Raw genomic sequence first — 55,578 nt, forward strand, 5'->3', positions numbered from 1 at the left:
CGCGGTTGACCGCCGAGGCGACGACGTCGACGACGACCTCGCCCTCGCCGGGCTCCGGGTCGGGGTGCTCGACCCACTCGAGGACCTCGGGACCGCCGGGCTCGCGGATGCTGATCGCGTACACGAGGCGCGACGCTAGCGCCGACGACGCGCCGCCGCCGCGTCCCGTACCGCGAGTACGTGTCTCGCACTATCCTGCGGGGATGGCCGAGCAGGAGCCGCGCTGGCTCGACCCCGTCGAGTGGCACGCGTGGCGCAACTACATCGCGGGCCAGGCCCTCCTCGCGGGCCGGCTCAACCGCGAGCTGTCGGACGCCCACGGGCTCTCCCTCGCCGACTACGAGATCCTGGTCCGGCTCTCCGAGCAGCAGGACCACCGGATGCGGATGAGCCTGCTCGCGGAGGAGGTCGTCGCGTCGAAGTCGCGGCTCTCCCACCAGGTCTCCCGGCTCGAGGCCGACGACCTCGTCCGTCGCGAGCTGTGCCCGTCCGACGGCCGCGGCGTCTTCGCCGTCCTCACCGAGCACGGCTTCGACGTGCTGCGCCGCGCCGCGCCCGACCACCTCGAGGGCGTCCGCGCCCACTTCGTCGACCTGCTCGACGACCACGAGCGCAAGGTCATCGGCGACGTGTTCGAGCGGGTGCAGACCAAGCTGCGCGCCGACTCCTGACCGGCCCTTACCCTGGCCCGCGGAAGCGTGGCAGAGCGGCCGATTGCATCCGCCTTGAAAGCGGACGTCACGAGAGTGACCGGGGGTTCGAATCCCCCCGCTTCCGCAGGTGAGAGCCGGTGCGGACGTTCTTCACGGCTCATCGGTGATCCAGTGACAGCGGTCGATGACAGCAACGGGTCACTCCTTGGGCTGGTCGTTGGTGGGCGTGCCGAGCTGGTCGTCGAGCAGGCCGAGAGCCTCACGCTGGCTGTCGAGGCTGACGTGGCCGTACACGTTCATGGTCATTTCGATGGCCGAGTGGCCGACGATCTCCATGACGATCCGGGGGTTCACCCCGAGCGAGAGCAGCAGCGTCACGCAGGTGTGGCGCATGTCGTGGAGGCGGACCCGGCGGAAGCCGTGCTTGGCGCACAGGTCCACGAACAGCCGTGAGACGTAGGACGGCTCGAGCGGCGTCCCGACGCCGGTGGTGAACACGTACTCGGTGTCCTGCCAGCGCAGCCGGCCGGCGTTGGCCCGCTCCTTCGCCTGCCGGTCGCCGTGGGCGCGCAGCACGTGGACGCAGATCGGGGGCAGCGGCACCGTGCGCGTCGAGCGCCGTGTCTTGGTCGGCAGCTCCCGCAGCTCGCCCTCCACGCGCTGGAGCCCCCGTGCGATCTTGAGCGCGGGACTGCACCGCTACTACAAGGCTCATGGCTGGTCTCACGTCCGCAAAGTCGACGCGCCGTGGCGCCCGTCAGGCGCGCTCTTCCAACGCCCTGCCCTGAGATCGACGGTCTATCCCGATTGATGCGTTCACGTCCACGATTCTGCTGGCCGACAAGCCGTACGTCGTCGTCTGGAAACTCCCGGCGCGCCTCCTCCTAAGGCAGGGGGCGTCGACCAGGTCTGCCATATCCTCGACCACGCCGATCTCAACCTGTGTCGGAAGGCTCGCGCCAGACTCGACCGGCAGGCCTGAGTGGCGAGAAGCCTTCGCGTGCCGTGTAACTTGCGAGACGACGACAGCGTGGCATGGACGCCCGGAGTCAGAGGGGGCCGTCTCGTGTCCGGGCCTTTCGGCCTAGTTTCGGGACGGTCTTTCGGCCCTGCAAGCTGGGGACTTTGCTCAGTTCCCTTTCAGCCCACAACGCGCGACAACCGTTCGCACGTACGCGTGCGGGGGAGAACGCGATGATTGAACGACCCAAATTTGGTGCAGGCCGTCTAGTGCAAGGCGAATTGCAGCGACTACCACCGGTGCAGCTGCGACGTCAGAATGGGTTCGGTCCACAATAAGTCGTCATTGAGAGCATTGCGTTTGCACCGCCCCCGGGTGCCCTTCCTCAATCGCATCCAGATGGCGACAACATGTGACCCGGTCCGGCGAGCCTTGCCCGTCAACAGCACCCGCCTGCGGCTCGAGGACCTCCGCGTGGCCTCGGTGGGCGCCGCGTTGAGCATCGAAGGAGGAGTATTGTCATGAACGAGGCACTCATCTCGCAAGCCGTGACCGCCGTCGGAGTGTTCATCGCGGCTGTGACACTGGTTTCAACAGTCGCGATGTACTTCTATAGAATGCAGTACGACCGCGCACTTAAGATGAAGTCCCAGCTTACGGTTTTCGAGAATCACATTGTTCGGTTGGCTGAGATGCTCGACCGGGACTTTGCTGATGACATCGCCTCAACGGTGGTCGATGAGAGTCGTTTCGACGAATTCTTCAAGTCGTTGTACGACGCTCTCCCGGATTCGGATGAGTTTCAGAAACGCGCAGACGAGTTTATCGACAAGGTGGGCATATTTCCGGTTATACATACAAAAGGTACGAAGGTCTATGAAGATCTGCTGTCACGAACCGCAGATATCGCGTCTTGCTATCGTCAAAGCTATCCCGCGCTGTTTCGGGTGATGTGGACGTCTCACACGTTGTTCAGTCTGGCTCTCCGCAACTATAGGCGAGAGGCGAGAGATGAAGGCAATTGGCAAGAGATCCTCTCGGGCACTTATTTCGCGAAGGGTGAGTTTAGTAGCGTTCGGCGACTTCGCATCGAGTTTGCCGCTCATCTTCGGCGAACGTACCTGAGGTTTCCCGAGGGCATGCTTGACGCTCTATTACACATGAATCACCTGGTCATGAAGGCCTACCTCGACCTCAGTCCGCTCAGGTTGACTCGGCAAGCAACTAGGGAAAAGCGGGTTGACATGCAACCCATGGAGGCAACTCAGGAGTATGCGCAGGACCTAGTGCATGCGCGAGTCGGCTTGGAAACTATCTTGTCCCGAGATGACCAGCTAACTTATGAGGAGATCATCGAACGCTTCGAGAGGGCGGTATCCTAATTTGCTCTGTGTGTTGTAATGAAGCTTGCGTTCCTCAAGCCACTGATAGGCGCCAGCCAGGCCTTGTGTCTCAGCGATTTCGAATAATTTTAGCTGTCCGGCCCCTGTGCTGAGCCAGACCCACGTATCAACCGCCAAGCCGAGTCGTACATCTGCTTCCTGGTCCTCGTCGACAATCTCCTCGTCCGTCGCGTCTTGGCCTAGGCTGGCGAGCGCGGAGATCGCGTTGGCCGCGTGACCAAGTGAGTTGGCGGCAGCCGTCGGAGGCTTCCTCCCACTCCCACCAGCGAGCCAGGCAGTGGCCTCGTAGGTGTCGACGGCATGGGCGAGGAGTTGCATGGGGGTGCGGCCGCCCTGACTGCGGCCGTGCTTGTCGGCGGCGCCGGTGACTTCGTGGGCCATCTTGGTGAAGTAGTCGGCCAGGTCGCCCTCGCCGAGCTGGGCCTTGCGCAGGTCCCAGCCGTGCTCGTCGGAAGCGTCGAACCCCTTGCGCTCCAACGCACGGCGCCAACGCCCGAACATGCGCGCGCCGACCCCGGCGGCGACGAGCTCGGCGGACACGTCGTCGGCGAAGCACAACAGGGCGTGGACGTGAACGTGCCACCCGTTGGCGCCGTCGGTGACCTCCACGACTCGCGCCCAGCCGAGCAGGCCGCCGAACAGCGCGGAGTCCTTGACCCAGGTGGAGCCGGAGGTGACGGCGGCCCAGGCGTAGCCGAGCACGTCCCAGCAGCCCTCCTTCGCCTTGATCGCGGCGAGTTCGATCTCCTCGGCCTCGGCGGCGCGCTCGTCTACGTCCCACCCGTTGGCGTCGGCGACCTCACGGTCGGAGCGACGTTCCTCGAGCAGGTCTCGCCGCCGCCGCTCGGTGGTCGAGAGGCCGAGACGGTCGCCGCGGGCGTGGCGCATGGTGAGGGTGAACATGAATGCGCTGCCGCCGCGTTCGTGGACCGCGCGCATGACCGCGGCCAAGTCGTCGGCTCGGCGGGTGGCGACCTTGACCGCACATACCGGGCAGCTCCATACCGAGCCGCAGTGCTTGAGCCCGCCGTAGGCCGCCGAGTGGGTGCCGTCCTTGTTCGTGATCACCCCCAGCGTCGGGCCTGCGTCCGGTCCGCCGATCTTGTGGCCGCACTGCTGCACCCGCTTCAACTGCGAGACGCGGCGGAGCTGACGGCGGCGGGTCCAGCGGTCCCGGCGGCGAGCCTGGGAACGCTCCTGACGCTGCTGTTCGACGGACTCGGCACCCTTGCCCGCACCACCAGCACGCCCCGGGCCACGGCGGTTGGGGGTGTGGTCCTCGCGGCGGCGTCCAGGTCGAAGAGCTGTTGCCCCTTTACCGAGAACCCGCCCGCTCACCGGGCACCACCAGCGGTCAGAGCCGGCGCTGGCGCGCCGGCGTGGCCCGGCCCTGCCGGGCCACGCCTCCCCGCACCCCCAATGACTGCGTCGGGGGCGGGGCGGCGGACCCGGGCGGGCCAGGCCACCAGCCAGGCAGCGACAGCGAGGACCTGAACCACGGCGGCGACCAGGAGCAGCACGAGCCTCGGCCTCCGGCGGCCAGGCGCTCCGCCCTGGACCAGGGCACCGACCTCAGGAGAGCCCACCAGTGCGACGAGCTCGGGACAGTGGTGGTGGTCGGGGCGGGGCCTCACCCACGACGACGCGCCCGAGGACTGCCAGACCGCCCGCACAGCCGCAAGCGCCATCAGACAGCACAGCCGGCAATGGACGACAGGGGCGCTTGCACCCGCACGAGCGGCCCGGCAGAGCAGAGCCCGCGCCGCCGAGGGAGAGACCTCGAAGCCGGCCCGCGGCGAAGGAGGTAACGCCGAACGGCTTCTACCGATTGTGATAGTGCGCACAGGTCTCCCGCCTGTTGCACCTTTCGGCATCCCAGGGGGGAAACGATCATGAAGGTGTTCGCACGATCGGCCGCTACTGTCGCCCTCGTTGTTGGCGTGACCTTGGCGAGCGGCGCGCCGGTCGCCATGGCGTCTGCGCCCGCGGAAGCGACGTCGAGCCAGCATGTCAACGCCGGTCGCGGCGGGAACGGTGGATGTACGAACCCGAACTTCTGCGCCGGCGAGGACGGCAACCACGGCTCGCAGCGCGAGAAGATCAAGAAGTTCAAGCAGCAGCTCCGCCGAGCAATCGAGAGGGCCATCGAGAGGGCCCGCGAGCACCACGGAGGGGGCGGCGGCGGCTGCAACCCGGTCTTCTGTCCAGCCTGATCGTGGGCGGCCGTTCGTGGCTGGTCGGGTGTTGATCTGACAGCGAAGGGTGACAGCAGCGGTGCTGTCACCGAGGACGTCCGAGAGGGTCCGCGCGACGGGACTGCCGCAGCTCAGAGGCCAGGTCGGACGTCGCTTAGGCGTCTTGAAAGCGGACGTCACGAGAGTGACCGGGGGTTCGAATCCCCCCGCTTCCGCAGGGGAGACCTGGTGCGGACGATCCACGCGCAGATGGCAGCTCGGCGCGCGCACCTTCAGCAGCACCCAGCTCGACCATGTCACCCACCACGCCCGGGTCCTGGTCGACATCAGGGGATCGGAGACACCCTTCGGCGCGCTCCGGGCCCACGCGCTGATCGTGCGCAACGGGCTGACCAGCTTCGCCACCGAACGGTCGCTGACCCTCGCGGTGTGGTTCGACGACGCGCTCGGGCCGTGGGCGGACCCTGGCCAACCGGTCTCGATCGATCCGGTCGAGGACGCCTGAGCCCCGACGGCGCGCAGCGGTGCCCGCCCGTTGAAAAGGCGGTGGTTGGTCCGGTACTGATGACGAGCTCTCCCTGCAGTCGACCCAGCGGCTGGCTCGGAGGACTGGACGACGACTCCTGAGGAGCAGCCATGACGCTGCCGGGTGGAAACGATCAGTTCACCGCTCCAGCCGACGTCTACCGAGCCGAAGGAGCCTTGATCGAGAGGCTCGGCCTGGATGTCGACGCGGCCGCGGCGATGCTGCGGAGAGAAGCAGCGGACAGGGCGATCGCCATCGTGGATGTCGCCCGCGAGGTGCTCACGGGGGAACGGTCCTGCGAACCAGTTCTCGACCCCTGGGGGAGCTGTTAGAGGTGAGCGCAGCGTCGACGAGCCGGAGCTGACGACCCGCGTCGCCGAGGGACTGACGTGGCGCCGCCCGGGGCCGCGACGACGTGCCCGCGCGCATACTGATGTAGTGGACGGTGCAACGGTCATCGGCCTGGTCCTGAACGTCGGCGTGATCCTCGTGCTCCTGGTGCCGGGCCTCGTCGCCCTGTACGTGAAGGTGTGTGGTCGCCCGGGCGGTCGGTCGGGCCGGGCCGGGGAGCGTGCCGCGGAGATCGTGGACGTCTTCAGTCCGGGACAGCGTCGCCAGGTCGAGCAGATGGAGGTCTCGGACTCGTTGCGCGTCGACGCCGAGACCGGAGACGGTGACCCTCTGGAGCAGTTCCCCGACCCCGACGGCGTCCGCGACCAGCTCGACCCGGAGCACGTCCACGAGGTCCGGCGAGTGCGCACCGCAGGCGCACGGCGCCCTCCATCGGGGAGTGGACGTCCCGCGGAGGACCGGGGTCCGGACCCCCGCTTCCGCCGGGTGTGACGACGAGGAGACCCGTGCCGTTCGCGATTGCCCTGCCGACCGCCGACCGTCGGGTCGCGCACGACTTCTACCGCGCTGCGTTCGATCTCGAGCCGATCGGCGAGCCGGCCGAGGACGGCGTGCCCGAGCCGCTCCGGTTCCGTCTCGACGCCGAGGTCGAGCTCGTCCTCGTCCCCACCGGTGGCTTCGGCTGGATCACGGCCGATCACGAGGTGGCGGCGCGCGGCACGAGCGAGTGCCTGCTGAGCCGGATCGTCGCCTCGCCTTCCGAGGTCGACGCCCTCACCGAGCGGGCCGTGACCGCCGGCGCGACGGTCGCGGTCGCGCCCGCCGACCCCGGATGGGGCTACCAGAGCACCGTCGCCGACCCGGACGGCCACCTGTGGCTCATCCAGGTCGGCTGGTGATCTGCCGACGCAGCCTAGGGACGCTCGTCGCCCGGGTCCTCGTCGCGGAGCTTGTCCAGGATCTCCTGGATGTCGTCGCGGTCGCGCGGCGGCCGGACCCGCCGGTTCTCGAAGGCGTTGCGCTGGAACTGTGGCGCGAGGGCGCGCCAGACCTCCTTCTTCATGGCGTCGTCCACGGCGTGCGCCAGCTCGCCGTCGGGCTCGGCAGGAGGGGGCCCGGCAGGAGGGGTCTCGTCCTCGTCGCCGCTCATCGATCACCTCGGCACGTCGCGGTGAGCAGAGAGTGCCCCGCCGGACCGGTCGTGTACCACCGGAAAATGGTCACGACCCGGCGGCCGCTCCGGCACCACGGACGCCGTCGCGCAGTTCGGTGGGCGCCACCACGAGGTCCCCGGGCCCGATGCGCCGGGGCTCGGGGCGCGGCGCGCCCGCGTACACCTCGGCCACGAGCCGCGCCAGGCGGGTGCTGGCGGCGCGGTAGAAACGGGTCTGCGTCCAGCGTCCGAACACGCCGAAGCCGAGGGCGACGATCGGGTTGGGGATGCGGGCGCGGCTGGAGACGCCCGTGATGAGGAACTCGACGCGGCCGGTGTCCAGGTTCTTGATCACCTCGTAGACCAGCCAGCCCCGCTCCAGGTGGTGCTCGAGGGTCCGGTAGCTCCAGCCCCAGGAGCGCTCGCGGGTGCCGTCGGCGCGGTCGCGGACCTCGTCCACCTCGACGTCGACCCGCACGCCCATGGGGAAGCGCAGCAGGGAGAAGCGCCCCTCGAGCAGCATGTCCCGCCCGACGAGCGGGGCGTCGGCGTGGAAGTACGCACGCATGATCTTCGGCTCGGCGAACTCGTAGTCGTGCACGAGCCGGCAGGCCAGCTGGAACGGCCCGTCGGGCACCGGCTCGCCGGGCACCTCGTCACCGAGCAGGTGACGCACGCGGTCGTGGTGCCAGCCACGGCCCTCGGTGTCGGACGGGTCGTAGTTCAGCCCGTACTCGGCGATCTCGCGCAGGCCGCGCGCCGGATCGGGGTGGGCCGTGAACCTCACGCGGTGTTCTCCCTCGCTGGGCAGGCGCTCGACGGGCAGGGGCCGGACGGACCGGGGCATGCTGTCATCGCCCGTCGGCTACCCACAGGGGATGGTCATGCGACGCCTCTTCTCGAGCCGCCCCCCGCTCGGACGCCTGCGTCGCGGCTGGGGTGCCCTGATCATGCTCGGGCGGCACCTGCGGGCCCTCCCGATCATCGAGCGCCACCGCACGGCCGGCGGCGCCACGGACCTGCCCGCCCCCTGGCCCCTCGCGCTGGTCGACGACCGGACCAAGACGTATGCCCACGGGCACGGACCGCTGTTCCACCGGACCTTCTCGATCCGGGTCGTCGACGCCCACCACGACGCCAAGGAGCTCATCGAGACCCTCTCCCGCGACCTCGACGCGGGCGCCCCGCCGCACGTCGTGACGTTCGCGCGCGAGCGTGGTGAGCCCGGTCGCATGCTCGTCGGCGACGAGTACCGCGTGTACATGCCCGCGCCGTGGGACGGGCCGGTGCGCGTGATCCTGCGCACCGACCGGTCGTTCCGCTTCGGCACCCTGGAGGGCCACCTCGAGGCCGGGCAGATCGAGTTCCGCGCGTCCGACGTCGAGGGCGGGGTCGTGGACTTCGCGATCGAGGTCTGGTCCCGGGCCGGCGACCGCGCCGCGGAGCTCGTCTACCGCCGGCTGGTCGTCGGCCGCGAGGTGCAGGCGGGCCTGTGGGTGCAGTTCTGCCTCGGCGCGGTGCGTCTGCTCGAGGGCCGCCGGGAAGGCAAGGTGCGAGCGATCACCCGTCGTGTCCCGGCGGGTGAGCTGGACAGCCACTGACCTCGTCGCGGCGGCCGGCGGCCACCGGCCCGTCCCGGCTCAGCCGCCGAACGAGCCCGCGGCCGCGAGGAACAGGTCGACCTCCTCGGAGGTCCCCGCGGTCACCCGCACGCCGAACCCGTCGAACGCGCGCACCACGACCTTGTTCTCCAGCGCGTGCTCGGCGAACGCCAGCGCGCGGTCGCGCAGCGGCAGCCAGACGAAGTTGGCCTGCGACGGCGGCACCTCGTACCCCTGCGAGCGCAGCACCTCGGTCATCCGCGCGACCTCGCTGACCGCCCCGGCGCAGTCGGCGAGCAGCTCGTCGAGGTGGTCGAGCGCGGCGAGCGCCGCGGCCTGGGCGGGCGCGGACACGGCGAAGGGCACCGCGACCCCGCGCAGCGCCGCCGCGAGCTCGGCCGGGCCGATCGCGTAGCCGACGCGCAGGCCGGCGAGGCGGTGGGCCTTGGAGAAGGTGCGCAGCACGCAGATGTTGTCGTGCTCGGCGGCGAGCGCGAGGCCGTCGGGGACCGCGGGGTCGCTGACGAACTCGCGGTAGGCCTCGTCGAGCACCACGAGCACGTCGGACGGCACGCGGGCGAGGAAGGCGCGCAGCGCGGTCTCGTCGACGGCCGTGCCGGTGGGGTTGTTCGGGTTGCAGACGAAGACGATCTTCGTGCGCGGGGTGATCGCGTCGGCCATGGCGTCCAGGTCATGGACGTGACCCGCGGTCAGCGGCACCGTCACGGCCTGCGCGTGCCCGGCGAGCGCGACGATGGGGTAGGCCTCGAACGACCGCCACGCGAACACGACCTCGTCGCCGGGCGCGCACATGGCCTGGACGAGCTGGCCGCACAGGGCCACCGACCCGCAGCCGACCGCGATGCGGGCCGGGTCGACGCCGTGGTGCTCGGCCAGGCGCGCGGTCAGCGTCGTGACGGCGATGTCGGGGTAGCGGTTTCCCGCCTCGGCCGCGCGCTCGATCGCCGCGCGCACTGCGGGCAGCGGCGGCAGCGGCATCTCGTTGCTCGCGAGCTTGACCGCCCCGGGCACGGTGCGACCGGCGACGTAGGTGGGCAGGGCGGCGAGGTCGTCTCGGAGGCGCACGGGCACGGTCACCACGGTAAACGGCGGGCGACGTCGTCCGTCCGGCCCGCGGTGATCGACCGGGCGCCCGGGCCGCCGGGGCGGCGACGTGGAAGGCTGAACGCATGACGGGCTTGCACACCGAGACCATCCCGCTGGTCGACGAGACGCAGCTGCGGGTGACGATCGGGGAGCCGGACGGTGCGGTGCGCGGCGGCGTCGTCGTGCTGCACGAGTCGCGAGGCGTCACGTCGCGCACGCAGGCCATCGTCGAGGCGCTCGCGGGCGAGGGCTGGCTCGCCGTCGCCCCGCACCTGTACCACCGCGACGACCCCGGGATCGACGACCAGACCGGCGACGCCGAGGCCGCCGACCGCGCCGCCGCCGCGATCTCCGGCGAGTCGGTGCTCGCGGACTCCGACGCCGCGTTCGGCATGCTCGCCGACCGTGGCGTCCCCTCCGACCGCATGGCCGTCCTCGGCTTCGACCTCGGCGCCACCGCCGCGCTCGTCGTCGCCGCCCAGCGCTCCCTGGGTGCCGTGATCACGGTGTCGGCGGCCGGCGTCGAGGAGCCGCTGTCGGCCGGCCTGCCCGCGCTGCTCGACGTCGTCGGCGAGCTGACCTGCCCGTGGCTCGGGCTCTACGGCGAGCGCGGCGACCCGGTCGACCCCGCCGAGGTCGACCGCCTCCGCGAGGCGGCCCACGCCTCGGGCCGCGTCGTCGACGTCGTCGTCTACCCGTCGCGGGAGCACCGCTTCGACGCCGACGAGCAGGCGGCCGTGCAGCCGGATCCCCTGGACGAGGGGGACTCGGAGGAGGCCACCAAGATGGAGGCGCGCAGCCGCGTCCTGAACTGGTTGGATGCGCACCTGCGCTAGTGCGCTGGTGAGCGGGGGACCGCTCACGCCGACCGGAGGGCACATGACGTCGGGTGTGCGGGCCGATCGCCCCACGACGGCCGCCGTCGAGGGCCGCTTCGCCCGCTTCCGCGGGCGTCGCGTCGCGCGGGCGGTCACCTGGGCCGCCCGCGTCGCCGGTCTGCTCACGGTCCTGTCGCTCCTGACGCCCCTGCTGCGCAAGCGCCTGCAGCCGGCGACCTGGTTCGGGCTGCCCCCGGAGGCCACGCTCGTCGGCACCGTCGTCGTCGCGACGCTCGGCGTCGGCCTGATGATGCTGGCCACGGGCCTGCGGCGGCGCAAGCGCCGGGCCTGGCAGCTCGCCGTGGTGGCGTGCGTGCTGCTCATCGCGTCGCACGTCGTCGGGCGCCACGCGGTGGTGCCGACGGTCGTGGTCATGGTGCTGCTCGCCGGCCTCCTGCTGACCCGCCGCGAGTTCACCGCCCTGCCCGACCCGGTCGGTCCGCTCGCCGCCGTGCGGGTCGTGGTGCAGATGCTCGTGGGCGGGTTCGTCACGGTCCTGCTGCTGCTCCTGGTCCGCCCGTCGCTGCTGGTCGGCTCGCCGAGCCTGGAGGACCGGCTCGCGCACGCGGCGCTCTCGCTCGTCGGGGTCAGCGGGCCGGTGCGGTTCGAGGCGGGGTGGTTCGACGACCTCACCGCCGTGCTCGGCCTGACGTTCGGCGTCGCCGCGGTGGTGCTCGGCGGCTACTTCCTGCTGCGCTCGGTGGAGCCTCGGCCCGCGCTGACCGAGGACGACGGCGCCCGCATCCGCGAGCTGCTCGCCCGCCACGGCCGTGCCGACTCCCTGGGCTACTTCGCGCTGCGCCGGGACAAGTCGGTGGTCTTCTCGCCGTCGGGCAAGGCCGCGGTCGCGTACCGGGTGGTGGCCGGGGTGGCGCTGGCGTCGGGCGACCCCCTCGGCGACCTCGAGGCCTGGCCCGGCGCGATCACCGAGTTCCTCGCGAGGTGCCGACGCTACGGCTGGGTGCCCGCGGTGCTGGGCTGCTCGGAGGCCGGGGCGCGGGTGTGGCTGCGCGAGGGCGGCCTCGACGCGCTGGAGCTCGGCGACGAGGCGGTCGTCGACGTCGCCACGTTCTCGCTGCAGGGACGGTCGATGCGCACCGTCCGCCAGGCCGTGTCCCGCATCCGGCGCGCGGGCTACGAGACCACCGTGCGCCGCCTGCGCGACGTACCCGCCGAGGAGCTGGCGACGCTGCGCGAGCTCGTCGCGCGCTGGCGCGGCGGGCCCGCCGAGCGCGGCTTCTCGATGGCGCTCTCGCGGGTGGCCGACGGCGTCGCCGACCCCGAGGCCGTGCTCGTCGTCGCGACCGCCGAGGGGGAGGTCCGCGGCCTGCTGCAGTTCGTGCCGTGGGGGACCGAGGGGCTCTCGCTCGACATCATGATCCGCGACCCGGCGGTGCCCGAGAACGGGCTCAACGAGCTGCTCATCGCCGACCTCCTGGGCGCCTGCCGGGGGCTCGGCGTCGATCGGGTGTCGTTGAACTTCGCCGTCTTCCGCTCGGCGCTCGAACGCGGCGAGAAGATCGGCGCCGGGCCGGTGGCGCGGCTGTGGGCGCGGTTGCTGCGCACGGCGTCGCGCTGGTGGCAGATCGAGACGCTCTACCGATTCAACGCCCGGTTCGGGCCGGCCTGGGTGCCGCGTTTCCTCGTCTTCGACGCCGTGCGCGACCTGCCCCGCATCGCCGTCGCCGCCTTCGAGGCCGAGGGCTACGGCGGGCGCCCGCCTGCCCTGCTGCGGCTGCTGCGGCGTACCTGACAGGGGCTGGCAGCTGGGCCCCGGGCAGCGAACGCGCTGTTCGCGGCCTCTATGCGCACGAACAGCGCGTTCGCACTCCGTTGTCAGGGCTTGACCAGCACCTTGAGGGCCTCGCGGTCGTTCATGGCGCGGTAGCCGTCCGGGGTCTCGTCGAGCGGGATCGTGCGGTCGAAGACCTTGCCCGGCTCGATCTGCCCGTCGAGGACGTCGGGCAGGAGCTCGTACATGTTCGCCTGGGTCGGCGCGATGCCGCCGGCGACGGTCACGTTCTTCATGAACTTCTGCGCCAGGTTGGGCAGCTCGCCGCTCTGTGGGACGCCGACGATGCCGACGTGCCCGCCCGGCTTGGTGAGGTTGATCGCCGAGGTCAGCGACTGCTCGTACCCGACGGCCTCGATCGCCGAGTGCACGCCGTCGGTGCCGAGGAGGTCGCGGACCTTCTGCTCGCCCTCCTCGCCGCGCTCCTCCACGACGTCGGTGGCGCCGAACTCGCGGCCGAGGTCGGTGCGGTCCTTGTGCCGGCCCATGAGGACGATCCGCTCGGCGCCGAGGCGCCTGGCGGCCAGCACCGCGAGCAGGCCGACGGCGCCGTCACCGATCACCGCGACGTCCTTGCCGGGCCCGACCTTCGCCGAGACCGCGGCGTGGTGGCCGGTGCCGAAGACGTCGGAGAGCGTCAGCAGGCTCGGCATGAGCGCCGAGTCGTGCGGGACGGTCAGCTTCATCAGCGTCGCGTCGGCGAACGGCACGCGCGCGGCCTCGCCCTGGCCGCCATCGGTCTCGGCGCCCCAGGCGCTGCCGTTCGGGCAAGCACTGGTCAGACCGGCCCGGCAGTACTCGCAGGTGCCGTCGGCGTAGTAGAACGGCGCGACGACCAGGTCACCCTTCTGGATGCGACCCACGTCCGAGCCGGTCTCCTCGACCACGCCGATGAACTCGTGGCCGATGCGGTCGCCCTGCTCGGTCTGCTCGCGGCTCTTGTAGGGCCACAGGTCGCTGCCGCAGATGCACGAGTGCGTGATGCGCACGATCGCGTCGGTGGAGCTCTGCAGCGTCGGGTCCGGGACCTCCTCGACACGGATGTCGCCGGCTCCGTAGATCAGGGTCGCCTTCACGGCGGTGTCCTCCTCGTAACGGGTTCGGTTGCGGACTACCCATCGCGCGGGGACGCATGCGGAGGCGTGCACAGGTCACGCCGGGACGGGGGGTGGCGGGCAACCCGCTGGAGGGCGGTGTGTACTGTTTCCCGACGGAGGCCCCAGGGGGACCTCGGGAGGCTTCGCCTAGTCTGGTCTATGGCGCCGCACTGCTAATGCGGTTGGGAGTTCGGCTCCCTCCCGGGTTCAAATCCCGGAGCCTCCGCGGCCGCGGTCCGGACAGGGTCGGGGCTACAACCACAGACATGCGCCCGTAGCTCAACGGATAGAGCATCTGACTACGGATCAGAAGGTTAGGGGTTCGAATCCCTTCGGGCGCGCGCCGGTCGAGGCAGCTCAGAGGGGTCGCAGCAACGCTGCGGCCCCTTTGTCTCGTCCAAGGCTGGACCTCTCGCCCATCCCGTTGTCATCCTAGAACAGGACCAACGAGTAGGGCGGAGCAAGTGATGACGGACGTCGCCCTCGACGATCCCGGCCCGGGGAGTGCGGCGTGACCGGCCCCGACCTCTTCGCCGGCCTCTTCGCCCGCGACTACGAGGCATCGCGGCCCTGGTACGAACGTCTGCTCGGCCGCGAACCGTCGTTCCTCGCCTCGGACACCGAGGCGGTGTGGGAGCTCGGGGAGCACCGCTGGCTCTACCTCAAGCAGCACGCGGACCACGCCGGCCACGGCGAGGTGACGATCTTCCCCGAGGACCTCGACGCCACCGTCGCCGGCGCGATCGAGCGGGGCCTCGCGCCGGACCGGCAGGAGGACTACCCCGGCGGCGTGCGCAAGGTCGTCTTCCGCGACCCCGACGGCAACGAGGTCGGCCTGGGCGGCCGGGGCTGAGGCGCCTCAGCTCTCTCCGCAGAGCCCGTCGCCATCGCCGTCCCGCTCGCCCGGTCCGCAGGGGTGGCCGTCCCCGGAGCTGCTGCCCGAACCGCTGCCCGAGCCGCTGCCCGAACTGCTGCCCGAACTGCTGCCCGAACTGCTGCCGGAGCCCGTTCGGCCGCTCCCGCCGTCACTGTCGTCGTCACTCGTGCCCGATCCGGGTCGGTAGCGGCGGTCCGGGTCGCCGTCGTCGGTCGCCGTCTCCGTGCTCGTCGTGGTGGTCGTCGTCGAGGTGGTCGTGGTGGCCTCGCAGGCACGGGCGACGGGCGGGGTGCTCGTGGACATCTCGGTGTCGAGGGAGCGCAGCTCGCTCACGTAGGTCGCGGCCGCGACTCCGGACACCGGGACCGCGCCGGTGTGCTCGTACGGCACCGCCCGCCGGCCCCAGTCGACGCCGGCGACCTCGACGTGGCGGAGCAGCATCCCGTCCGGCGTCCGGTCGACGTCCGGCTCCGCACGGAGTACGACCGGCTGGGCCGCCACCCAGGCCGACGCCTCGTCGCGGGCCTCGTCACCGGCGGCGGTACCGAGCTCGCAGGCGTCGATCCCGAGGACGCGCACGGTGGCCCGTCGCCGGTGAGGACCGTGTCGCCGTCGACGACGCGGCCGACCTGCACCTGCTCTGCCGCCGGGACCGGCGTCGGGGCGGCGCTCGGCGGGGGCGTGGCCGGCTGACAGCCGGCGGCGAGGGCGAGGCCGAGCAGCCCGGGGCGAGGACGCGCAGGCACGTCGAGGAGGCGGTCACCGAGGGTCAACGAGTCGGACCCCGACCGCGACACGGAAACCGGGGGCCCGGTCCGTTGCGCCCGGACCTCACCCCGCCCGGCGCGCCGGCACCATGCGCGAGAGGCGCAGGCGGGCGGCCGCGTTCTCGGCGAGCAGGGAGTTGCGGCGCCGGACGATGGCGGTCGCGAGCTCCCGCGCGGCGTCGATGACACCGTCGGGCTCGTCGCGGTCGACGAGCGAACGGGCGGTGACACGGTCGGCGATCTCACCGATGGTCAGGACGGCGCGGGCGAGCTCGTCGAGGGCGTCGCTGGACCAGTCGAAGCGGTCGGCGTCGGCGGGGTGGGCACGCGAGTGCTCCAGCATCTCGGCCAGGGCGTCCGACGCCTGCCGCGCGAGCCTCGCCGCCGCCTCGTCCTTGTGCACGTCCGCTCTCATCGTCGCTCGGGATCCCGATGAGAATGTCCGCTACGGCGCCGCCCCAATCCCCGGACGGCCCGTCGCGGGCGTGACACCGGGCTCGCCCGACGGGGTGGAGGGGGGACCCGGCCGGCGGGGGGACACCGACCGGGTCCGTGCCGATCACGGGGGGCATGACCGGCGGCGATCATCCTTGCATGTGCAAGTACAGCTGCAAAGGGTGGGCCCGGACGACCCGGTCCGGCACGCGGCGGCGTGCCACGATGTCGCGGGTCAGCCGACGACCAGCCGACGACCAGCCGACGACCAGCCGACGACCAGCCGACGACGAGGAGGGGAGGGTCGGTGCGCATCCGACTTTCCGACGGTCCCTGCCGGGGCGACCACGACCTGACGATCGCGGAGGGCGCGACGCTGCCCGAGGAGTTCCTGGTGCTGGTCGAGGAGGGCCCGCGCCAGAAGGTCAGCGACATCTTCGGGGGCTCGATCCCCGGCATCAATGTCTTCGCGGTGCACCGCCTCGCGCGCCGGGACAGCGACGGGACGCCGGTCTACGCGTTCGCCGGCCGGCGCGAGTCGCGCGGCTACTGACGCGGCTCCGGACGCACGACGGCCCCGGGGACCGCGGTCCCCGGGGCCGTCAGCACGGCGCGGACGTCACTTCTTGAAGGCGTCCTTGATCTTCTCGCCGGCCTGCTTGATGTCGCCCTTGGTCTGGTCGGCCTTGCCCTCGTGGCGCAGCTCCTCGTCACCCTGGACGGTGCCGGCCGTCTCCTTGACCTTGCCCTTGAGCTTGTCGGACTTGTTGTCGATCTTGTCGTCGGCAGCCATGCTGCGGGTGTACCCGATCGGCCCCCGTCGTCAACCGCCCGGCACGAGCAGGACCCACAACGGTCCGGGGGCGAACGCCACGGGCAGGCGGTCGGGGCCGACGACGACGGTGGGGTCGGTGGGCGTCGGACGCGACCAGCGGGCCGGGAAGGCGCGGCCGTCGCGGAGGACCTCGGCCTCGCCCTCGCCGGTGGTCACCGCGTAGGGGGAGACGGCGCCGGCGGCGTCGCGGATCGCCGACGGGCGGGTCGTCACCCGCTGGACGAGGACGGTGGCGGCGCCGATCGGCTCACCGCCGGTCGCGGGCACGGCGGGATCGCCGCCGGGCTCGACGAGCCAGCGCCCGCGGACCGCGTCCCACGTCAGCCCCAGCTCGGCGGACCCGACGGTGACGTCGCGGTGCCGCACGACCTCACCGCCGGAGGGCAGCGCGCCGAACCGGAAGCCGATGTCGCGCGGGGGCGAGGCGTCGCCGGCCGCGGCGAGCAGCGCCGCCGGGTCCGCGTAGAGGTTGACCGGTGCGCGGCGGTCGTCGTCGCGGCGGAAGGCGTCGCCCACCGTGGCGGGGGTCAAGGGCACGAGCGAGGCGCCGGCGAGGGTGCCGGCGAGCTCCGGCGCGGACCCGGAGAAGGCGAGCGCCGGACGTCCGTAGGCGGCGAGCAGCGTCACGTCCGACTCGCGGGCGCTGCGCACCGGCCCGACCGACGGCGGCATCCGCGACGAGAACACGGCGAGCAGGCGCGTGGTGCCGCCCTCGACCGGCTCGACGTAGACGACGTCGGCGTCCTCGACCCCGGTCCAGGGCCGACCGGCGGGCGAGTTGTCGACCTTCACCGCCAGCACCGGCGCGTCGCTCGGGGCGGCCATGCCGGTCAGCGGGGACGGGCGGCCGCCGGCCCCCGCGCAGCCCGCGACCAGCCCGGCGAGCACCACCACGACGACCACGACCCGCAGGCCCCGCGGCACCGCCCACCCCCTGCCCGCTCGCGACCCCGGAGCTCCGCCCCGGCGTCGCTCGCGACCCCGGAGCTCCGCCCCGGCGCCCTATCATCACGCTGTGACGTCCGCGAACCCGGAGCCGGGGGATCCCGCGGCGCTGCGCGTCTCGGACGTGGAGCGCGAGCAGGTGCAGCAGTTCCTCGCGCGGGCGATGGTGGCCGGGCAGATCACGCCGGGCGAGTACAGCGACCGGGCCGCGGCCGCCCTCGCCGCACGGGTGCGGGGCGACCTCGAGGGCCTGCTCGACGACCTGCCCGGCGCGGAGCTGCGCGCCTCCCGCTCGGTCGACGTCCTCGACCTGCGGGCCGGCGTCGGCGGCGCGATCACCCGCCGTGGCTACTGGCGCGTGCCGCCGCTCGTGCGCGTCCACAGCTGGATCGGGGGCGTGACGCTCGACTTCACCGGCGCGGAGTTCACGACGCCCGTGGTCGCGGTCGAGCTCGCGACGGGCCTGTGCTCGCCGCTGCTCGTGCTGCCCGACCACGCCACCGCGGACGTCGACGACCTGCGGATCTCCGCGGGCAAGGTCCGGGACGACATCCACCACAAGCGCGAGCAGGGCGTCCCGCACGTCGTCGTGCGCGGGCGCCACAGCCTCGGCGACGTCGTCCTGCGCCACCCGCGCAAGCCACGGTGGCGCCCGGGACGCAGGAGAACCACCGTGACGCGTGAGGGTGAAGGCACGCCGGGACGACGCACAGGGGACTGACGGAGTACCCCGGTACGGTCACCCCTGGGCGTCGGTGTCGGGATCCGATCGCCGGCACGTCGGGACGAGGAGGGCGACAGGTGGGGCTGGCGGAGCTGGGCCCGGGGCTGCCCGTCCTCGTCGTGGTCGTCGCCGGTGTGCTGACGGCGCTGGCGATGGCGCCGCTGCACCGCCGTGCCGCCCGCCAGCGGCGCACGGCGATGCTCGTCGACCGCGTCGTCACCGACCGCGTCGCCCGCCTCTCCGGCGCCGAGCGGCGCCGCGCCCGGCGCCACCTGCACCGCGCGGCCGACCTGCCCCTGCCCCGCGCGCTCGGGCTGACGGTCCTGACCGCCGCGGCGACGGCGCTGGTGGGCGCGCTCGTGGTGTCGCTGGTGGCCGACCAGCTCGCCGCCGGCCGCCGCACCGTGGTCCGCGGGCTCATCGCGACCCTCGAGGACGCCGGGCTCCCGGCGCCGACGAGCGCCGGCCCCACGATCACGATCACCGGGATCGTCGTGCTCGCGCTGCTGAGCCTCGCGGCGGCCGGGCTGTACGTCGGCGGGCTGGACGTCGAGCGGCGCCGCGCGATGCCCGTGACGCGCCCGTGGCCGACCAGCCGGGGCAAGGCCACGCTGGTGCTCGGCCTGCTCCTCGCGCTCGCGCTCGTGCTCGCGGGCGGGTCGCTCGCGGTCCCCGGTGTCGCGCTCGGCGCGGCGTTGTTCCTGCTCAGCCACCAGGTCGTGACGCGGATCGGGCGTCCGGCGGCGTGCCGTGAGGCGCCGGTCGTGCCCGAGGCGCTGCGGGCCGCGCGCCTGCCCCCGGTCAAGGAGCGCCGCCTGCTGCGGGCCCGCCGCCCGCGCGGTGAGCGCGCCGACGACGCCCCGGCGCTGCCCTCCCCGTCGCCCGCTCCGGCCCCCTCGGGTCCGCCGCGCGCGATGCCCCCGCGCGTGCCGGTCCCGCCGCCGCCGGTCGTCGGGCCGTCGACGCGCCTGGTCGACCTCGCCGCGCCCGAACAGCCGCTGACGCCGCACGACCCGCGGGCGGTCGGCGAGTACACGCTGACCGGTCGCCTCGGCTCCGGCGGCATGGGCACCGTCTACCTCGGGCACCGCGCCGGCACCCACGGCAGCGTGGCCATCAAGGTGCTGGCGCCGCACCTGCTCGACGACGTCGACGCCCGCACCCGCTTCCTGCGCGAGGGCCAGACGCTGCAGAAGGTCACCGGCGACTACACGGCGCGCGTCTACAGCGTCGGCTTCGACGGCTCGATGCCCTACATCGTCATGGAGCGCCTCGACGGCCCGTCGCTGCACGCCTTCGTGGCGGCGTCGGGCGCGGTGACCGACGGCGAGATGCTCACCCGCACCGCGATCGCGCTCGCCCGCGCGCTCGCCGCCCTGCACGCCGACGGCATCACCCACCGCGACCTCAAGCCGGGCAACGTCCTGCTGACCTCGGCCGGACCCAAGGTGGTCGACTTCGGCATCGCCCGCGTCGTCGGGCAGACCCACCACACGCCGGCCGGCAACATGGTCGGCACGCCCGGCTACATGGCGCCCGAGCAGGTCACGGGCAACGGCGCGGTGCCCGCCACCGACGTCTGGGCCTGGGCGTGCTGCGTGGTCTTCGCCGCCCGCGGCGACCACCTCTTCGACGGCGACAACATCCTCGACATCGCCCGGCGGATCCTCGACGGGCCCGGGCCCGAGGCGTTCGCCGCGGTGCACCGCCTCTCGCCCCGCCTGGTGCCCGTGCTGCGCCGCGCCACGGCCCAGGAGGTCGGCGACCGTCCCCGCGACGGCGCCGCCCTGCTGCGCCTGCTCGACCGCAGCGGGGCCACCGCGACGGTCGGCGCGGCGGGCTGGGACCGGCTGGTCGGCGGAGGGGTCCGATGATCGAGCGCGGCGGACCGGGGCGCTCCCGACGCGCTGCTACGGTGCGCTCGCTCCGCCCGGTGCGCCGCCCGGGCCGACCCGACAACGGGCCGTCGGGCCCGCGTGAGGACGGTGAGTGGTCGGTGGCCTCCTGGGACGACCTGGTGCTGTGGGTCCGGGTGCGCTACGAGGTGATGGCTCAGGACAAGCACAGCCTGACGTTCCGGCTCCCCACGTCCGAGGACCGCACGCAGCTGGTCTACGTGCACCACAAGGGCGAGGTCGACGGGCACGACTGGCTGCAGATCGAGTCGCCGATCGGGCGCCTCGACGAGATCGACACCCGGCGCCTGCTGGAGCTCGCCGAGGACGCCGTGGTCGGCGGTGCGGCCGCCGTGGGCGGGGTCGCGGTGTTCCGCCACGCCACGCCGCTCGAGGACCTGTCGTTCGTCGAGTTCGACGCGCCCTTCCGTCTGGTCACGCGCATCGCCGACCAGCTCGAGCACGCCCTCACCGGCACCGACCGCTACTAGGCTCCCGGCCGTGGACGACCCCCAGGTCATCGAGTTCCGGCCCGAGCCGTCGCAGTACGCCTGGACCTTCGGCGGCGCCGCGCCGATCCGCGAGGTCGAGCCCGGCTCGGCGATGAAGCTGTGGTGCGACGACGCCTTCGGCGGGCGCATCCGGTCGGTCGACGACCTCGCGAGCGCCTCGCTCGACCCCCGCTTCCTCAACCCGCAGACCGGCCCGTTCGCGGTCCGGGGCGCCGAGCCGGGCGACACGCTCGTGCTCCACCTCGTCGACCTCACCCCGGCCCGCGACTGGGGCGCCTCGACGCTCGTGCCGTTCTTCGGCGGGCTCACCGCCACCGACCGCACGGCGCTGCTCCACGACCCGCTCGACGAGCGCACCTGGATCTACGAGCTCGACCGTGCGCGGCGCACCGTGACGTTCTCGGCGCGCCGCAGCGACCTGTCGATCGACCTCCCGCTCGCGCCGATGCTCGGCACGGTCGGCGTGGCGCCGGCCAACCGCGAGGTCCGCTCCTCGCTCACGCCCGACGCCTTCGGCGGCAACATGGACACCCCGGAGATGCGCGCGGGCGCCACCTGCTACCTGCCGGTCAACGAGCCGGGCGCGATCTTCTCGGTCGGCGACGGCCACTACCGCCAGGGCGAGGGCGAGTCGTGCGGCACCGCCGTCGAGGGCGCCATGGACGTCACCCTGATCGTCGACCTGATCAAGGCGTCGGCCGGTCCGGCGCCAGCGTGGCCGCGGCTGGAGAACGACGACGAGATCCTCGTCGTGGGGTCGTCGCGGCCCCTCGAGGACGCGTGGCGGATCAGCCAGGTCGAGATGATCGCGTGGCTGAGCGAGCTGCTCGGCCTCGACCGTCTCGACGCCTACCAGCTGCTCACGCAGACCTCGCTGGCGCCGCTGGCGAACGTCGTCGACACCAACTACAGCGCCGTGACGAAGGTGTCCAAGGCGCTCGTGCCCGGACTCCGCCCGTACGACGGGCTGCACGCCGACCTGCGCTCGCGCGCCACGTCCTTGACCTGACAGGGAGCTCACCATGGACCTCCAGCTGACCGGCCGCACCGCCCTCGTCACCGGCGGCAGCCGCGGGATCGGACGGGCGATCGTGGAGGGCCTGGCCGCCGAGGGCGCGACCGTGGCCTTCTGCGCCCGCGACGCCGAGGGCGTCCGCAAGGCCGAGGACGAGATGCGCCGCGCCGGGCACGACGTGCACGGGACGCCGGTCGACGTCACCGACGGCGACGCCCTCGCCACCTGGGTGCGGTCCGCCGCCACGGAGCACGGCGGGATCGACGCGGTGGTCGCGAACGTCTCGGCGCTCGCGATCCCGTCCACGGAAGAGAACTGGGCGGCGAGCTTCGCCACCGACATGCTCGGCACCGTCCGGCTCGTCGACGCGGCGCTGCCCGCGCTCGAGGAGAGCGACGCGGGGTCGATCGTGACGATCTCGAGCGTCTCCGGCCGGGAGATCGACTTCGCGGCCGGGCCGTACGGGACGTTCAAGGGCGCGCTCGTGCACTACACGCAGGGGCTCGCCCACCAGCTCGCCGGCCGGGTGCGCGCCAACACCGTCTCGCCCGGCAACGTCTACTTCGCCGGTGGGGTGTGGGAGTCGATCGAGGAGAACGACCCCGACCTGTTCGCCCAGGCGCTCGGCCTCAACCCCACCGGGCGGATGGCGCGGCCGGAGGAGGTCGCGCGGGCGGTGGTGTTCCTCGCCAGCCCGGCGGCGACGTTCATCAGCGGGACGAACCTCGTCGTCGACGGGGCGCTGACGCGCGGGGTGCAGCTGTAGGGGCCGGCCCTCGAGGCGTCAGCTCCGGGCGGCCGGCATCGGGCCGTCAGCGGTGGGCCGGCGCGGCGACGACCGCGGCGATCGCGGCGCGGACGCCGTCGAGCGCCGCGTGCCAGGCGCGGGCGGCCGCGCGGACGACCGAGCGCAGGGCGCCCGGTGCGGCGTCGTCACCGACGACGAGGGCGGCGGATCGGGTCGGCACGAGTTCGGTGGAGGCGACGGGTGTCGGGGCGGGCCGGTCCCCGAGCGCCGGGACGGGGACGGACAGCTGCTCGACCTCGGGCGCCAGACGCGGGAGCGGGACGGTCGGCACCGACCACCAGTCCTCCTCGCGGTCGCCGTCGCGCGGCGCGGGGACCCACGGGTCCTGAGCGGGGTCCATGCCTGGGTTGTCCTCTCGCCGGTGCGGGTTCGGTCCGGTCATCGGTCTCGAGGCCCGTGCCGTTAGCGTCGGCGAGGGGCCCGTCGAGTGCGCTGGGTGACCGGAACCGCCACTGAGCGCGTCGGTCCGAGGTCAGCGGACCGCCGCCACGACGGAGTGACATCGAACCACCACTCACCGCATCGGGCTGCCCGGTCATGGACGCCTCCCCCTTCGGGCCGCGACGTCGGCGCCGACGACGCGTTGCCTTCGTGCGGGTCCGGACGTGCTGGGTCGGACCCGACGGCCGCGTCGACGCTCCGGCGCGACCGTGACCACGGGCTGTGACTACGAGCGACACGGGAGGTGGTTGCTCGGTGGCGGGCACTCACGCTCGCTCGTCGGGACGGCGCCGCGCGGCCGACGCCGACACCCCTGACGAGGACGACCGGGGCACCCACGCCCCGGCTGCGGGCCGGGGCGCGCACGCCGGCGCCGACAGCGGCCGGCTCGACCGGCGGCACCTCGACAGCGACTACGGCGACTACGTCAGCGCGCGCATCGCGGCCTCGCCCGCGCCCGCCTCGCCGCCGGTCGGCTTCCCCTCCGCGTTCTCCACCGGATCCTTCCGCTCGCACCCCGCGACCGGCGCGACGAGCGTCCGGTCGGCCGGCGACGCCGGTGCCGCCACCGCCACCGCCGCACCGCCCCGTCCCGAGGCCGCCGCCGCTCGTGCCGAGTCGGCGCGTGCCGAGCCGGCGCGTGCCGAGGCCGGCCGTGCCGAGGGTCGCTCGACCGCCGGTCCCTCCGCGGTCGACGGCGCGGGTCGCGGTGGTGGCTCCGGGGCCGCTGCTCCGCGGCCGTCCGGTGCGGGCTCGCCCGGCGGTGCCCCGGCCGCCGGACGGCCCGGCCCCGCGGCACCGCCCGTCGGGCCCGGCGCGCCGACCCGTCGCGGCGCCACCCCGCCGCCCGCCCGTCCGGCCCAGCGCCCGGCCGGGCCGGCTGTGCCGGCCACCGCGCCGCCGACTGCCGCGAACACCGCGAACACCGCCGCGCCGGCCTCGACCGCGCACAGCGCCGCGCCGCCCGCGCCGCCCGCGCCGGCGGGCGTCCCGTCGCCGGCGTCCGGTGCCTCGGGGCCGCCCCGCGCAGCGGGAGCGCCCGGGGCGCCCGCGCGTCCGGGAGCCGGGCGTCCCCCGGCCGGCCCGGCGGGTCGCCCCACCCCGCCGCCCGCGGGACGCCCGACGCCCCCGCCCGGGGCTCGCCCCGGCGCGCCGGGGCGGCCTGGGCAGCCAGGCCGACCCGGCCAGCCCCCAGCGCAGGGCCGGCCCGCGGCGCCGGGACGGCCCGCAGCGCCGGGACAGCCCGGCCCTGCCGGCCGTCCGGATGGCGCGCCCGCACCCGCCGGCGGGACCTCGGATCCGTCGCCGGCACCCGGCCGTCCGGGCCCCGGTGCGCCCGGTCCGCGCGGCACGCTGCCCGCCGGTCCCACGCACAGCGGCCCCGCGCCCGCCGGCGCCGCCCCCGCGCCGCGCCATCCCGCCGAGCCCGAGCGCGCCACCGGCGCGCCCGCCGCGCCCGCCACCGAGCGGGCCGAGACGGCCGCCTCGGCGCGGCGCTCGCCCAAGGTCACCGCGGCGATGCCCGTCGTCGACGCGCCGGCGCCCCGTGGCCCCGGCTCGGGCCCGCTGCCGCAGGACCGGCGCCGCGAGGAGCCGGCGGACCCCGAGGAGCTCGACGCCGTCGACGAGGGCACCGACGAGGGCGTCGACGAGGAGGACGAGGACGGCGACGACGCCGGTACCACCCGCGCCGCCCGCCCATCGCACACCGGCGCCGGCCGCGCCGCCGCCCGTCGCGCCGCCGCCCCGCGCACCACCACCCGCTCGCGCAGTGGCAGCGGTCGCACGAGCCGCCCCACCAGCCGCGCCACCCGCACCACCGCCCACCGCTCGCCCGGCCGCGCGACCGGCGAGACCGCGACCCCGCGCGTGCCGCGCGGCCGCGTCGCCGTGGCCGTCGCCGCCGTGCTGAGCGTCCTCGCCGCGCGGATCCTCGCCCTGCCCGGCGGGGAGCGGCTGGTGGCTTTCGGCCGGCAGGTGCGCGCCCGGGTCGTGCTCTACCTCGACGGCCCGCACCCCGAGACCCTCGCCCCGGCTGCGCTGCGCTGGCGGCGCCTGCGCCGCACCGCCTACGCCGGCATTGCGGCGATGGTGGCGGCGCCGGTGCTCTCGCTGGTGGTCGGGTGGCTGTTCATCCCGGTCCCGAACGCCGACGACGCGGTCGAGAGCCAGCTCAACACGGTCTCGTTCTCCGACGGCACCGTCCTCGCCCGGATCGCCCCCGGCGAGCAGGGCAACCGGCAGAAGATCGGTCTCGAGCAGGTGCCGCCGCCGGTGCGCTCGGCGGTGCTGTCCGCGGAGGACCGCTCGTTCTACTCGAACAGCGGCTTCGACATCACCGGCTTCGGCCGCGCCGTCTGGAAGAACCTCACCGGCGGCACGGGCGGCGGGTCGACGATCACGCAGCAGTACGTCAAGAACGCGATGGTGGGCGACGAGTACTCGCTCATGCGGAAGTACAAGGAGCTCATCATCTCCTTGAAGATCTCGCAGGAGCGCTCCAAGGACGAGATCCTCGCCGACTACCTCAACAGCATCTACTTCGGCCGCGGCTCCTACGGCATCCAGGCCGCGTCGCAGGCGTACTTCGGCCGGCCCGTCGAGACGCTCTCGCCCGCCGAGGGCGCGCTGCTCGCCGGCGTCATCCAGGCCCCGTCGAAGTGGGACCCCGCGCAGAACCCCGACGACGCCCTGCGTCGCTGGAACTACGTCATGGACGGCATGGTCGCCCAGGGCTGGCTGTCCGCGCCCGACCGCGCGGCCGCCCAGTTCCCGCCGACGATCCCGCCCCGGCGCGTGACGGGTGGTGTCCCCGACGACGACCGCGGCCACATCTACAGCGCCGTGCGCGACGAGCTGCGCGCGCTGGGGATCGACCAGGACGCGCTGGTCACACAGGGCCTGCAGATCCAGACGACGATCCAGCCGCAGGCCCAGCGCGAGGCCGTCGAGGCCAACCGTCGCCAGATGGCGGGCCAGCCCGAGAACCTGCGCACCGCGACCGTGTCGATCGACCCGCGGACCGGCGGCATCCTCGCCTACTACGGCGGGCCGAACGGGGCGGGCCTGGACTACGCGAAGGTCGAGAAGCAGGCGGGGTCGACGTTCAAGCCGTTCGTGCTGCTCGCGGCGCTGCAGCAGGACCCGCCGATCGGCATCTCGACCGAGTTCGACGGGCGGGAGATCCCCGGCCGGACCGTGCGCAACGTCGACGGCGCCGACTGCGCCAACTGCAGCCTCAAGCGCGCGATGACGCTGTCGAACAACGTCATCTTCACGGCGCTGGGCAACCGGGTCGGGCCGCAGGCCGTGGCCGCCGCCGCCCGGCAGGCGGGCATCACCCAGCCGATGAACGACCCGAACAGCGGGATCGCGCTCGGCAACCAGGAGACCACCGCGGTCGACCTGGCCTCGGCGTACGCGACGTTCTCCAACGAGGGCATCTACCACCGCCCGCACCTCGTCCAGCGCGTGACGACGGCCAGCGGCGAGGTCCTCTACGACGACGCGACCACCCAGGGCGAGCAGCGCATCGACCCGCGGGTCGCGCGCAACGTCACCGAGGCCATGCGCGACGTGCCGGAGTACGACGGGGTGTCGCTGGAGGGCGGGCGGCAGTCGGCGGGCAAGACCGGCACCGTGCAGTCGCACGTCGAGAGCCAGAACAACGACGCCTGGTTCGCGGGCTACACGCCGTCGGCGTCGACCGTCGTCTGGGTCGGCACCGACGACAACACCCCGATCCGGACCGCCGACGGTCGCCCGGTGTACGGCCACGGGCTGCCCAGCGAGATCTGGAAGTCGTTCATGGACGACACCCTCGAGGACACGCCGAAGCAGACGTTCGGCGCGTTCACCCCGGTCGCGGGCACGGACCCCGGCGACACCGCGGGTCAGGGCGACACGTCGTCGCCGTCGCCGACGAGCTCGTCGTCGCCGACCTCGTCCGCGGCGCCCACCTCGACCACGGCGCCGCCGACCGAGCCCGCCGAGGAGCAGCCGGCCGAGGTCCCGGCCGGTGAGGGACAGCAGCCCGGCGAGGACCCGGCGGCGGCCGAGGCCCCGGCGGACGCCGGCGAGGCGCCTGTCGACGGCGGGGACCCGGGCGGCGGCTAGCGCGCGAGCGTGAAGTCGGCGTCGTCGAAGCCCGGGCTGACGACGCAGGTCACGAGTACCTCTGCCGTCGCGTCGGCGGCCGGGGCGGCGCGCTGCCACACCCCGCCGGGCACGAGGGCCTGCGGTGTCTCACCGTCCTCGACGCGGTCACCGAGCACGATCGACGTGGTCTCGACGGGGTGCTCGCCGTCGCCCCCGAGCCACAGCGAGAGCGCGGGCCCGCGGTGCCAGCACCACAGCTCGTCGGAGCGCACGCGGTGCCAGCGCGACTCCTCACCGGGTGCGAGGACGTAGTGGATCGCGGTCGCGCTCGCGCGGGGGCCGGGATAGCCGGTGGGCCGCAGCGTGGGCACGGCGGTCCAGGTGCGGCGGAACCAGCCGCCCTCGGGGTGCGGCGCGAGGTCGAGGGCCCGGGCCAGGGGCGGCGGGGTCACGCCGTCATGTCCAGGACGGCGACGACCTTCGACGGGTGCAGGCGCACGACGAGCTCGCCGGGCACGCCGTTGCGGGCGCCGAACTCCTCGGCGCGGTCGGCGCCCATGTAGCGCCCGCCGAGCGCGGTGGCGGTACGGCGCAGCTCGTCGGGGTCCTCCGAGAGCGTCACCGAGCCCTGGACCTGCACGAACCCGAACGGCGGCTCCTCGAGGTCCACGCACAGCACGATGCGCGGGTCGCGGGCGAACGCCGTGCCCTTCGCCGAGCCGGCGCCGGTGTTGAAGACGATCGTGTCGTCCTCGACGAGGAACCAGACGGGCGCGACGAGCGGGCGGCCGTCCCGGGCGGTCCAGCCGACCTTGCCGGTGCGGGTGCCCTCGGCGAGGAAGGCGCGGACGGCGGGATCACGGAGGTCGGCCACGCGCGCGAGCGTAGGGCGATCACGGCGGATCGTGGCGCGAGCGCGCCCACTCCTCGGGGGTGTTCACGCCGCGGGCGCCGCGCAGCTCGGGGTCGCGGGCGGCGAGGCGGGGGTCGGCGAGCAGTGTGGCCGCGTCGAGCTCCCGGACCCGGCTCGCGGCGACGAGCGCGCGCACGCTGCGCTCGCCGCGGGCGAGGAGGTCGTCGGCGCGGTCGGCGAGGTCGGTGGCGTAGGCGGCGAGCAGGTGCTGGGGACGGCCGTCGAGGACGGGGAGCGCGACCTCGACCGGCGGCACCCGGTGGGTCACGACGGCGCGCACGAGGTCGGCGTGCAGGTGGGGGAGGTCGACGGCGGCGACGAAGGCGGTGGGGTCGTCGCGGACCGCGCGCAGGCCCGTCGCGAGGCCCTGCAGGGGGCCGCGGTCGGGGACCGGGTCGTAGACGACGGTGGCGCGCGTCGGGTCGGGCGCCGTGCGGGGCGTGTCCGCGGCCCCGACCACGACGAGCGGCCCGTCCAGCGCGTCGGCGAGCACCGCGAGGACGTGGGCGAGCAGGGTCGTCCCGCCGCTGGTCAGCGAGGCCTTGTCGGTGCCCATGCGCCGCGAGCGCCCGCCCGCGAGCACGACGCCGGCGGTCACCGCCTTGCTCCGAGTGAGCTACGTGACCGGTTCAGTGCCCTGGGGCCCGGGAACGCCGGTCGGGTCACGACGACGTGCGACCGGAGGTCAGCACCATGATCCGCAGTGATGAGAAGCGGGGACGCGCCGAGCCCGAGGACGTCCACCGCGGCTGGGTCGCCCCGACCCCGCGCGACACCGACGAGGCCGCGGCCGACCGCGCCATGGCCGCCGCCGAGCGGGCGGTCGCCGAGGGCACGGCCAGCGAGGACCAGCGCTCGCGCGTGCAGCGCATGGCGCAGGCCCGCACGCACGAGCAGCGCCGCGCCGCGTTCCGTGACGGCGACTGAGGCCGTCCCCACGGCCGTCACGGCAGCACCAGCACGACCAGTGGCAGCGTGAGCAGCGAGAGCACCGTGGTGATCACGACCACCGCGGTGCTCTCGCGGTACCACGTGCGGTACTGCGCGGTGAGCACGAAGACCGTCGCCGCGTCCGGCAGCGCGCACATCAGCACGAGCACCGCGCCCCACGGCGCCGGGACGTCCAGCAGCGCCACCGCCCCGAGGGCGAGCAGCGGCATGACGACGAGCTTGACCACCGCCGCCGCGCCGATCGGCACCCACGCCGTGCCCGACCCGCGCAGCGCGCCGACCGCGCCGCGCAGCAGGATGCCGAGCGCGAACAGGCCACCCGGGGCGGCGAGGTCGCCGAGCAGGCCGAGGGTCGACGCCACGGGCGCGGGCAGCCGCAGCCCCACGAGCGCGACGGCCGTGCCGGCCGCGATCGCGAGCACGACGGGGTTGCCGAGCACCCGGCGCGCGAGCAGCGCCGGCAGCGCGACCGCGCCCTCCTCGCCGCGGCCCCGTCCGTCGAGCGTCACCGCGACGAGGAACACGGAGATCGCCAGCGCGGTGTGCACGGTCGAGGTCAGCGAGGCGGCGAACGCCGTGGCCGGTCCGAGCACGGCGACGGTCAGCGGGATGCCGAGGTAGCCGACGTTGCCCCAGCTCGCGACCAGCCCGGCGGCGTGCGCCTCGTGCCGCGGCCGGCGGACCACACGGGCGACGGCCCAGCCGAGCGCGTAGGCCAGGACCACGACGGCCACCGACGCCAGCAGCGCGGTGCCGGGGACGCCGGCGGACAGGTCGGCCTCGGCCACCGAGGTGAAGATCAGGGCGGGCAGCGCGATCCAGTAGACGAGGTCGTTGAGCACGGCCGCGGTGCGCTCGCCGAAGCGCTCGGAGCGTCCGGCCACGGCGCCGACCGCGATCACCCCGAAGACCGGCAGGATCCGGCTCAGCAGCTCACCCACGGACCCGATGCCCACGACCCCCGATGCTCAGCCCTGGGCGACCGAGATGGCGACCGGTGAGCGGGTGGCGCGTGCCACGACGATGTCGACGGCCCGCTCGAGCACCGGGAACAGCGCGACGCCGGCCGGGCCGACCGGGATCGTCGGGTAGGAGCGGTGCGCACCGGACGCCCAGCCCTCGCGGAAGGTGCGGATGTCCAGGTTCTCGGTGGCGCAGATGGGGTCGCCGGGCGCGCAGACCTCGTACACCCGGCCGTCGTAGACCGCGAGCTCACGGGTGGGGCGGGGTCCCAGCACGCCGCGGCCGGGGGTGTCGAGGAGGTTCGGTGCCTCGGGGTCGCGGCGCGGGCTGCCGAGCATGACCGCGCCGGCGATGCGGGCGGCGGGCAGCCCGATCGTTGCGTTCGCGGCGCGGTGCACGACGTCGGACACCACGTCGCCGCCCTGGCTGAAGCCGACGAGCATGATCGTCGTCTCCGGGCAGCGGGCGGCGAGGTCACCGGCGTCGCGGGCGAGGCGCTCGGCGCCACGGGACGCGCTGAGCAGGTAGAACGGCCGGTCGAACGTGGCGGGGTACGGGACGTAGCGCACCGAGAGGGCGTCGCCCCAGCGCGCGGCGAGCGGGTCGGTGAGGCGGGCGAGCAGGCCGACCGACCGGGCGGGATCGGCGGCCTCGGACGTCTCGTTGGTGCCGGGGACGGCGTAGAGCACGACGGGCGGGCAGTCGGCGGGCGCGGCGGTGGCTGCCGGCGCCGTCGGCACCGTGACCAGCAGGGTGCCGAGCAGGAGCCCGACGGCGAGCAGCACGCGTCTCCCCACCCACCCCGCCACGGGTCCCATCCTCGCCGATGCGGGACGCGGGCGGGAGATCCCGTCCCGGCGAGCCGGTGGCTTTCCTGGCGTTGAGCGCCAGCGTGGACGCCAGGCTGGCACGCCGACTGTGACAGCTCGGGCTGACAGATCGCCGCGGTTCTGCCAGCGTGCCTCCCTGCGGAGCCCCCGGCGGCGGTGCCGGAGCCGGGGTGGCTGGAGTATCGGCGACACCTGGAGGACTCGCGTGAGCATCCCGTCGGACCTCGAGATCGCGCAGGCCGCGACGCTGCAGCCCATGGACGAGGTGGCCCGGCAGATGGACCTGCCGACCGAGTTCCTGGAGCGCCACGGCACCGACGTCGCGAAGATCGAGCTCGACGCGATCGACGCGATGGCCGACCGGCCGCGCGCGAAGTACGTCGTCGTGACCGCGATCACCCCGACCCCACTGGGCGAGGGCAAGACGACCACGACCGTCGGGCTGGGCCAGGCGTTCTCGCACATCGGCAAGCGCGGCGTCGTCGCGATCCGCCAGCCGAGCATGGGGCCGACGTTCGGCATCAAGGGCGGGGCCGCGGGCGGCGGCTACTCGCAGGTGGTGCCGATGGAGAAGTTCAACCTCCACCTCACCGGCGACTTCCACGCCGTCACCAGCGCCCACAACATGCTCTCCGCGGTGCTGGACAACCACCTCTACCAGGGCAACGCCGTCGGCCTGGACCCGTACCGCGTGACCTGGCGCCGCGTGCTCGACGTCAACGAGCGGGCGCTGCGCAACATCGTCACCGGGCTCGGCGGGCGGATGGACGGCGTCCCGCGCGAGTCCGGCTTCGACATCACCTCGGCGTCCGAGGTGATGGCCGTGCTGGCGCTGTCGAACGACCTCGCCGAGCTGCGCGAGCGCCTCGGGCGCATCGTCGTCGGCTACACCCCCGACGGCGACGCGGTGACCGCCGAGGACATCAAGGGCGCCGGGGCGATGGCCGCGCTCATGCGCGACGCGCTCAAGCCGAACCTCATGCAGACGCTGGAGAACACGCCGGTCCTGGTGCACGCCGGCCCGTTCGGCAACATCGCGACCGGGAACTCGTCGATCGTCGCCGACCGCATCGGCATCCACTGCGGCGACTTCCTCGTCACCGAGGCCGGCTTCGGCGCCGACATGGGCGCCGAGCGCTTCTTCAACATCAAGTGCCGGACCTCGGGGATGGCGCCCGACGCCGCGGTGGTCGTCGCCACGGTGCGCGCCCTCAAGGTGCACTCCGGCAACCACAAGATCGTGGCGGGCAAGGACCTGCCGCCCGCGCTGCTCGAGGAGAACCCCGAGGAGGTGCACGCCGGCGCGGCGAACCTGCGCAAGCAGATCGAGAACATGCGCCTGCACGGGGTCTCGCCGGTGGTCTGCATCAACGCCTTCCCGACCGACCACCCCTCCGAGCACGCCGCGATCCGCGAGATCGCGGAGTCGATGGGTGCGCGGGCCGCGGTCTCGACCCACTTCGCCGACGGCGGGCGGGGCGCGGCCGAGCTGGCCGAGGCCGTCGCGGAGGCCGCCCAGGAGGAGAGCCACTTCCAGCTGCTCTACCCCGACGACGCCACCCTGCGCGAGAAGATCGAGACGATCGCGACCAAGGTCTACGGCGCCGACGGCGTCGACTACGCCCCGGCCGCGAACACCTCGATCGACCTCTACGAGCGCAACGGGTTCGGCGGCCTGCCGATCTGCGTCGCCAAGACCCACCTGTCGATCTCGTCCGACCCCAAGCTCCTCGGCGCGCCGACGGGCTGGCGGATGCCGGTGCGCGAGGTGCGCGCGTCGGTCGGGGCGGGGTTCATCTACCCGATCTGCGGCGACATGCGGACGATGCCGGGGCTGGGCAAGAACCCAGCGGCCCACCACATCGACGTCAAGCCCGACGGCACGATCGTGGGGCTGTTCTAGGTGGGCTCCGCCCAGGTGAGCCGGCCGCTGGGCGAGGTCCCGGTCGGGCGGCTGGGGGAGGTGCTCGCGGGCGCGGGGCCGGGGCCGGCGGCCGGGTCGACGGCCGCGATCACCGCCTCGCTCGCGGCGGGCCTCGCCACCAAGGTCGCCAAGGGCGCCGCCGACCGCGAGGCCGTCGCCGAGCTCGACGCCCTGCGCGCCCGGGCCCTGCGCCTCGCCGACGACGACGTCGAGGCCTTCGCCGGGTTCCTCGAGGCCCGGCGCAAGCCCGGCAGCGGACCGGCCGCGGCGGAGGCGATCATCCAGGTGCCCGCCGACGTCGTCGGGCTCGCCGTGCGGGTGGCGGAGCTCGCGGCCCTGCTCGCCGAGACCGGTCCCGACGCGCTGACCGGCGACGCGGTCACGGCTGCCTTCCTCGCCGCCGCGGCCGCCGAGTCCGCGGCGGCCCTGGTCGGCGCGAACATCGCCGACAGCCAGATGGTCGAGGGGGGCGAGCTCGGCGACCCCCGCGTCGAGCACGTCGAGGAGCGCGCCGGGCACGCGCGCACGCTGGCCGAGCGGCTGGTCTGAGCCCCGCGCCCGTGACCGGACCCTGGACCGTCGAGGTCACCCGGGGCGCGCTCGTCGAGTCGGAGCACCGGGTCGCGCTCGTCGTGCTCGAGGCCGACGGCACGGTCGGGCTGTCCGCCGGCGACGTCGAGGCCCCGGTGCTCGCTCGCTCGGCGCTCAAGCCCGCGCAGGCGGCGGCGTGCCTCGAGGCCGGGGCGGAGCTCGACGATCGCGAGCTCGCGCTGGCCGCCGGCTCGCACTCCGGCGAGCCCGGGCACCTCGCGGTCGCGGCCGGCCTGCTCGCGCGCCTCGGGCTCGGTCCCGACGACCTGGGATGCCCGCCCGCGCGCCCCCTGGGCCTCGCCGCCGACCACGCCTGGGGTGCCCGCGACCCCGAGCGCCTCGTCATGAACTGCTCGGGCAAGCACGCGGCGATGCTGGCGGCCTGCATCGTGCGCGGCTGGGAGCGCGCCGGCTACCTCGCCCCCGAGCACCCCGTCCAGCGCCACGTCCGCGACGCCCTCGCCCGGCTCGCGGGCCCGGTCCGGGGCGTCACCGTGGACGGCTGCGGCGCGCCGGCCTTCGCCACCGACCTCGTCACCGTCGCGCGCCTGGGTCGCGCGCTGCACCTCGCCGCGCCCGGCACCAGCGAGCACCGGGTCGCCGCGGCGATGCGTCGCCACCCCGACCTCGTCGCCGGCACCGGCCGTCTCGACACCGTCCTCATGACCCTGCTGCCCGGGTCGCTGTCGAAGGTCGGCGCCGAGGGCGTGCTGCTCGCGGTCCTCCCCGACGGCGCGGCGCTCGCGCTCAAGGTCCTCGACGGCGGCGCGCGGGCGGTCGGCCCCGTGCTGCTGGAGGTACTCGGACGCCGGGGACTCGACCACCCGGAGGAGCTGCGGACGCTGGCCGCGCCACACGTGCGAGGAGGGGGTCACCCGATCGGTGCTCACCGTGTGCGAGTGTGAGAGCACTCATCGGGGTGAGGAGCGCGTGAATGGGATCGTGTCTGGTCTTCGCCGGAGCGACGCCCGCCAGGGAACGCCTGGTCGGTCATCTCTCCTCCGTCTTCGACGACCTGCCGTGCGTCGACAACGTCCCCGACCTCGTCGTGCGGCTCACGCGGACCCCCGTCGCCGCTGGTGACGGGCACGCGCCCGACGTCGTCCTCGTCGGCGCGGACGACGGCAGCGCCTGGATGGACGCCGTCCGCCAGGTCCGCCGGTACACCCCGGAGACGCCGGTGCTCGTCGTGGGCGAGCCGCCCGCGGGCGCCATGGACCCGCTCGGCGACCGCCCCGCGCCCGATCCGGCCGGCGTCGCCGAGGACGAGCGGGCGGCCTGGGCCCTGCGCCTGGGCGCCCGGGGCTTCCTCCGCGCGGGGGAGCTCGCCGACCCCACGGTCCTGCCGGGTGCCCGCCCCCGGACCACCGAGCTCTCCGAGCGCGAGATGGACGTGCTGCTCGGGATGACCGAGGGCCTCTCCAACGCCGAGATCGCCGCCGAGCTCGTCCTCGCCGAGGACACGGTGAAGACCCACGCCCGGCGGCTGTTCCGCAAGCTCGGCGCCGGCGATCGGGCGGACGCCGTCGCCCGCGGCTTCCGCCAGGGCCTGTTGCGCTGAACGGCTGAGCCCGCGCGAGGTGTCCGGCACGCCACTCTCCCGCGGCGCCCCGAGGCGTTGACGCGCCGATCCCGCGCGTGGTCCTGTTGCCGATCGACGGACGCGGAGGAAGCCGGTGCGAATCCGGCGCGGTCCCGCCACTGTCACCGGGGAGCAGACCCCACGCGAGGCCACTGTCGGACACACCGGCGGGAAGGCCGGGGCGAGCGTCGATCCGGGAGCCAGGAGACTCCGGCCGTCGCAGGGCACTTCACGAGGACATCGGGCGAGGAACCCGAGGAAGGCCGGCCACGACGATGCACGCTCCCGTGACCCCGCACGCGCGGACGCACCCCCCGGTGACCCGCTCCCGACGCCGCGAGGACCGGGTCCTCGGCGAGCTGCGCCGGGTCCTCACCGGCGCCGCCGGTGTCCCGCTCGACCTGCTGGGCGACGGCCCGGTCCGCGACCGCGTCGAGGCCGCGGCGCGCGTCGACGCGCTGGCGCGCGAGCTCGTCGACCGGATGCGCGGCGCGGGCTGGGCCGAGGGCGCCGCGCCGTCGGCGGTGACCTCGGTGCTCGCCGCGTCCGTCCCCGAGGCCGAGACGGTGCTCCTCCGGGCCGCGCGCGCCCGACGGTGACGGCGACCGAGCAGGACCGTCCCGGCGCGAGCACGGGCACCTACGACCTCCACCACCACGGCGACGCGGAGGTCGGTCCCGGGCTCGTCGACCTCGCGGTCAACGTCCGCACGGGCACGCCGCCGGCGTGGCTGCACGAGCAGGTCGTCGCGAGCCTCGCCGACCTCGCCGCCTACCCGGACCCCCGCGCGGCGACCGCGGCCGTGGCCGCCCGCCACGACCGGCCCGCCGACGAGGTGGTGCCGACCGCGGGCGCCGCCGAGGCGTTCGTCCTGCTCGCCCGGGCCCTGCGCCCGCGTCACGCCGTCGTCGTGCACCCCCAGTTCACCGAGCCCGAGGCCGCCCTGCGCGCGGCGGGGCACGCGGTGGACCGGGTGGTGCTGCGCGACGACTTCGTCCTCGACCCGGCCGCGGTGCCCGACGACGCCGACCTCGTGGTCGTCGGCAACCCCACCAACCCGACCTCGGTGCGCCACCCCGCCGAGGTCCTCGCCGCGCTCGCCCGCCCCGGGCGCACGCTCGTGGTCGACGAGGCGTTCATCGACACCGCGCCCGGCGAGCCCGACTCCCTCGCCGGGCGCCGCGACCTGCCCGGCCTGGTCGTGCTGCGCAGCCTGACGAAGACGTGGGGCCTGGCCGGGCTGCGCGTCGGCTACGCCCTCGCCCCCGCCGGGCTCGCGGCCGGGCTGCGCGCGGTGGCGCCGCCGTGGTCGGTCTCGACGCCGGCCCTCGTCGCGCTCACGGCCTGCAGCACGCCCGCGGCCCGCGCCGAGGCCGACGACGCCGCGCGTGCCCTGGCCGCGGACCGGGAGCACCTGGTGACGGCGCTGGGGCGCCTGCCCGGCCTGCAGATCCGCGGCATCCCCGCCGCCAGCTTCGTCCTCGTCCGCACCCCCGGACGCACCGACGTCCGCGCGCGCCTGCGCGAGCGCGGGCTGGCGGTCCGGCGCGGCGACACCTTCCCGGGCCTCGACGGCGAGCACGTGCGGATCGCGGTGCGGGACCGCGCGACGACCGACCGTCTCGTCACCGAGCTCGGGGACGTCCTGTGAGCGCCCGTCCCGACGGTCCGGCTCCGGCGGGCTCCGCGTCCCTGCACCCCGGCGACCGCGACGCCCTGCACCGCGTCCTGCGCGCCCGCCGCGACGTCCGCACCGGCTTCGTCGACACGCCCGTCGACGACGAGCGCCTGCAGCGCGTGCTCGCCGCCGCCCACGCCGCCCCGAGTGTCGGGTTCTCCCAGCCCTGGGACTTCCTCGTGCTGCGCTCGCCGGAGCTGCGCGCCGAGCTGGCCGCCCTCGCCCGGCACCAGCGCGAGGAGTTCGCGCAGAGCCTCCCGGCCGCGCGCGCGAGGAAGTTCGCCGGCCTGCGGGTGGAGGCGATCCGCGAGGCGCCGCTGGGCATCGTCGTCACCTGCGACCCGACCCGCGGCGGGCGCCACGTGCTGGGCCGGCACACGCAGCCGCGGATGGCCGCGCACTCGGTGGCCGGCGCGGTCCAGAACCTCTGGCTGGCCGCGCGGGCCGAGGAGCTCGGCGTCGGCTGGGTGAGCTTCTTCGACGAGCGCGAGATGGCCGCGCTGCTGGGGCGCCGGGTCGGGATGCCCCAGCACCTCGAGGTCGTCGCGTACCTGTGCGTCGGGCACGTCGAGGCCTTCGCCGACCAGCCCGAGCTCGCGACCGCCGGCTGGGCCCACCGCCGACCCCTGGCGTGGGCCGTGCACGAGGAGACCTGGGGGAACCACCGCATGGACCCGCTCGACGAGACGCTCGCCGCGTTGCGCGATCTCGACCCCGCGCCCGGGGCGGCCGCGGCGCGCGAGCACCTGACCCGCATGACCGTGCCGCCCGGCGCGCTCGGCGGGGTCGCGGAGATCGGAGTGCGCCTCGCGGGGCTCGCCGGGTCGTGCCCGCCGCCGCTGCCCGAGCCGGCGGTCGTCGCGGTGTTCGCCGGCGACCACGGCGTGCACGCCCGCGGGGTGACGCCGTGGCCGCAGGAGGTCACCGCGCAGATGGTCGCGAACTTCCTCGCCGGCGGGGCCGCGGTCAACGCGTTCGCGGCGACGGCGGGCGCCGAGGTCCAGGTCGTCGACGTCGGTGTCGCCGCGGACCTCGAGCCCGCGCCGGGCCTGCTGCCGCGCAAGGTCCGTCACGGCACCCGCGACATGACCGCGGAGCCGGCGATGACGCCCGACGAGGTCCGCACCGCGGTGCGCGCCGGGATCGAGGCCGCCCGCGACCTCGTGACCGCCGGCAACCGCCTGCTCGTCACCGGCGACATGGGGATCGCCAACACCACCGCCTCGGCGGCGCTCGTGGCGGCGTTCACGGGCAGCACCGCCGAGCAGGTCACGGGCCGCGGCACCGGCATCGACGACGCCACCCACGCCCGCAAGACCGCCGTCGTCGCCGAGGCCCTGGCCCGCCACGAGCCCGACCCGGCCGACCCGCTCACCGCCCTCGCCGCCGTCGGCGGGCTGGAGCACGCGGGGCTGGTCGGCTTCCTGCTGGGCGCGGCGGCGCTGCGCACGCCGGTGGTGCTCGACGGCGTGGTGTCCGGCGCGGCGGCGCTCGTGGCGGCCGCGCTGGCCCCGACCGCGTCACACGCCTGGATCGCGGGGCACCGCTCGGTCGAACCGGCCCATACCCTGGCCCTCGAGCACCTGGGCCTCGCGCCCGCGCTGGACCTCGGACTCCGGGTCGGCGAGGGCACCGGGGCGCTGCTGGCGGTGCCGGTGGTCACGGCCGCCGCACGGGCGCTCGCCGACGTGGCGACGTTCGACGCGGCGGGGGTGACCGAGAAGGACCTCGGCGAGGACGGGAGAGACGCACCGTGAGCGAGAGCCCCCGCGTGTACCCGGTGGGGCTGCACCTGCAGGGCCGGCGGGTCGTCGTGGTCGGCGGCGGGTCGGTGGCGCAGCGCCGGGTGGCCGGGCTGCACGAGGTCGGCGCGGACACCCTCGTCGTCAGCCCGACCCTGACCACGGCCCTCGAGGCCCTCGCCGACTCGCGCGAGATCACCTGGCTCGCCCGCCCCTACGCCGACGGCGACCTGGCCGACGCCTGGTACGCCGTGGCCGCCACCGACGACGCCGAGGTCAACGCCGCGGTCGCCGCCGAGGCCGAGCGCCTGCGGGTGTTCTGCGTGCGTGCCGACATCGCCGAGGCCGGTACCGCGGTGACCCCGGCCGTCGGGCGCTACGACGACATCACCGTCGCCGTCCACGGCGGGGGCGACCCCCGCCGGGCCACCGGCGTGCGCGACGGCACCGTCGAGGCCCTGCGCAGCGGCACCCTGCTCGACCGCCGCCACCGCGCCGTGCGCCCCGGCGTCACGCTCGTCGGCGGCGGCCCGGGCGACCCGGGGCTCATCACGGTCCGCGGGCGCCAGGCGCTGGCGCAGGCCGACGTCGTCGTCACCGACCGGCTCGCCCCGCAGCCGCTGCTCGACGAGCTGCCCCCGGACGTCACCGTCATCGACGCCTCGAAGCTGCCCCGCGGGCGGTACATGAGCCAGGACACGATCAACCAGGTGCTCGTCGAGGAGGCGCTGGCGGGGCGCCGGGTGGTGCGGCTCAAGGGCGGCGACCCGTTCGTGTTCGGCCGCGGCCTGGAGGAGATCCAGGCGTGCACCGCCGCGGGCGTCGAGGTCGAGGTCGTCCCCGGCATCACCAGCGCGATCGCCGTGCCGGCCCTCGCCGGGGTGCCCGTCACCCACCGCGGCGTGACCCACGAGTTCACGGTCGTCTCGGGGCACCTGCCGCCCGGCCACGCCCAGTCGCTCGTCGACTGGGATGCGCTCGGGCGCCTGCGCGGCACGATCGTGCTGCTCATGGCCGTGGAGAACATCGGCGCGATCACCGAGGCGCTCGTGACCGCGGGCCGCGACCCCGAGACCCCCGCCCTCGCCGTGCAGGAGGGCGGGCTGCCCGGCGAGCTGACGACGCGGGCGACGCTCGGCAAGCTCCCCGACGCCATCGCCGACGCCGGCCTGCGCCCGCCGGCCGTCATCGTCATCGGGCCCGTCGCGGACCTGGCCTAGTCCGCCAGCTCCACCACCAGCGCGCGGTGGTCGGACACCGGCGTCTCGATCGCCTGCGCGTCCCGCACCACCGGCGGCGCGCCCGCGCGGACCAGCACGTGGTCGAACTGGATGCGGGGCCGCTCGGACGGGAACGTCGGCGTGCGGACCAGGCTGTGCCAGCCGCGCAGCACCGCAGGGGGTACGGGTCCGGGCATGTTGAGGTCGCCGAGGAGGACGACCGGGCCGGGCAGGTCCCGCACCGCGCGCGCCAGCCGGGTGAGCTGGGCGATGTTGAAGCCCGGCGCGAACGACAGGTGGGTCGCGACGACCGTGCCGACCGGCGCGGGTGGGGCGAGCACCGCGGCCAGGGCGAGGCGCGGCTCGTCGGGGATGAGCGCCAGTCGCCGCGCGTCGACGAGCAGCGGCAGCGTCGCGGGTGTGGTGCCGAGCGGGATGCGGCGCCAGTGGGCGACGGGGTAGCGGCTCACCAGCCCGACGCCGTAGGTGGGCGCGACGCCGAGCACCTCGTCGGCGGCCGCGGCCCGCCACGACTCGCCCGGCGTGCCGACGACCGCCGGGACGAAGCGCGCGTCGCGGGCGCCGATGGCCTCGGCGGCGAGCGCGGTCTGGTCGACCAGCCCCGAGCGGGGCTGGGCGTGGTCGACCTCCTGCAGGGCGAGCACGTCGGCGTCGAGGCCCTTGAGGGCGTCGTGGAGCCGTTCGGCACGCACGACGCCGTCGGCCGGCGAGCGCCCGTGCAGGAGGTTGAAGGTGGCCAGCCGGGTCACGGGCCCGTCAGCCCTCCGGGGTGAGCATCGGCACGTGCTCGCGGACCCGGTCGGTGTGCGAGTCGGTGGCCCGCTCGGTGTCGGCGGCGACGGCCATGCTGCTCCCCGGATGCTCGGATGATCTGCTCAGGTGTGTGCCCCGGCCGGCGCCGGCTGACACGAGGGACACCACCACACCTCGCGGGTGTACGGCGCGCCCGAGCCGGCCGCGGGGCGGAAGCGCACGAGCGTCCCGCAGCGCCGGCAGGGCCGGTTGGAGCGGCCGGTGACCCAGTGGTTCTCGCCGCGGCGCTTCACGCCCGTGGTCGTCATGCCGGTGCCGTGCTCGAGACTGTGGCGGATCATCCGTCGGGCCAGGGTGAGCAGGGGCTCGAGGTCGACGTCGCGCACCGGCGTCCACGGCCAGAGCCCGCGCAGGAAGCACACCTCGACCGCCCACAGGTTGCCGAGCCCGGACACGCCGCGCTGGTCGAGCAGGGCCTCGACGATCGGCCGGTCGGGGTCGCGGCGCAGGCGCGCGAGCGCGGTCTCCTCGTCGAACGCGGCCTGCGTCGCCGTCGGCGCGCCCGCGAGCACGTCCGGGCCGAGGTGCCCGACGACGCGGTGCTCGTCGCGGGTGCGCAGCAGCTGGAGCACCGGCACGTCGACGCCGACGAGCGAGACGCCCGTGTCGAGGGTCAGGACCGCGCGCACGGCCAGGTGCCGGGGCAGCAGCGGCCGGCCGTCGTCCCCGTGCTTGCGCACCACCGTCCACGACCCGCTCATCCGCAGGTGGCTGTGCAGGGTCAGGTCGCCCGCGACGCGGGTGAGCAGGTGCTTGCCGTGGGCACGGGTCGCGACGAGGACGCGCCCGGCGAGGTCGACGGTCGCGAGCGACGGCGTCCGGAAGTCGCTGCGGACGACGGTGGCGCCGGACAGGGCGTCGAGGCGGGCGGCGCACCGGTGGACGGCGTCACCCTCCACGGCTCCTCCCTCCGGTGCTCCCCTCTAGTGGCGGCCCAGCCCGAGGCGCTCCGCGGCCCAGGCGGCCGCACCCGACGCGGGGCCGAACGCCGACACCGCGCCCGGGTCCCCGCCGTGTGCCAGCCCGAACCCGGTGCGCTCGGCGAGCCACTCCCGCACGCGCGGCATCTCGGTCAGCCCGCCACGCACCAGCATCGCCGGTCGCGGGCCGGTCAGCGTGCCGACGAGCGCGGTGATGCCCTGGGCGATCTCCTCGAGCCCGGGCGCGAGCATGGCGCCGAGGTCGGCGTGGGTCAGCCCGACGACCCCCGGCACCGGGTTCTCGGGCGGCAGCACCGGCAGCGCCACGTTCACCGAGCCGTGCGCGGCGAGCACCTCCTTGCCCTCGCGGACGCCCGCGCGCAGGCGGTACCAGGCGCGGTGGGCCTCGAGGTCGCCGCCGAACCGGACGCGTGCGGCGAGTGCGGGCGAGGCGCGGTCGAGCACGAGCTGGGCGAGCGCGTCGTCGAGCACCTCCGCGCCGACGTTCACCGTGCGCACCGCGGCCACCGAGCTCGTCCCGTCAGCCGCGCGGTCGACGACGGCGAGCTCGGTCGCGGCCCCGCCGACGTCGACGACGAGCAGCCGGCCCTGCCCGCCGAGCCGGTGGGCGGCCGCACGCGGGGAGTCGAGCAGCTCGAGCTGGTCGGGCGACGTGTACGGGATGGCCCCGAGCGCGGCGAGACCCGCGGCGCGCAGGGCCTCGCGTGCGGCCGCCGTCCACGACGCCGGGTGCAGCAGCACCACCGCCGACGGCAGCGTCCCGCGGCGCGCCGCCTCCGCCCGCACCACCTTCGCGATCAGCGCGGTCGCGACGTCCACCGCGGTGGTGGGCCGGGGCCAGCGGGTGAGCAGCTCCGGCGGGCCGCCGGTGCTCGCCGCCAGGTGCGGGCGCGTGCGCAGCAGGGCCGCCGACGGGTCGACCGCACCCGCCTCGAGCGCGGGACGACCGGCGAGCACCACGCCGTCGGGCCGCGAGAGGACCGCCGACGGCATGCTCGGGAAGCCGTCGACGTTCACCGGACCCACGCGCACCCAGCCGTCGCGGGGGTCGACGTCGGCCCAGGCGCCCACCGTCGAGGACGTCCCGTGATCGACCGCGAGGGTCCATCGGGCGTCCGGCGTCGTCACGCTCCGCAGGGTGTCACAGACCGGCCCGCGGTCAGCCGTCCCCCGGCGCCAGGAGCACGGGCAGGCGCGCCCACGCGTTGACGAGCACGCTGCGCCGGCGCTCCACCGGCAGCTCCGTGCCCGCGGTGAGGCCGGGGAAGCGGTCGAGCAGCGACCGCAGGGCGACCTCGGCCTCGAGCCGCGCCAGCGACGCGCCGAGGCAGAAGTGCAGGCCGTGACCGAAGGCGAGGTGCCCGGTGGTGTCCCGCAGCTCCTCGTAGTCGTCCGGGTGCTCGAACCGCGCCGGGTCGTGGTTCGCCGCGGCCAGCGACACCGTCACCAGCGCGCCGCGGGGGATGACCACGCCGTCGAGGTCGACGTCCTGGGCGGCGAAGCGCAGGGGCGCGTGGGCGATCGGCGAGCCCCAGCGCAGGAACTCCTCGATGGCCGCGCGCAGCGCCTCGGGCTCCGCGGCAGCGAGACGGTCACGCAGCGCGGGGTCGCGCAGCATCGCCTCGACCGCGGTGGTGATCAGCGTCGCCGTCGTCTCGTGGCCGGCGATCAGCAGGATCATGCCCATGGCGACGATCTCGTCGGTGGAGAGCGCGTCGCCCTCCTCCGAGACCTCGATGAGCGCGGAGATCAGCGCGTCGTCGGGCTCGGTGCGCTTGCGCTCGACGAGCTCGCCCAGGTACGCGGCGAGGCTCGCGCTCGCCTGCTGTTTCGCGTCGTCGGGACCCTCGTCGATCATGGTGTTCGACCAGGCCCCGAACGCGTCCCGGTCCTCCACCGGCACGCCCAGCAGCTCGCAGATCACCGCCATCGGCAGCGGCACGGCGTAGTCGGCGACGAGGTCGACCGGCCCGTCGGCGGGCATCCCCTCGAGCAGCGCCGCCGCGATCGTCTCGATCCGCGGGCGCAGCGCGGCCACCCGGCGCACCGTGAACGCCTTGACGACGAGCTTGCGCAGCCGGGTGTGCACGGGCGGGTCGTTGAGCAGCATCATCAGCCCGCCCGGGGCCGGGATGCCGGGCACGTTCGCCCGCTGGTCCTCCGGCAGCGTGTTGCGGAAATCCTTGACGAAGCGCGGGTCGGCCATCACCGAGCGGGCGTCGGCGTAGCGCGTGACCAGCCACGTGCTGCCGCCCTCGGGCAGCTCGACCTCCCGGACCGGCGCGTGCTCGCGGACCTCGGCGAGGACGGCGAACGGCTCGCGCCAGTAGTCGTCGGTGAAGACCGGGCCGGTGGCGAGGTCGGTCACGAGCAGGACCCTCTTTCACTGAGCGGTGGTTCAGCGACGACGCTACGCGCGCCGCGGCGGCCCCGCCGTCCGGTCAGCCGCCCCGCTTCCCCATCCCCGCGCTCGTCGCGCCGAAGGTGCGTCCGGTCTTCCGGAACTGCTCCTCCAGACGGGGCACCATCGTCTTGGCCTGCGCCAGGACGGGCAGGTCGCCGAGCGACGAGAACGTCAGCGGGCGCATGGCGGCGACGAGCGCGACGGCCTTCGGCACGAAGATGCGGCGCTTGCGCTTGACGATGCCCTCGAGGAACGCGTCCGCGCAGTCCCCGACCGACGTCAGCGCGCCCAGCGGGTAGGGCAGCTTCTTCAGCGTGTCCTCGAACGTCGACGAGTCGGCCTTGACGTCGCGCACGAGGTCGGTGTCGATCCAGCCCATGTGCGCGGTCCCGACGCCGATGCCGCGGTGGGCGAGCTCGAAGCGCAGCGCGTTGCCGTAGTTCTCGACGCCGGCCTTGGCGCCGCAGTAGGCGGCCATGCCGGGCAGCGCGGTGAACGCGGCGAGCGACGACACGAGCAGCACGTAGCCGCGCCGCTTCTCGACCTCGGCGACCGTGGCCGAGACGGTGCGCGAGACGCCGATGAGGTTGACCTCCATGACGCGCGCGACGACGTCGGCGGGGCTCGTGGCGACCGTGCCGTGGTTGGCGATGCCGGCGTTGGCGACGACGACGTCGATGCCGCCGAGCTCGGAGACGGTCGTCGCCACCGCCGCGTCGAGCGACTCCTGGTCGGTGACGTCGCACTCGGCCCAGGTGTGACGCCCGTCCGTGGTCTGCCCCAGCTCGGTGACCAGCTTATCCAGGCGCTCGGGCTCCATGCCGACCGCGGCGATGTGCGCGCCGTGGGCGGCGGCGCGCCGCGCGGTCTCCTCGCCGATGCCGCGGGCGGCGCCGGTGATGAAGAGGACCTTGTCCTTCAGGGCGCCGGTCGGGATGTGGGCCACGGGGTGTCTCCTCGTCGGATCGGATCGGATCGGATCGGGTCGGGGCGTGTCGGGTCGGGGCGTGTCGGGGGTGTCGAGCGCGGTCAGCGGCGGGACGCGGCGACCGGGGTGATCGTGTGCTCCTCGGGCCGGAAGCGCCGCACCCGCCGCCGGAACGGCATGGTGAAGGTCGGCCAGAGGGCGGAGTTCTTGCCGTGCTTGTCGAGGTACCAGCTCGAGCAGCCGCCATCGACCCAGACGGTGCCCTCGGTCTTGCGCTGCATCTCGGCGACGAACGCCTCCTGCGCGGCGCGGGTCGGCTCGACGGCGCCGACCCCGTGGGTGCGCATGTGGCGCAGGGTGTCCATCACCAGCGCGATCTGGGACTCGATCATGAACACGACCGAGTTGTGGCCGAGCCCGGTGTTCGGTCCGAGCAGGGTGAAGGCGTTCGGGAAGCCCGCGATCATCGTGCCGTTGTGGGCGTACGGCGAGCCGTCCCAGTGGTCGGCCATCGTGCGCCCGTCGCGACCGTGGACGCGGTGGCTGATCGGCAGGTCGCCGATGGCGAAGCCGGTGCCGGCGATGATCGTGTCGACCTCGTGCTCCGTGCCGTCCGCGGTGACGACGGCGTGGGGCTTGATCTCCACGATCTTCTCGGTGACGACCTCGACGTTGTCCCGGTCCAGCGCCGGCAGGTAGTCGTTGGACAGCAGGATGCGCTTGCAGCCCATCGCGTAGCTCGGCGTGATCTTCTCGCGCAGCTCCGGGTCGGTGACCTGCCTGCGCATGTGCGCCTCGGCGATCTTGGCCGCCTTGGCCATGCGCTTCGGGTCCTTGAACCCGAACACGAACGTCTCGCGCGCCCAGTAGATCGCCTCGCGCACCAGCCGCTGCGCCGGCGGGAAGTACCGGAAGAGCAGCTTCTCGAGCCTCGTGATGGCGCGGTCGCCGCGCGGCATGATCCACGGCGGGGTGCGCTGGAAGACCTTGAGCGTGCCCACGGCCGGCGCGATCTCCGGCACGAACTGGATCGCCGAGGCGCCCGTGCCGATGACGGCGACGCGGCGTCCGGTCAGGTCGAGGTCGTGGCGCCAGGTGGCGGAGTGGAAGACGGGCCCCTCGAAGCTGTCGAGCCCGGGGACGTCGGGGAACGACGGGTCGGACAGCGCGCCCGAGCCGAGCACGAGCACGTCCGCGGTCCAGACGCCCTGGCTCGTGGTGACGACCCAGTGCTGAGGGCCCTCCTCCCACGTCGCGTCGAGCACCTCGTGCCGGTTGCGGGTGAAGCGGTCGATCCCGTACTCGGCCGACACGCGCTGCAGGTAGGCGTGGATCTCCGGCTGGGCGGAGAACGAGCGGCTCCAGTCGGGGTTCGGCGCGAACGAGAACGAGTAGAGGTGGCTCGGGACGTCGCAGGCGCAGCCCGGGTAGGAGTTGTCGCGCCAGGTGCCGCCGACGTCGTCGTGGCGCTCGAAGATCAGGAAGTTGTCCTCGCCCGCCTGGCGCAGCCGGATCGCCGTGCCCAGGCCCGAGAAGCCGTTCCCGACGATGGCCACCGCGAGGTGCGCGACGGGCTCGCCGCCCGACGGCTCGGCGGAGCTCCGCGGCGCTGCGTCTCCCCGCCCCGGGTCGGCCGGACGCTCGTTCTGCGTCACTGCGCTCATGGGTCCTCCTCGTGCGGTGGGCCGGTCGTCGTCGCGGCAATTGGTACGCGACCGTACCAGGGCGGCGACCAGTGTGGTACGCGGTGGTACCGTTGTCCAGTGTCCGTTCCTGCCGCTGATCACACCGCGAACCCGCCGGGGTCCGCCCACCGTGATCGTCTCGTGCAGGCGATGATCGCGCTGGTCGCCGACCGGGGGTACGCCGCGGTCACCGTCGCCGACGTCGTCGCGGCCGCCCGCGTGTCGAAGCGGACGTTCTACCAGCACTTCTCCGACCGCGAGGACTGCTTCCTCGCCGCCTACGTCGCCGCCGCCGAGGGCCCGCTGACCCGCATCGCCGAGGCCGTCGCGCCCGCGGTGGAGGCGGACGCCGGTGCGCCGCCGCCGTCGCTGGCCGACGAGGTGACGGCGGGCACGCGCGCCTACCTCACCGCGCTCGCCGAGCAGCCGGCGCTCACCCGCACCCTGCTCACCGAGATCAGTGGTCTGGGTCCGCGGGGATGGCGGGTGCGGCGCGAGGTGCTCAACCGCTTCGCCGACCAGCTCTCCGCACTCGTCGCCCTCGGCGCCGCGCGCTGGGCGTCGACGGGGCCGGGTCGACCGGGACCGGACGTGCCGGAGCTCGCCGGGGTCGACGGCCTGCCGCGCCCCACGGCCGTCGCGCTCGTGGGCGGCATCAACGAGCTCGTGCTCGACGCCGTCGAGGACGGTCGGGGCGAGCGCCTCGGTGAGCTCGCCCCGACCGTCACCGAGCTCGTCCTCGCCGTCATCGACCGCGCCGCCCGCCGCGAGGACTGAGGCGGTCCCGCTCGAGCGTCGACCCGGCGCGTAAACGCCGCGACATCGGGGCGTCGCCGCGAGGTGAGGTCGTCGTGACCCTCGGCCGTCCGGGTGACGGTCACCGTCGCTCCTCCCGTCGCGCCGGGCCGACCGTCCGACCGTCGCGCGGTGCGCGCCCGTCGAGCGGGGGTCGGTCCCTGATGCCGTGGCCTGCGTATCCTCGGACGATCACGGCGACGGCGGCCCCCGTGGCCGGGACCCGAGAGCCGGCCGGGCGCCCACCGGCGCCGGGGCCGACGCGAGGCGCGAGGTGAGACGGCGATGAACCGACCCGGCGGACCCCCCGGCCGGGGACGACCCCCATCAGGCCCGGGCGGTGGTCCGGGCGGAGGCCCGGGCGGAGGCCCGGGTGGCGGCCCGCCGCCCGGACCCCGCGGACGCCCGCCCGGCCGTGGCGGGGGACCGCCGCCCGGCCAGCCGCCCCAGGGCCCGCCCCCGCGGCCCGGCGGCTTCGCGATGCCCGGGCGCAACCGGGGCTCGCGGGGCTCTCGGGGCAGTGGTGGCGCCACGCCCGCGGCCCCGCCCGGCGGACCCCGCCAGCAGGCCACCCGCGTCGGCGCGCCGGACTGGAGCCGCGACCCCCAGGTCGGCTTCGACCCGGACGTCGCCCGCGCCGCGCGCGAGCAGGAGGCGCCGCGCCCGTCCTGGCGCGAGCGCCTGCCCGAGCGCCCCGCGTGGCCACGCCCGGGCGGCGGCGGCCGGGGTGGCGGCCGGTCCTCGCGGCTGAGCTGGCCGAGGCGGATCGGCGCGGTCCTCGCCGTGCTGCTGCTGCTCGTCGTCGGGTTCGCGATCTACCTCGACACGCAGATGACCCGGATCGAAGCCCTGCCCGAGTACGAGGGCTCCGCCAGCTCCGGCACGAACTGGCTGATCATCGGTTCCGACAGCCGCGCCGGCATCGACGACACCGCCGCCCAGCAGCTCTCCACCGGCGAGGTCGACGGCAGCCGCACCGACACGATGATGCTCGTGCACGTCGGCGGCTTCGGCGGCCAGACGTCGCTGACGAGCCTGCCGCGCGACTCGGTGCTGCCCATCCCGGGCCACGGTCGGGGGCGCCTCAACTCGGCGTACGGGATCGGCGGGCCGAAGCTGCTCGTGCAGACCATCGAGCAGGCCGCCGACATCGAGATCGACCACTACGCGGAGATCGGCTTCGAGGGTTTCGCCGGCATGGTCGACGCCATCGGCGGCGTCGAGATGTGCCTCGACGACGCCATCGACGACCCCAAGGCGGGCATCGACCTGCCCGCCGGGTGCCAGGAGCTCGACGGCCCGAACGCGCTGGGCTTCGTCCGCACCCGCGCGTTCCCCAACGCCGACCTGCAGCGCATCCAGAACCAGCGCAAGTTCCTCTCCGCGCTGATCTCGGAGGCGTCGAGCCCCACGGTGCTGCTCAACCCGTTCCGGATCGTCCCGTTCGCCAACTCCGCGATCGGGATGCTGACGGTCGACGACAGCACCCACGTCTGGAACCTCGCGAGCCTCGGCTTCGCGATGCGCTCGCTGTCCGGCGGCAGCGGGGTGACGACGACCGTGCCGGTGGACCTGTCCAGCAGCGTCTCCGGCGGCGTCGTGTGGAACCGGCAGAAGTCCTCGCAGTTCTTCGACGCGATCCGCGAGGACGAGGAGATCCCGCAGGACCTCATCACCGGGGGCTGAGCTCCCGGAGCCCCGACATGACGGGGCCCCACACGACCGGGCCCCGACACGACGACGCCGACCGGGCTCGGGGACCGGTCGGCGTCGGGGGTCGTGCTCGGGCTCGCGTCGGCGCGACCCGCTCAGGCCTGGTCGGCCGAGAGCGCGTGGGCCGGGGTCGGGGCGTTGGCGAACTCCTCGACCAGCGTGCTGCAGAACGCGGGCAGGTCGTCGGGGTTGCGGCTCGTGACCAGGCCGTCGTCGACGACGACCTCCTCGTCGACCCACTCCGCGCCGGCGTTGCGCAGGTCGGTGGCGATGCTCGGGAACGAGGTCATGCGGCGCCCGCGGACGACGTCGGCCTCGATGAGCGTCCAGGGGGCGTGGCAGATCGCGGCCACCGGCTTGCGGTTGGCGAAGAACTGCCCGACGACCTGGACCACGTCCGGGATGGTGCGCAGCAGGTCGGGGTTCGCGACCCCGCCCGGCAGCACGAGGGCGTCGTAGTTCTCGATCTTGACCTGGGTGATGACCGCGTCGACGTCGAAGCGGTCGCCCTTGTCGAGGTGGTTGAAGGCCTGGATGGACCCCGGCGTCTCCGACACCAGCACGGGCGTGCCACCGGCCTCCTGCACGGCCTTCCAGGGCTCGGTCAGCTCGACCTGCTCGGTGCCTTCCTTGGCGCAGAGGAACATGACGGTCTTCCCCTGCAGCGGCTTCGACTCATCAGCCATCGCGCGCGGCGCCTCCTCGCGTCGTAGGTACCCTCGGGGGGTATGCACCCGCTCCCCGTACGGGACGGTGCGGTGGACGCGAGGGGCTCCCCCGGCCCCGGTGCGACGAAACGGAGGCCTCCCGATGACCAGCACCACCCTGTCCGTGCCCGAGATCCACTGTGGGCACTGCAAGCAGGCGATCGAGGGTGCCGTCGGCCCGCTCGAGGGCGTGCAGGCCGTCGAGGTCGACGTCGACGCCCGCAGCGTGCGCGTCGACCACGACGACGCCGTGACCGTCCGCGCGCTGGTCGACGCCATCGAGGACCAGGGCTACGACGTGCCCGACCAGGACGCCCTGGCGAACTGACGCCGTCTGCGGCGCCGCGTTTGGGCTGCCGGGCGAGCCGCCGCGCCGGGGCCGCCGGTGTCTCGTCAGGCGCTCTTGCTGCGACGGCTCTTCGCCGGCGCGGTCTCCTCGTCGTCCTCGGACTTCTTCTTCGACGACGAGCGCCGCGTCGACTTCTTCGGCGCCTCCTCTGCTGCCTGCTCGGCCTTCTCCTCCGTCTTCTCCTCGGTCTTCTTGGTCCGCGAGCGGGAGCGCTTGGGCTTCTCCTCGGACCCGGATTCGGCCGCGACCTCCTCGGACCCGGAGTCGGAGCTCGCCGCCGCGGGCTCCTCGGCCGGCGCCTTGCCGCCGGCCGCCTCGACGCTGCGCCGCAGGGCGGTCAGCAGGTCGGTCATGTCGTCGCCCTCGTCGGCCGCGGCCGGCTCGGGTGCCGGGCGCCCGCCGCCGTGCTCGCGCTTGTACTCGATGAGGTCGACCATCGCCTGGCGGTAGTCGTCCTCGAACTGGTCGGAGTCGAAGTCGCCCGAGAGGCTCTCGACCAGCGAGGACGCCATCTGCATCTCCTGCGGGCGCAGGTCGACCTCGGTGCGCAGCGTCTCGAACTCCGGCTCGCGCACCTCGTCGGGCCACAGCATCGTCTGCAGCACGATCGCCTCGTCACGTACGCGCAGCAGCGCCAGCGTCTCCCGCTGCCGCAGCGCCACCTTGACCACGGCCATGCGGTCGGTCTCGCGCAGGGCCTCGCGCAGCAGCGCGTAGGGCTTGACGGCCTTGTTCTCCGGCTCGAGGTAGTAGCTCTTGTCGAGCAGCAGCGCGTCGATCTGGTCGGACGGCACGAACTGCACGACGTCGATCTCGTGCCCGCTCGCGACGGGCAGCGTCGCGAGGTCGTCGTCGTCGAGCATGATCAGCTGGCCGTCGTCGGTCTCGTAGCCCTTGGCGATCTCGGAGTACTGCACCTCCTCGCCGCAGACCGAGCACGTGCGCTTCTGGCGAATGCGGCCGCCGTCGCGCTCGTGCACCTGGTGGAAACGGATGTCGTGGTTCGTGGTCGCGGCGTACAGCCGCACCGGCACGTTCACGAGCCCGAACGACACCGCGCCGTTCCAGATCGCGCGCATCATCGGCCCCTCTCGGCGGACAGGCGGGTCGTCGCGGATCGTCGACCGTCACCGTGCGTCCGCCCCAGCATGCCGCAGGAGCACCATCTGTCCCAGTCAACGCCGCCGACGACGCGCCGACCCCGGTCCGCGGCGATGTCGGACGGCGGGGGCACGATGGGCCGGTGCGTCCGATGCTCCCCGTCCCCGGCGACCTGCCGGTCGACGGTGCCTGGAGCTACGAGGTCGACTGGGCGGGAGTCCGTCTGCTCGCCGACGTCGACCAGGGCGAGCTGACCCTCCGCACCGCCGACGGCGAGGACGTCACCGACCGGTTCCCCGAGTTCGGCGGCCTCGTCGACGCCGTCGCCGACGGTCTGCTCGACGGCGAGGCCGTGATGCTCGACGGCGGCAGCCCGTCCGCCGACGCGCTGGGCGAGCGCCTGCGGGTCGCCGACGCCGGCCGCGCCCGGGCGCTGGCCCGCGAGCGGCCGGCGGTGTTCATGGTCTACGACGTCGTGCGCCTCTATGGGGTGCCGCTCGACCCGCGCCCGCTCGAGGAGCGGCGGGCCGTGCTCACGCGCCTGGACCTCTCGCGCACCACCCGCATCCAGATCAGCCCGGCGTACGACGACGGCCCCGCGCTGCTGTCGGGCGTGGTCGCCCAGCGGCTGGCCGGCGTGATCGCCAAGCGCCGCGGCACGCCCTACCGCTCCGGCGACTCGGGCGGCGACTGGATCCGCGTCGACCCGGCCGTCACGACCGCTCCCACCCGGACCCCGACCGCGTCCGCCGCCCCGCCCGCCCCGCCCACCCCGACAGCTGCCCCAGCCGCGTCCCGCCGACCCCGGCACGCGCGCCGGGAGCGCACGCCGCAGCACGACACGCTCTTCTGACGGGCGCTGGTCGGTCGCGACCTCCGGATGGCGGGTCATCGGCGTAACCGCCGATCGTGGTGGTCGGTCGCGAGTCCGGGTTGGTCGGGCTCGTCGGGCCGGCCCGGTGGCGGTGCGCCGGAGGCCACCGGCGCGTGCTCGTCCGCGGTCACCGGCAGGAGAACCGGACGGACGGTGCGGTAGCGGCGGCCCGACGGCGTGGTCCAGAGGACCGAGCCGTCCGGACCGCGCGCCACGGCCCACCCGGGCAGGTGCTTGATGCGGTGGTGGTGTCGGCACTCGGGGCCGAGGTTCTCGACGGCCGTGCGCCCGCTGCCCTGGTCGGGTCCGTAGGGGACGAGGTGGTCGAGATCGCACGCCTGCGCGGGCACGCGGCAGCCGGGGAAGGTGCAGGTCAGGTCGCGGTTGCGGACGTGCTCGGCCATGGCCGCCGGTGGTCGGTAGCGCTGGTGGCCGACGTCGAGGACCGCGCCCGTGGCGGGGTCGGTGAGGATGCGCCGCCAGGTCGCGTCGTCTCCCGCCGCCAGAGCCCGCGCCGTCTCGGCGGTGACCGGGCCGTACCCGACCAGCTCGGCCGGGCGGTCGTCGAGCCCGAGGAGCGTGTCGGCCGGGACGACGACACGGATCTGCACGGCGCGCGGTCGCCGGGTCGGGGCGCGGGTCGGTGCCGCCGACGGCCGAACGCCGACCGGCCGCGCGGAGCCGGAGCGGCCGCGAGCGCCGGTCGGCCCCGTCGAGCCAGGGCTGGTCGGCCTCGCCGAGCCGGCCCCGGAGGCCCCGGCCCCGGAGGCCCCGGCCCCGGAGGCCCCGGCCCCGGAGGCCCCGGCCCCGGAGGCCGCGGAGGCGCCGGCTGCGTCGGCAGCGCCGGTCGACCGAGCCTCGTCGGCGGCGACGTCGTCGCGACCCGCCTCCGCGGCCTCCGCGGCCTCCCCGGGCAGCGCGCCCGCGGAGGCGAGCGCGCCCAGGGCCACGAGATCGCACAGCGCGTCGGCGCGCCGGGCGTCGGGGGAGCGCTCGGCGTCCTCGACGCTCGCGGGCCCGGGGTCGACCGGGTCGGCGCGGCGCGCGTGGGCGTCGAGGGTGCGGTAGAGCAGCAGGGCTTCGGCGGCCGGGAGGTAGGCGGTCACGGTGGCCATGCCGTGGTCCTCGGCGCCGAGGTGGACCCCGCGCTCGCGTGCCGCCGCCCGCTCGCGGCGGCGGGCGCTCGACGGGTCGAGGCGCACCGCGGCCCGACGCGCGCTGCCCGCGAGCTGGGCGGGCGTGCGGGCGATGGACCGACCCGCTGGCGTGCCCTCCAGCAGGTCGCGGCAGAGGCGCTCGCGCAGCGCGGGATCGAGGTCGAGCAGGACCCCACCGACCGCGCGCACGTGCGCGAGCCCCAGGCGCCCGTCGAGCATGGCCTCGACGAGCAGTGGCAGGCCGCTGACCAGGCTGACCGCCTCGTCGACCCGCCGGGCGGCCGTGCGCTGCGCGACCTGCCAGACCAGCGCGAGCTCGGCGACCACCGAGTCGACCTCGGCGCGCACGCCGCCCACGGCGTCGTCGAGGAGCGTGCCCGGTGGCCGCCGCTCCGCGCGTTCGACTGCCCGGGAGACCAGCGCCTCGATCGAGATCATCTCCTGGGCCTGGACCCACGCCGTCATCCGTGACCAGCCCTCGAGCCGCGCGAGACCCTCGGCGGACGCGACCTGCCACGCCCGCTCGCCGGCCGGCGAGTGGTCGCCGGCCTCGGCAACCGGCGCCAGGAGCTCGGCGGCGAGCAGGTGGTCGGCCAGCTCGGCGCCTGCAGCGAGGTCGGTCAGGCCCACGACGCGCGGACCGACCGTCTCGTCGACGAATCCTTCGAACACGTGTTCGATGGTAGCTGCCGACCCCGACAGCGAGGGCCCGTTCCGCCGAGACGCCCTCAGGAAGGAGGCGCTACGTCTCGAGACCCATCGCCTCGTCGGCGGCGTCGAGCGCCTCGGACGTCCAGCCGATGACACGCCCGCCGGTCCGGCCGAGCTCGCGCATGTCCTCGAGGAACTCCGCGGGCGTGCCCTCGAGGTCGATGCGGACCTCGCGGCGGGCGCTGCGCGCGCCGTCGAGGGCGGTCCGCCCCTCGTGGCCCGCCGAGAGCGTCGCCAACAGACCCCCTGTCGAGGCCAGCGAGCCCCGCGCGGCCCCGAGGCGGCCGAGGGCGTCGTCCAGCGACGACAACAGCGCCGAGCGGTTGCCCTCGCACATGGCGGCGGTGAGCTCGGGGCGGGTGGCGGCGACCCGCGTGCCGTCGGTGAACGAGCCCGCGGCCAGGGCGAGGGCGAGCTCGCCGCCGTCGGCGCCGACCGCGGCCAGCACGGCGGCGAACAGGTGCGGGAGGTGCGAGATGCGGGCGACGGCGAGGTCGTGCTCGTCGGCGGCGGCCGGGACGACCACGGCCCCGCACGCCAGCGCGAGGGCGGCCACGTCGACCCACACCTCGAGGTCGGCGTCGTCCTCGGTCGCGACGACCCACACCTTCTCGTGGAACAGCTGCAGCGAGCCGGCGTCCCAGCCGGAGAACTCGGTACCGGTCATGGGGTGGCCCCCGACGAAGCGGGTGGCGGGCGCGCGACGGGCGACCGCCTCGGCCACGGGCACCTTGACGCTGGTGACGTCGGTCAGGCGGCACCGCGGCGCCTCGCGGGCGACGCTCGCGAGCACGTCGTCGAGCGCCGTCAGCGGCACCGCGAGCACGACGAGGGCGTCCTCGGCGGCGGCGCGGGCCAGCGCCTCGTCGACCGAGGCCGCGATGTCGTAGCCGTCGGCGGCGGCCTTCTCCGCGGTGGTCGTCGAGGCGGAGGCGCCCCAGGTGCGCCGTCCGGCGTCGGTGGCGGCGCGCAGCAGCGAGCCCCCGATCAGCCCGAGCCCGATGACGCACACCGGACGCTGCTGGGCCGCGGCCAGCGTGGCCCCGGGCGAGGCCAGGGCGGACTCCACGGCTTCCGTGTCGGCATCCACGCGGGCGAGGGTAGGGCGACCCGGGAGAGTGAGGACGATGCGCCCGAACGGGGTCTCAGCCGGGTCGCAGGGCGTCGAGGACGTACCCCGAGTACAGGGCCACGCCCGCGACCATGGCGTCCTCGTCGAAGACGACGCGGTTGGAGTGGTTCGGCGGGGCCTCGGCCGGGTCGACGTCCGTCGGGCACGCGCCCAGGAACGCGAGCGCGCCGGGCACGCGGGAGAGCACGTAGGAGAAGTCCTCCGAGCCCATGATCGGGTCGGGCATCGGCTCGACGAAGCGCGACCCGAGCACCGAGCGCCCGACGTCCGCGAGGCGCTCGGCGACGTCGGGGTCGTTGACGGTCACGGGGTAGCCGACCTCGATGTGCACGTCGCAGGTGCACCCGTAGGCCGTCGCGACGCCCGTGCAGACCTGCCGGATCTCGTCGAGCACCCGGGCGCGTGTCTCCTCCGACAGCGTGCGCACCGTGCCCTCGAGCAGCGCGGTCTCCGGGATGACGTTGGTCGTGGTGCCGGCGCTGATGTGCGCGACGGTGAGCACCGCGGGGTCGAACGCGCTGACCCGCCTCGTGATCATCGTGTGCAGCGCGCCCACCATCGCCGCCGCTGCGGGGACCGGGTCGAGCGCGTCCTGCGGCGCCGAGGCGTGGCCGCCGCGGCCGGTGACGCGCACGTGCAGGTCGTCGGACGAGGCCATGATCGAGTCGGGGCGCGTCTGCAGCGTCCCGGCGGCGAGCCGCGAGGTGACGTGCAGGGCCATCGCCGACTCCGGGACGCCGCCCGGCCCGTCCGCCGAGAGCAGGCCCTCGTCGATCATCGTCCG

Annotated in this window: 59 protein-coding genes, 3 tRNA genes and 1 riboswitch (2 of these 63 only partly in view); of the genes, 34 read left to right on the forward strand and 28 right to left on the reverse strand. The window is 74.6% G+C overall.

Annotated elements, in window-relative coordinates; translation table 11 throughout:
• On the reverse strand, positions 1-124 hold the start of the coding sequence (locus PGB27_RS13775; RefSeq protein WP_274200925.1) for an NAD(P)H-quinone oxidoreductase. 887 nt of this gene lie to the left of the window's left edge; 124 of the gene's 1,011 nt are visible here — the first part of the coding sequence; the start codon lies at positions 122-124; its stop codon lies beyond the left edge, outside the window.
• 79 nt (positions 125-203) lie between these two features.
• Here PGB27_RS13775 and PGB27_RS13780 point away from each other — a divergent pair, with 79 nt between their 5' ends.
• Both PGB27_RS13780 and PGB27_RS13785 read left to right on the forward strand, forming a co-directional pair.
• The gene (locus PGB27_RS13780; protein WP_274200926.1) at positions 204-671 is read left to right on the forward strand and encodes a MarR family winged helix-turn-helix transcriptional regulator; all 468 of its coding nucleotides are present in this window, start codon (positions 204-206) and stop codon (positions 669-671) included.
• A 21-nt stretch (positions 672-692) separates the two neighbouring features.
• Positions 693-777 (forward strand) — tRNA-Ser (locus PGB27_RS13785).
• A gap of 74 nt (positions 778-851) precedes the next feature.
• Here PGB27_RS13785 and PGB27_RS13790 read toward each other — a convergent pair.
• Complete coding sequence (locus PGB27_RS13790; RefSeq protein WP_274200927.1) at positions 852-1,310, reverse strand: site-specific integrase; 459 nt, start codon at positions 1,308-1,310, stop codon at positions 852-854.
• A gap of 825 nt (positions 1,311-2,135) precedes the next feature.
• On the opposite strand from PGB27_RS13790, the gene PGB27_RS13795 reads away from it, so the two are divergent.
• Entirely contained in the window at positions 2,136-2,996 is an 861-nt protein-coding gene (locus tag PGB27_RS13795; RefSeq protein ID WP_274200928.1) for a hypothetical protein, read from the forward strand.
• On the opposite strand, the gene PGB27_RS13800 is transcribed toward PGB27_RS13795, so the two are convergent.
• The gene (locus PGB27_RS13800; RefSeq protein ID WP_274200929.1) at positions 2,949-4,148 is read right to left on the reverse strand and encodes a hypothetical protein; all 1,200 of its coding nucleotides are present in this window, start codon (positions 4,146-4,148) and stop codon (positions 2,949-2,951) included. The genes PGB27_RS13795 and PGB27_RS13800 overlap by 48 nt on opposite strands.
• A 761-nt stretch (positions 4,149-4,909) precedes the next feature.
• Between PGB27_RS13800 and PGB27_RS13805 the strand changes: the two genes are divergently transcribed.
• From PGB27_RS13805 to PGB27_RS13825, 5 genes are all read left to right on the forward strand, one after another.
• On the forward strand, positions 4,910-5,230 hold the full coding sequence (locus PGB27_RS13805) for a hypothetical protein (RefSeq protein WP_274200930.1): 321 nt from the start codon (positions 4,910-4,912) through the stop codon (positions 5,228-5,230).
• 166 nt (positions 5,231-5,396) lie between these two features.
• Positions 5,397-5,717: a hypothetical protein gene (locus PGB27_RS13810; protein WP_274200931.1), complete on the forward strand. Its 321-nt coding sequence runs from the start codon at positions 5,397-5,399 to the stop codon at positions 5,715-5,717.
• A gap of 131 nt (positions 5,718-5,848) precedes the next feature.
• Entirely contained in the window at positions 5,849-6,070 is a 222-nt protein-coding gene (locus PGB27_RS13815) for an ANTAR domain-containing protein (protein WP_274200932.1), read from the forward strand.
• Between the two features lie 106 nt (positions 6,071-6,176).
• Entirely contained in the window at positions 6,177-6,581 is a 405-nt protein-coding gene (locus tag PGB27_RS13820) for a hypothetical protein (RefSeq protein ID WP_274200933.1), read from the forward strand.
• A gap of 14 nt (positions 6,582-6,595) precedes the next feature.
• A complete protein-coding gene (locus PGB27_RS13825; protein ID WP_274200934.1) occupies positions 6,596-6,988 on the forward strand; it encodes a VOC family protein in 393 nt (130 codons plus the stop codon).
• Positions 6,989-7,002: 14 nt separating this feature from the next.
• On the opposite strand, the gene PGB27_RS13830 is transcribed toward PGB27_RS13825, so the two are convergent.
• On the reverse strand, positions 7,003-7,239 hold the full coding sequence (locus PGB27_RS13830) for a hypothetical protein (RefSeq protein WP_274200935.1): 237 nt from the start codon (positions 7,237-7,239) through the stop codon (positions 7,003-7,005).
• Positions 7,240-7,309: 70 nt separating this feature from the next.
• Positions 7,310-8,029 (reverse strand): DUF1990 family protein, encoded by a 720-nt coding sequence (locus tag PGB27_RS13835; RefSeq protein ID WP_274200936.1) that lies wholly within the window; start codon positions 8,027-8,029, stop codon positions 7,310-7,312.
• A 58-nt stretch (positions 8,030-8,087) separates the two neighbouring features.
• On the opposite strand from PGB27_RS13835, the gene PGB27_RS13840 reads away from it, so the two are divergent.
• Complete coding sequence (locus PGB27_RS13840; protein WP_274200937.1) at positions 8,088-8,843, forward strand: DUF1990 family protein; 756 nt, start codon at positions 8,088-8,090, stop codon at positions 8,841-8,843.
• A gap of 39 nt (positions 8,844-8,882) precedes the next feature.
• On the opposite strand, the gene hisC is transcribed toward PGB27_RS13840, so the two are convergent.
• Positions 8,883-9,935, reverse strand: coding sequence for a histidinol-phosphate transaminase (gene hisC, locus PGB27_RS13845; protein ID WP_274200938.1), 1,053 nt, complete (start codon positions 9,933-9,935; stop codon positions 8,883-8,885).
• Between the two features lie 98 nt (positions 9,936-10,033).
• Between hisC and PGB27_RS13850 the strand changes: the two genes are divergently transcribed.
• Together PGB27_RS13850 and PGB27_RS13855 are read left to right on the forward strand one after the other, a co-directional pair.
• Positions 10,034-10,786, forward strand: a complete 753-nt coding sequence (locus tag PGB27_RS13850; protein WP_274200939.1) for a dienelactone hydrolase family protein — start codon at positions 10,034-10,036, stop codon at positions 10,784-10,786.
• A 43-nt stretch (positions 10,787-10,829) separates the two neighbouring features.
• Positions 10,830-12,581: a phosphatidylglycerol lysyltransferase domain-containing protein gene (locus tag PGB27_RS13855; protein WP_274200940.1), complete on the forward strand. Its 1,752-nt coding sequence runs from the start codon at positions 10,830-10,832 to the stop codon at positions 12,579-12,581.
• An 83-nt stretch (positions 12,582-12,664) separates the two neighbouring features.
• Here PGB27_RS13855 and PGB27_RS13860 read toward each other — a convergent pair whose 3' ends face one another.
• Positions 12,665-13,696 carry a zinc-binding dehydrogenase gene (locus PGB27_RS13860; protein ID WP_274200941.1) on the reverse strand — a complete coding sequence of 344 codons (1,032 nt, stop codon included), beginning with the start codon at positions 13,694-13,696 and terminating at the stop codon, positions 12,665-12,667.
• Positions 13,697-13,853: 157 nt separating this feature from the next.
• On the opposite strand from PGB27_RS13860, the gene PGB27_RS13865 reads away from it, so the two are divergent.
• The 3 genes from PGB27_RS13865 (at position 13,854) to PGB27_RS13875 (ending at position 14,570) form a co-directional block, all read left to right on the forward strand.
• Positions 13,854-13,943 (forward strand) — tRNA-Ser (locus tag PGB27_RS13865).
• A gap of 42 nt (positions 13,944-13,985) precedes the next feature.
• Positions 13,986-14,058 (forward strand) — tRNA-Arg (locus PGB27_RS13870).
• Between the two features lie 170 nt (positions 14,059-14,228).
• On the forward strand, positions 14,229-14,570 hold the full coding sequence (locus PGB27_RS13875; protein WP_274200942.1) for a VOC family protein: 342 nt from the start codon (positions 14,229-14,231) through the stop codon (positions 14,568-14,570).
• Positions 14,571-14,576: 6 nt separating this feature from the next.
• Here PGB27_RS13875 and PGB27_RS13880 read toward each other — a convergent pair whose 3' ends face one another.
• Together PGB27_RS13880 and PGB27_RS13885 are read right to left on the reverse strand one after the other, a co-directional pair.
• A complete protein-coding gene (locus PGB27_RS13880) occupies positions 14,577-15,173 on the reverse strand; it encodes a hypothetical protein (protein WP_274200943.1) in 597 nt (198 codons plus the stop codon).
• Positions 15,174-15,425: 252 nt separating this feature from the next.
• Positions 15,426-15,764, reverse strand: coding sequence for a hypothetical protein (locus tag PGB27_RS13885; protein ID WP_274200944.1), 339 nt, complete (start codon positions 15,762-15,764; stop codon positions 15,426-15,428).
• A gap of 339 nt (positions 15,765-16,103) precedes the next feature.
• Between PGB27_RS13885 and PGB27_RS13890 the strand changes: the two genes are divergently transcribed.
• The gene (locus tag PGB27_RS13890; protein WP_274200945.1) at positions 16,104-16,349 is read left to right on the forward strand and encodes a hypothetical protein; all 246 of its coding nucleotides are present in this window, start codon (positions 16,104-16,106) and stop codon (positions 16,347-16,349) included.
• 66 nt (positions 16,350-16,415) lie between these two features.
• Here PGB27_RS13890 and PGB27_RS13895 read toward each other — a convergent pair whose 3' ends face one another.
• Both PGB27_RS13895 and PGB27_RS13900 read right to left on the reverse strand, forming a co-directional pair.
• Positions 16,416-16,589 (reverse strand): CsbD family protein, encoded by a 174-nt coding sequence (locus PGB27_RS13895; RefSeq protein WP_274200946.1) that lies wholly within the window; start codon positions 16,587-16,589, stop codon positions 16,416-16,418.
• A gap of 30 nt (positions 16,590-16,619) precedes the next feature.
• Positions 16,620-17,555: a DUF3048 domain-containing protein gene (locus PGB27_RS13900; protein WP_274200947.1), complete on the reverse strand. Its 936-nt coding sequence runs from the start codon at positions 17,553-17,555 to the stop codon at positions 16,620-16,622.
• A 91-nt stretch (positions 17,556-17,646) separates the two neighbouring features.
• Between PGB27_RS13900 and PGB27_RS13905 the strand changes: the two genes are divergently transcribed.
• The 5 genes from PGB27_RS13905 to PGB27_RS13925 all read left to right on the forward strand — a co-directional run bounded on the left by PGB27_RS13905 (position 17,647) and on the right by PGB27_RS13925 (position 22,488).
• Complete coding sequence (locus PGB27_RS13905) at positions 17,647-18,297, forward strand: DUF1707 SHOCT-like domain-containing protein (RefSeq protein WP_274200948.1); 651 nt, start codon at positions 17,647-17,649, stop codon at positions 18,295-18,297.
• Between the two features lie 80 nt (positions 18,298-18,377).
• Complete coding sequence (locus PGB27_RS13910; protein WP_274200949.1) at positions 18,378-20,174, forward strand: serine/threonine-protein kinase; 1,797 nt, start codon at positions 18,378-18,380, stop codon at positions 20,172-20,174.
• Positions 20,175-20,296: 122 nt separating this feature from the next.
• The gene (locus PGB27_RS13915; RefSeq protein ID WP_274200950.1) at positions 20,297-20,686 is read left to right on the forward strand and encodes a hypothetical protein; all 390 of its coding nucleotides are present in this window, start codon (positions 20,297-20,299) and stop codon (positions 20,684-20,686) included.
• Between the two features lie 10 nt (positions 20,687-20,696).
• Positions 20,697-21,716, forward strand: coding sequence for an acetamidase/formamidase family protein (locus PGB27_RS13920; RefSeq protein ID WP_274200951.1), 1,020 nt, complete (start codon positions 20,697-20,699; stop codon positions 21,714-21,716).
• A 13-nt stretch (positions 21,717-21,729) separates the two neighbouring features.
• The gene (locus PGB27_RS13925) at positions 21,730-22,488 is read left to right on the forward strand and encodes an SDR family NAD(P)-dependent oxidoreductase (RefSeq protein WP_274200952.1); all 759 of its coding nucleotides are present in this window, start codon (positions 21,730-21,732) and stop codon (positions 22,486-22,488) included.
• A 46-nt stretch (positions 22,489-22,534) separates the two neighbouring features.
• Here the strand turns inward: PGB27_RS13925 and PGB27_RS13930 are convergent, their stop codons facing one another.
• Positions 22,535-22,870, reverse strand: coding sequence for a hypothetical protein (locus PGB27_RS13930; protein ID WP_274200953.1), 336 nt, complete (start codon positions 22,868-22,870; stop codon positions 22,535-22,537).
• A gap of 356 nt (positions 22,871-23,226) precedes the next feature.
• Between PGB27_RS13930 and PGB27_RS13935 the strand changes: the two genes are divergently transcribed.
• Positions 23,227-27,087 carry a transglycosylase domain-containing protein gene (locus PGB27_RS13935; protein WP_274200954.1) on the forward strand — a complete coding sequence of 1,287 codons (3,861 nt, stop codon included), beginning with the start codon at positions 23,227-23,229 and terminating at the stop codon, positions 27,085-27,087.
• Here PGB27_RS13935 and PGB27_RS13940 read toward each other — a convergent pair.
• Genes PGB27_RS13940 through PGB27_RS13950 form a run of 3 tightly spaced genes read right to left on the reverse strand, consistent with a single transcriptional unit; the run spans position 27,084 to position 28,580 of the window.
• The gene (locus PGB27_RS13940) at positions 27,084-27,521 is read right to left on the reverse strand and encodes a cupin domain-containing protein (RefSeq protein ID WP_274200955.1); all 438 of its coding nucleotides are present in this window, start codon (positions 27,519-27,521) and stop codon (positions 27,084-27,086) included. The genes PGB27_RS13935 and PGB27_RS13940 overlap by 4 nt on opposite strands.
• Positions 27,518-27,943, reverse strand: coding sequence for a PPOX class F420-dependent oxidoreductase (locus PGB27_RS13945; protein WP_274200956.1), 426 nt, complete (start codon positions 27,941-27,943; stop codon positions 27,518-27,520). Before PGB27_RS13945 ends, PGB27_RS13940 begins: the two co-directional genes overlap by 4 nt.
• A 19-nt stretch (positions 27,944-27,962) precedes the next feature.
• Positions 27,963-28,580, reverse strand: a complete 618-nt coding sequence (locus PGB27_RS13950) for a molybdenum cofactor guanylyltransferase (protein WP_274200957.1) — start codon at positions 28,578-28,580, stop codon at positions 27,963-27,965.
• Positions 28,581-28,675: 95 nt separating this feature from the next.
• Here PGB27_RS13950 and PGB27_RS13955 point away from each other — a divergent pair, with 95 nt between their 5' ends.
• Positions 28,676-28,909 (forward strand): hypothetical protein, encoded by a 234-nt coding sequence (locus PGB27_RS13955; protein ID WP_274200958.1) that lies wholly within the window; start codon positions 28,676-28,678, stop codon positions 28,907-28,909.
• Positions 28,910-28,926: 17 nt separating this feature from the next.
• Here the strand turns inward: PGB27_RS13955 and PGB27_RS13960 are convergent, their stop codons facing one another.
• Together PGB27_RS13960 and PGB27_RS13965 are read right to left on the reverse strand one after the other, a co-directional pair.
• Positions 28,927-29,889, reverse strand: coding sequence for an AEC family transporter (locus PGB27_RS13960; protein ID WP_274200959.1), 963 nt, complete (start codon positions 29,887-29,889; stop codon positions 28,927-28,929).
• A 12-nt stretch (positions 29,890-29,901) separates the two neighbouring features.
• Positions 29,902-30,705, reverse strand: coding sequence for a cutinase family protein (locus PGB27_RS13965; RefSeq protein ID WP_274200960.1), 804 nt, complete (start codon positions 30,703-30,705; stop codon positions 29,902-29,904).
• Between the two features lie 226 nt (positions 30,706-30,931).
• On the opposite strand from PGB27_RS13965, the gene PGB27_RS13970 reads away from it, so the two are divergent.
• From PGB27_RS13970 to cobA, 8 genes are all read left to right on the forward strand, one after another.
• The gene (locus PGB27_RS13970; protein WP_274200961.1) at positions 30,932-32,629 is read left to right on the forward strand and encodes a formate--tetrahydrofolate ligase; all 1,698 of its coding nucleotides are present in this window, start codon (positions 30,932-30,934) and stop codon (positions 32,627-32,629) included.
• A 15-nt stretch (positions 32,630-32,644) separates the two neighbouring features.
• Positions 32,645-33,199 carry a cyclodeaminase/cyclohydrolase family protein gene (locus PGB27_RS13975; RefSeq protein WP_274200962.1) on the forward strand — a complete coding sequence of 185 codons (555 nt, stop codon included), beginning with the start codon at positions 32,645-32,647 and terminating at the stop codon, positions 33,197-33,199.
• A gap of 11 nt (positions 33,200-33,210) precedes the next feature.
• Entirely contained in the window at positions 33,211-34,146 is a 936-nt protein-coding gene (locus tag PGB27_RS13980) for an asparaginase (protein ID WP_274200963.1), read from the forward strand.
• A 29-nt stretch (positions 34,147-34,175) separates the two neighbouring features.
• Positions 34,176-34,802: a response regulator transcription factor gene (locus PGB27_RS29370; RefSeq protein ID WP_332843800.1), complete on the forward strand. Its 627-nt coding sequence runs from the start codon at positions 34,176-34,178 to the stop codon at positions 34,800-34,802.
• Between the two features lie 80 nt (positions 34,803-34,882).
• A riboswitch (cobalamin riboswitch) is annotated at positions 34,883-35,056 on the forward strand.
• Positions 35,057-35,140: 84 nt separating this feature from the next.
• Complete coding sequence (locus PGB27_RS13990; protein WP_274200964.1) at positions 35,141-35,422, forward strand: hypothetical protein; 282 nt, start codon at positions 35,141-35,143, stop codon at positions 35,420-35,422.
• The gene (gene cobC, locus PGB27_RS13995; protein ID WP_274200965.1) at positions 35,419-36,474 is read left to right on the forward strand and encodes an Rv2231c family pyridoxal phosphate-dependent protein CobC; all 1,056 of its coding nucleotides are present in this window, start codon (positions 35,419-35,421) and stop codon (positions 36,472-36,474) included. Before PGB27_RS13990 ends, cobC begins: the two co-directional genes overlap by 4 nt.
• Positions 36,471-38,258, forward strand: coding sequence for a nicotinate-nucleotide--dimethylbenzimidazole phosphoribosyltransferase (gene cobT, locus PGB27_RS14000; RefSeq protein ID WP_274200966.1), 1,788 nt, complete (start codon positions 36,471-36,473; stop codon positions 38,256-38,258). The genes cobC and cobT overlap by 4 nt, the downstream gene beginning before the upstream one ends.
• Positions 38,255-39,463, forward strand: coding sequence for a uroporphyrinogen-III C-methyltransferase (gene cobA, locus PGB27_RS14005; protein WP_274200967.1), 1,209 nt, complete (start codon positions 38,255-38,257; stop codon positions 39,461-39,463). Before cobT ends, cobA begins: the two co-directional genes overlap by 4 nt.
• Here cobA and PGB27_RS14010 read toward each other — a convergent pair.
• The 6 genes from PGB27_RS14010 to PGB27_RS14035 form a co-directional block, all read right to left on the reverse strand.
• Positions 39,460-40,233 (reverse strand): endonuclease/exonuclease/phosphatase family protein, encoded by a 774-nt coding sequence (locus tag PGB27_RS14010; RefSeq protein ID WP_274200968.1) that lies wholly within the window; start codon positions 40,231-40,233, stop codon positions 39,460-39,462. The genes cobA and PGB27_RS14010 overlap by 4 nt on opposite strands.
• A gap of 126 nt (positions 40,234-40,359) precedes the next feature.
• Positions 40,360-41,196, reverse strand: a complete 837-nt coding sequence (locus PGB27_RS14015) for a DNA-formamidopyrimidine glycosylase family protein (protein WP_274200969.1) — start codon at positions 41,194-41,196, stop codon at positions 40,360-40,362.
• 24 nt (positions 41,197-41,220) lie between these two features.
• A complete protein-coding gene (locus tag PGB27_RS14020) occupies positions 41,221-42,366 on the reverse strand; it encodes an Hsp70 family protein (protein ID WP_274200970.1) in 1,146 nt (381 codons plus the stop codon).
• Between the two features lie 31 nt (positions 42,367-42,397).
• The gene (locus PGB27_RS14025; protein ID WP_274200971.1) at positions 42,398-43,606 is read right to left on the reverse strand and encodes a cytochrome P450 family protein; all 1,209 of its coding nucleotides are present in this window, start codon (positions 43,604-43,606) and stop codon (positions 42,398-42,400) included.
• A 73-nt stretch (positions 43,607-43,679) separates the two neighbouring features.
• The gene (locus tag PGB27_RS14030) at positions 43,680-44,588 is read right to left on the reverse strand and encodes an SDR family oxidoreductase (protein ID WP_274200972.1); all 909 of its coding nucleotides are present in this window, start codon (positions 44,586-44,588) and stop codon (positions 43,680-43,682) included.
• 83 nt (positions 44,589-44,671) lie between these two features.
• Complete coding sequence (locus tag PGB27_RS14035; protein WP_274200973.1) at positions 44,672-46,234, reverse strand: flavin-containing monooxygenase; 1,563 nt, start codon at positions 46,232-46,234, stop codon at positions 44,672-44,674.
• 99 nt (positions 46,235-46,333) lie between these two features.
• Between PGB27_RS14035 and PGB27_RS14040 the strand changes: the two genes are divergently transcribed.
• Both PGB27_RS14040 and PGB27_RS14045 read left to right on the forward strand, forming a co-directional pair.
• Positions 46,334-47,032: a TetR/AcrR family transcriptional regulator gene (locus tag PGB27_RS14040; protein WP_274200974.1), complete on the forward strand. Its 699-nt coding sequence runs from the start codon at positions 46,334-46,336 to the stop codon at positions 47,030-47,032.
• A gap of 498 nt (positions 47,033-47,530) precedes the next feature.
• Positions 47,531-48,736 carry an LCP family protein gene (locus tag PGB27_RS14045; RefSeq protein WP_274200975.1) on the forward strand — a complete coding sequence of 402 codons (1,206 nt, stop codon included), beginning with the start codon at positions 47,531-47,533 and terminating at the stop codon, positions 48,734-48,736.
• A gap of 122 nt (positions 48,737-48,858) precedes the next feature.
• On the opposite strand, the gene PGB27_RS14050 is transcribed toward PGB27_RS14045, so the two are convergent.
• Complete coding sequence (locus tag PGB27_RS14050) at positions 48,859-49,449, reverse strand: type 1 glutamine amidotransferase domain-containing protein (RefSeq protein WP_274200976.1); 591 nt, start codon at positions 49,447-49,449, stop codon at positions 48,859-48,861.
• 124 nt (positions 49,450-49,573) lie between these two features.
• Here PGB27_RS14050 and PGB27_RS14055 point away from each other — a divergent pair, with 124 nt between their 5' ends.
• Entirely contained in the window at positions 49,574-49,798 is a 225-nt protein-coding gene (locus PGB27_RS14055; RefSeq protein ID WP_274200977.1) for a copper ion binding protein, read from the forward strand.
• 65 nt (positions 49,799-49,863) lie between these two features.
• Here the strand turns inward: PGB27_RS14055 and ku are convergent, their stop codons facing one another.
• Positions 49,864-50,898: a non-homologous end joining protein Ku gene (gene ku / locus PGB27_RS14060; protein WP_274200978.1), complete on the reverse strand. Its 1,035-nt coding sequence runs from the start codon at positions 50,896-50,898 to the stop codon at positions 49,864-49,866.
• 173 nt (positions 50,899-51,071) lie between these two features.
• Here ku and PGB27_RS14065 point away from each other — a divergent pair, with 173 nt between their 5' ends.
• A complete protein-coding gene (locus PGB27_RS14065) occupies positions 51,072-51,773 on the forward strand; it encodes an ATP-dependent DNA ligase (RefSeq protein ID WP_274201100.1) in 702 nt (233 codons plus the stop codon).
• A gap of 35 nt (positions 51,774-51,808) precedes the next feature.
• Here PGB27_RS14065 and PGB27_RS14070 read toward each other — a convergent pair whose 3' ends face one another.
• The 3 genes from PGB27_RS14070 to PGB27_RS14080 all read right to left on the reverse strand — a co-directional run.
• The gene (locus PGB27_RS14070; protein ID WP_274200979.1) at positions 51,809-53,623 is read right to left on the reverse strand and encodes an HNH endonuclease signature motif containing protein; all 1,815 of its coding nucleotides are present in this window, start codon (positions 53,621-53,623) and stop codon (positions 51,809-51,811) included.
• A 70-nt stretch (positions 53,624-53,693) separates the two neighbouring features.
• Positions 53,694-54,674 (reverse strand): prephenate dehydrogenase, encoded by a 981-nt coding sequence (locus tag PGB27_RS14075; protein ID WP_408630070.1) that lies wholly within the window; start codon positions 54,672-54,674, stop codon positions 53,694-53,696.
• A 133-nt stretch (positions 54,675-54,807) separates the two neighbouring features.
• Positions 54,808-55,578: the 3' portion of a M20 metallopeptidase family protein gene (locus tag PGB27_RS14080; RefSeq protein ID WP_408630062.1), read on the reverse strand. It continues 483 nt past the right edge of the window; the window shows 771 of its 1,254 coding nt (coding positions 484-1,254); its start codon lies beyond the right edge, outside the window — the gene reads right to left on this strand; it ends in the stop codon at positions 54,808-54,810.

The organism is Actinomycetospora lemnae (assembly GCF_028737315.1).
Taxonomy (GTDB): domain Bacteria; phylum Actinomycetota; class Actinomycetes; order Mycobacteriales; family Pseudonocardiaceae; genus Actinomycetospora; species Actinomycetospora lemnae.

Coding starts and splice junctions, on each gene's coding strand:
- PGB27_RS13925 (WP_274200952.1), top strand. CDS start 21,730: ATGGACCTCCAGCTGACCGGCCGCACCGCCCTCGTCACCGGCGGCAGC.
- PGB27_RS13955 (WP_274200958.1), top strand. CDS start 28,676: ATGATCCGCAGTGATGAGAAGCGGGGACGCGCCGAGCCCGAGGACGTC.
- PGB27_RS14065 (WP_274201100.1), top strand. CDS start 51,072: ATGCTCCCCGTCCCCGGCGACCTGCCGGTCGACGGTGCCTGGAGCTAC.
- PGB27_RS14050 (WP_274200976.1), bottom strand. CDS start 49,449: ATGGCTGATGAGTCGAAGCCGCTGCAGGGGAAGACCGTCATGTTCCTC.
- PGB27_RS13795 (WP_274200928.1), top strand. CDS start 2,136: ATGAACGAGGCACTCATCTCGCAAGCCGTGACCGCCGTCGGAGTGTTC.
- PGB27_RS13830 (WP_274200935.1), bottom strand. CDS start 7,239: ATGAGCGGCGACGAGGACGAGACCCCTCCTGCCGGGCCCCCTCCTGCC.
- PGB27_RS14045 (WP_274200975.1), top strand. CDS start 47,531: ATGCCCGGGCGCAACCGGGGCTCGCGGGGCTCTCGGGGCAGTGGTGGC.
- PGB27_RS13850 (WP_274200939.1), top strand. CDS start 10,034: ATGACGGGCTTGCACACCGAGACCATCCCGCTGGTCGACGAGACGCAG.
- PGB27_RS14055 (WP_274200977.1), top strand. CDS start 49,574: ATGACCAGCACCACCCTGTCCGTGCCCGAGATCCACTGTGGGCACTGC.
- PGB27_RS13855 (WP_274200940.1), top strand. CDS start 10,830: ATGACGTCGGGTGTGCGGGCCGATCGCCCCACGACGGCCGCCGTCGAG.
- PGB27_RS13840 (WP_274200937.1), top strand. CDS start 8,088: ATGCTGTCATCGCCCGTCGGCTACCCACAGGGGATGGTCATGCGACGC.
- PGB27_RS13780 (WP_274200926.1), top strand. CDS start 204: ATGGCCGAGCAGGAGCCGCGCTGGCTCGACCCCGTCGAGTGGCACGCG.
- PGB27_RS13805 (WP_274200930.1), top strand. CDS start 4,910: ATGAAGGTGTTCGCACGATCGGCCGCTACTGTCGCCCTCGTTGTTGGC.
- PGB27_RS13895 (WP_274200946.1), bottom strand. CDS start 16,589: ATGGCTGCCGACGACAAGATCGACAACAAGTCCGACAAGCTCAAGGGC.
- PGB27_RS14035 (WP_274200973.1), bottom strand. CDS start 46,234: ATGAGCGCAGTGACGCAGAACGAGCGTCCGGCCGACCCGGGGCGGGGA.
- PGB27_RS13930 (WP_274200953.1), bottom strand. CDS start 22,870: ATGGACCCCGCTCAGGACCCGTGGGTCCCCGCGCCGCGCGACGGCGAC.
- ku (WP_274200978.1), bottom strand. CDS start 50,898: ATGCGCGCGATCTGGAACGGCGCGGTGTCGTTCGGGCTCGTGAACGTG.
- PGB27_RS13815 (WP_274200932.1), top strand. CDS start 5,849: ATGACGCTGCCGGGTGGAAACGATCAGTTCACCGCTCCAGCCGACGTC.
- PGB27_RS29370 (WP_332843800.1), top strand. CDS start 34,176: ATGGGATCGTGTCTGGTCTTCGCCGGAGCGACGCCCGCCAGGGAACGC.